General features: G+C 67.1%; 56 protein-coding genes, 1 tRNA gene and 2 pseudogenes (1 of these 59 cut by a window edge). 32 read left to right on the plus strand and 27 right to left on the minus strand.

Annotated elements, in window-relative coordinates; translation table 11 throughout:
• Positions 1-255: 255 nt before the first annotated feature.
• The gene (locus tag M9979_RS00005) at positions 256-1,335 is read right to left on the minus strand and encodes a PA0069 family radical SAM protein (RefSeq protein WP_254287282.1); all 1,080 of its coding nucleotides are present in this window, start codon (positions 1,333-1,335) and stop codon (positions 256-258) included.
• Between the two features lie 56 nt (positions 1,336-1,391).
• Between M9979_RS00005 and M9979_RS00010 the strand changes: the two genes are divergently transcribed.
• The gene (locus M9979_RS00010; protein ID WP_254287283.1) at positions 1,392-1,727 is read left to right on the plus strand and encodes a VOC family protein; all 336 of its coding nucleotides are present in this window, start codon (positions 1,392-1,394) and stop codon (positions 1,725-1,727) included.
• A gap of 127 nt (positions 1,728-1,854) precedes the next feature.
• Here the strand turns inward: M9979_RS00010 and moaB are convergent, their stop codons facing one another.
• Entirely contained in the window at positions 1,855-2,382 is a 528-nt protein-coding gene (gene moaB / locus M9979_RS00015) for a molybdenum cofactor biosynthesis protein B (RefSeq protein ID WP_254287284.1), read from the minus strand.
• 115 nt (positions 2,383-2,497) lie between these two features.
• Positions 2,498-5,995 (minus strand): DNA polymerase III subunit alpha, encoded by a 3,498-nt coding sequence (gene dnaE / locus M9979_RS00020; RefSeq protein ID WP_254287285.1) that lies wholly within the window; start codon positions 5,993-5,995, stop codon positions 2,498-2,500.
• A 100-nt stretch (positions 5,996-6,095) separates the two neighbouring features.
• Here dnaE and M9979_RS00025 point away from each other — a divergent pair, with 100 nt between their 5' ends.
• A complete protein-coding gene (locus M9979_RS00025; protein ID WP_254287286.1) occupies positions 6,096-6,677 on the plus strand; it encodes an HdeD family acid-resistance protein in 582 nt (193 codons plus the stop codon).
• 167 nt (positions 6,678-6,844) lie between these two features.
• Here the strand turns inward: M9979_RS00025 and M9979_RS00030 are convergent.
• The 5 genes and pseudogenes from M9979_RS00030 to M9979_RS00050 all read right to left on the minus strand — a co-directional run.
• Positions 6,845-7,050, minus strand: a pseudogene (locus tag M9979_RS00030) (glutathione peroxidase); the annotation flags it as partial.
• Entirely contained in the window at positions 7,047-7,637 is a 591-nt protein-coding gene (locus M9979_RS00035; protein WP_422921409.1) for a GNAT family N-acetyltransferase, read from the minus strand. The pseudogene M9979_RS00030 and the gene M9979_RS00035, both read right to left, overlap by 4 nt.
• On the minus strand, positions 7,634-8,305 hold the full coding sequence (locus M9979_RS00040; protein WP_254287287.1) for an ABC transporter ATP-binding protein: 672 nt from the start codon (positions 8,303-8,305) through the stop codon (positions 7,634-7,636). Before M9979_RS00040 ends, M9979_RS00035 begins: the two co-directional genes overlap by 4 nt.
• Complete coding sequence (locus tag M9979_RS00045) at positions 8,298-9,542, minus strand: lipoprotein-releasing ABC transporter permease subunit (RefSeq protein WP_254287288.1); 1,245 nt, start codon at positions 9,540-9,542, stop codon at positions 8,298-8,300. Before M9979_RS00045 ends, M9979_RS00040 begins: the two co-directional genes overlap by 8 nt.
• 560 nt (positions 9,543-10,102) lie before the next feature.
• Positions 10,103-12,574, minus strand: coding sequence for a TonB-dependent receptor (locus M9979_RS00050; protein WP_254287289.1), 2,472 nt, complete (start codon positions 12,572-12,574; stop codon positions 10,103-10,105).
• A gap of 247 nt (positions 12,575-12,821) precedes the next feature.
• Between M9979_RS00050 and M9979_RS00055 the strand changes: the two genes are divergently transcribed.
• Positions 12,822-13,286, plus strand: a complete 465-nt coding sequence (locus M9979_RS00055) for an Hsp20 family protein (protein WP_254287290.1) — start codon at positions 12,822-12,824, stop codon at positions 13,284-13,286.
• 62 nt (positions 13,287-13,348) lie between these two features.
• Here the strand turns inward: M9979_RS00055 and M9979_RS00060 are convergent, their stop codons facing one another.
• The 4 genes from M9979_RS00060 to secG all read right to left on the minus strand — a co-directional run bounded on the left by M9979_RS00060 (position 13,349) and on the right by secG (position 16,024).
• Complete coding sequence (locus tag M9979_RS00060; RefSeq protein ID WP_254287291.1) at positions 13,349-13,684, minus strand: DUF6883 domain-containing protein; 336 nt, start codon at positions 13,682-13,684, stop codon at positions 13,349-13,351.
• Positions 13,681-13,908, minus strand: coding sequence for a DUF4926 domain-containing protein (locus tag M9979_RS00065; RefSeq protein ID WP_254287292.1), 228 nt, complete (start codon positions 13,906-13,908; stop codon positions 13,681-13,683). The genes M9979_RS00060 and M9979_RS00065 overlap by 4 nt, the downstream gene beginning before the upstream one ends.
• Positions 13,909-13,958: 50 nt before the next feature.
• On the minus strand, positions 13,959-15,593 hold the full coding sequence (locus M9979_RS00070; RefSeq protein WP_254287293.1) for a CTP synthase: 1,635 nt from the start codon (positions 15,591-15,593) through the stop codon (positions 13,959-13,961).
• Positions 15,594-15,682: 89 nt separating this feature from the next.
• The gene (gene secG / locus M9979_RS00075) at positions 15,683-16,024 is read right to left on the minus strand and encodes a preprotein translocase subunit SecG (protein ID WP_254287294.1); all 342 of its coding nucleotides are present in this window, start codon (positions 16,022-16,024) and stop codon (positions 15,683-15,685) included.
• Between the two features lie 422 nt (positions 16,025-16,446).
• On the opposite strand from secG, the gene M9979_RS00080 reads away from it, so the two are divergent.
• From M9979_RS00080 to eda, 8 genes are all read left to right on the plus strand, one after another.
• Entirely contained in the window at positions 16,447-16,767 is a 321-nt protein-coding gene (locus M9979_RS00080) for a MarR family transcriptional regulator (RefSeq protein WP_254287535.1), read from the plus strand.
• Entirely contained in the window at positions 16,724-17,086 is a 363-nt protein-coding gene (locus M9979_RS00085) for an SH3 domain-containing protein (protein ID WP_254287295.1), read from the plus strand. The genes M9979_RS00080 and M9979_RS00085 overlap by 44 nt, the downstream gene beginning before the upstream one ends.
• Positions 17,083-18,012 carry an N-acetyl-gamma-glutamyl-phosphate reductase gene (argC, locus tag M9979_RS00090; protein ID WP_254287296.1) on the plus strand — a complete coding sequence of 310 codons (930 nt, stop codon included), beginning with the start codon at positions 17,083-17,085 and terminating at the stop codon, positions 18,010-18,012. Before M9979_RS00085 ends, argC begins: the two co-directional genes overlap by 4 nt.
• Positions 18,013-18,027: 15 nt before the next feature.
• Positions 18,028-19,491: a glucose-6-phosphate dehydrogenase gene (gene zwf / locus M9979_RS00095; RefSeq protein WP_254287297.1), complete on the plus strand. Its 1,464-nt coding sequence runs from the start codon at positions 18,028-18,030 to the stop codon at positions 19,489-19,491.
• A gap of 234 nt (positions 19,492-19,725) precedes the next feature.
• A complete protein-coding gene (pgl, locus tag M9979_RS00100; RefSeq protein WP_254287536.1) occupies positions 19,726-20,430 on the plus strand; it encodes a 6-phosphogluconolactonase in 705 nt (234 codons plus the stop codon).
• A 117-nt stretch (positions 20,431-20,547) separates the two neighbouring features.
• A complete protein-coding gene (gene edd / locus M9979_RS00105; RefSeq protein WP_254287298.1) occupies positions 20,548-22,359 on the plus strand; it encodes a phosphogluconate dehydratase in 1,812 nt (603 codons plus the stop codon).
• Between the two features lie 121 nt (positions 22,360-22,480).
• Positions 22,481-23,449 carry a glucokinase gene (gene glk / locus M9979_RS00110; protein ID WP_254287299.1) on the plus strand — a complete coding sequence of 323 codons (969 nt, stop codon included), beginning with the start codon at positions 22,481-22,483 and terminating at the stop codon, positions 23,447-23,449.
• The gene (gene eda, locus M9979_RS00115) at positions 23,446-24,057 is read left to right on the plus strand and encodes a bifunctional 4-hydroxy-2-oxoglutarate aldolase/2-dehydro-3-deoxy-phosphogluconate aldolase (RefSeq protein WP_254287300.1); all 612 of its coding nucleotides are present in this window, start codon (positions 23,446-23,448) and stop codon (positions 24,055-24,057) included. Before glk ends, eda begins: the two co-directional genes overlap by 4 nt.
• Positions 24,058-24,592: 535 nt before the next feature.
• On the opposite strand, the gene mltG is transcribed toward eda, so the two are convergent.
• The 6 genes from mltG to fabD all read right to left on the minus strand — a co-directional run bounded on the left by mltG (position 24,593) and on the right by fabD (position 29,493).
• Positions 24,593-25,561 (minus strand): endolytic transglycosylase MltG, encoded by a 969-nt coding sequence (mltG, locus tag M9979_RS00120; RefSeq protein ID WP_254287301.1) that lies wholly within the window; start codon positions 25,559-25,561, stop codon positions 24,593-24,595.
• A gap of 4 nt (positions 25,562-25,565) precedes the next feature.
• A complete protein-coding gene (fabF, locus tag M9979_RS00125; RefSeq protein WP_254287302.1) occupies positions 25,566-26,822 on the minus strand; it encodes a beta-ketoacyl-ACP synthase II in 1,257 nt (418 codons plus the stop codon).
• A gap of 155 nt (positions 26,823-26,977) precedes the next feature.
• Complete coding sequence (locus tag M9979_RS00130) at positions 26,978-27,214, minus strand: acyl carrier protein (protein ID WP_019515010.1); 237 nt, start codon at positions 27,212-27,214, stop codon at positions 26,978-26,980.
• A 120-nt stretch (positions 27,215-27,334) separates the two neighbouring features.
• Positions 27,335-28,075, minus strand: coding sequence for a 3-oxoacyl-[acyl-carrier-protein] reductase (gene fabG, locus M9979_RS00135; RefSeq protein ID WP_254287303.1), 741 nt, complete (start codon positions 28,073-28,075; stop codon positions 27,335-27,337).
• Positions 28,076-28,087: 12 nt separating this feature from the next.
• Complete coding sequence (locus tag M9979_RS00140) at positions 28,088-28,504, minus strand: GxxExxY protein (protein ID WP_254287304.1); 417 nt, start codon at positions 28,502-28,504, stop codon at positions 28,088-28,090.
• A 29-nt stretch (positions 28,505-28,533) separates the two neighbouring features.
• Positions 28,534-29,493 (minus strand): ACP S-malonyltransferase, encoded by a 960-nt coding sequence (gene fabD, locus M9979_RS00145; protein ID WP_254287305.1) that lies wholly within the window; start codon positions 29,491-29,493, stop codon positions 28,534-28,536.
• Positions 29,494-29,687: 194 nt separating this feature from the next.
• Here fabD and M9979_RS00150 point away from each other — a divergent pair, with 194 nt between their 5' ends.
• The 6 genes from M9979_RS00150 (at position 29,688) to M9979_RS00175 (ending at position 32,436) form a co-directional block, all read left to right on the plus strand.
• Entirely contained in the window at positions 29,688-30,047 is a 360-nt protein-coding gene (locus M9979_RS00150) for an RcnB family protein (protein WP_254287306.1), read from the plus strand.
• A gap of 150 nt (positions 30,048-30,197) precedes the next feature.
• Positions 30,198-30,641 (plus strand): 30S ribosomal protein S6, encoded by a 444-nt coding sequence (gene rpsF, locus M9979_RS00155; protein ID WP_254287307.1) that lies wholly within the window; start codon positions 30,198-30,200, stop codon positions 30,639-30,641.
• Positions 30,641-30,865 (plus strand): 30S ribosomal protein S18, encoded by a 225-nt coding sequence (gene rpsR, locus M9979_RS00160; RefSeq protein WP_007403456.1) that lies wholly within the window; start codon positions 30,641-30,643, stop codon positions 30,863-30,865. The genes rpsF and rpsR overlap by 1 nt, the downstream gene beginning before the upstream one ends.
• Before the next feature lie 12 nt (positions 30,866-30,877).
• Positions 30,878-31,474, plus strand: a complete 597-nt coding sequence (rplI, locus tag M9979_RS00165) for a 50S ribosomal protein L9 (RefSeq protein ID WP_254287308.1) — start codon at positions 30,878-30,880, stop codon at positions 31,472-31,474.
• A 46-nt stretch (positions 31,475-31,520) separates the two neighbouring features.
• Entirely contained in the window at positions 31,521-31,817 is a 297-nt protein-coding gene (locus M9979_RS00170) for a hypothetical protein (protein ID WP_254287309.1), read from the plus strand.
• A gap of 160 nt (positions 31,818-31,977) precedes the next feature.
• Entirely contained in the window at positions 31,978-32,436 is a 459-nt protein-coding gene (locus M9979_RS00175) for a hypothetical protein (RefSeq protein WP_254287310.1), read from the plus strand.
• Here M9979_RS00175 and mutL read toward each other — a convergent pair.
• Positions 32,345-34,180, minus strand: a complete 1,836-nt coding sequence (gene mutL, locus M9979_RS00180) for a DNA mismatch repair endonuclease MutL (RefSeq protein WP_254287311.1) — start codon at positions 34,178-34,180, stop codon at positions 32,345-32,347. The two genes, M9979_RS00175 and mutL, sit on opposite strands and share 92 nt — an antisense overlap.
• A 130-nt stretch (positions 34,181-34,310) precedes the next feature.
• Here mutL and M9979_RS00185 point away from each other — a divergent pair, with 130 nt between their 5' ends.
• The 6 genes from M9979_RS00185 (at position 34,311) to M9979_RS00210 (ending at position 40,217) form a co-directional block, all read left to right on the plus strand.
• On the plus strand, positions 34,311-35,357 hold the full coding sequence (locus tag M9979_RS00185) for a rod shape-determining protein (protein ID WP_277998318.1): 1,047 nt from the start codon (positions 34,311-34,313) through the stop codon (positions 35,355-35,357).
• A 56-nt stretch (positions 35,358-35,413) separates the two neighbouring features.
• A complete protein-coding gene (locus tag M9979_RS00190; RefSeq protein ID WP_254287312.1) occupies positions 35,414-36,292 on the plus strand; it encodes a rod shape-determining protein MreC in 879 nt (292 codons plus the stop codon).
• Between the two features lie 4 nt (positions 36,293-36,296).
• Positions 36,297-36,821 (plus strand): rod shape-determining protein MreD, encoded by a 525-nt coding sequence (mreD, locus tag M9979_RS00195; RefSeq protein WP_254287313.1) that lies wholly within the window; start codon positions 36,297-36,299, stop codon positions 36,819-36,821.
• Positions 36,821-38,920 (plus strand): penicillin-binding protein 2, encoded by a 2,100-nt coding sequence (mrdA, locus tag M9979_RS00200; protein WP_254287537.1) that lies wholly within the window; start codon positions 36,821-36,823, stop codon positions 38,918-38,920. Before mreD ends, mrdA begins: the two co-directional genes overlap by 1 nt.
• Positions 38,917-40,026 carry a rod shape-determining protein RodA gene (rodA, locus tag M9979_RS00205; RefSeq protein WP_254287314.1) on the plus strand — a complete coding sequence of 370 codons (1,110 nt, stop codon included), beginning with the start codon at positions 38,917-38,919 and terminating at the stop codon, positions 40,024-40,026. The genes mrdA and rodA overlap by 4 nt, the downstream gene beginning before the upstream one ends.
• Before the next feature lie 115 nt (positions 40,027-40,141).
• A tRNA-Lys gene (locus M9979_RS00210) sits at positions 40,142-40,217 on the plus strand.
• Between the two features lie 7 nt (positions 40,218-40,224).
• Here the strand turns inward: M9979_RS00210 and M9979_RS00215 are convergent.
• Positions 40,225-40,635: a MerR family transcriptional regulator gene (locus tag M9979_RS00215; protein ID WP_254287315.1), complete on the minus strand. Its 411-nt coding sequence runs from the start codon at positions 40,633-40,635 to the stop codon at positions 40,225-40,227.
• Between the two features lie 133 nt (positions 40,636-40,768).
• On the opposite strand from M9979_RS00215, the gene M9979_RS00220 reads away from it, so the two are divergent.
• Positions 40,769-41,071, plus strand: coding sequence for a cation diffusion facilitator family transporter (locus M9979_RS00220; protein WP_254287316.1), 303 nt, complete (start codon positions 40,769-40,771; stop codon positions 41,069-41,071).
• A gap of 31 nt (positions 41,072-41,102) precedes the next feature.
• Here M9979_RS00220 and M9979_RS00225 read toward each other — a convergent pair whose 3' ends face one another.
• Together M9979_RS00225 and M9979_RS00230 are read right to left on the minus strand one after the other, a co-directional pair.
• Positions 41,103-43,136 (minus strand): TonB-dependent receptor plug domain-containing protein, encoded by a 2,034-nt coding sequence (locus M9979_RS00225; RefSeq protein WP_254287317.1) that lies wholly within the window; start codon positions 43,134-43,136, stop codon positions 41,103-41,105.
• A 69-nt stretch (positions 43,137-43,205) separates the two neighbouring features.
• Complete coding sequence (locus tag M9979_RS00230; RefSeq protein ID WP_254287318.1) at positions 43,206-44,273, minus strand: alcohol dehydrogenase catalytic domain-containing protein; 1,068 nt, start codon at positions 44,271-44,273, stop codon at positions 43,206-43,208.
• 96 nt (positions 44,274-44,369) lie between these two features.
• On the opposite strand from M9979_RS00230, the gene M9979_RS00235 reads away from it, so the two are divergent.
• The 4 genes from M9979_RS00235 to M9979_RS17315 all read left to right on the plus strand — a co-directional run bounded on the left by M9979_RS00235 (position 44,370) and on the right by M9979_RS17315 (position 47,250).
• Complete coding sequence (locus M9979_RS00235; RefSeq protein WP_254287319.1) at positions 44,370-44,954, plus strand: TetR/AcrR family transcriptional regulator; 585 nt, start codon at positions 44,370-44,372, stop codon at positions 44,952-44,954.
• An 867-nt stretch (positions 44,955-45,821) separates the two neighbouring features.
• Positions 45,822-46,769, plus strand: a complete 948-nt coding sequence (locus M9979_RS00240) for a sugar phosphate isomerase/epimerase family protein (RefSeq protein ID WP_254287320.1) — start codon at positions 45,822-45,824, stop codon at positions 46,767-46,769.
• Between the two features lie 59 nt (positions 46,770-46,828).
• Positions 46,829-47,008: a hypothetical protein gene (locus M9979_RS17310; protein ID WP_254287552.1), complete on the plus strand. Its 180-nt coding sequence runs from the start codon at positions 46,829-46,831 to the stop codon at positions 47,006-47,008.
• Positions 47,005-47,250, plus strand: coding sequence for a type III PLP-dependent enzyme domain-containing protein (locus M9979_RS17315; protein WP_254287553.1), 246 nt, complete (start codon positions 47,005-47,007; stop codon positions 47,248-47,250). The genes M9979_RS17310 and M9979_RS17315 overlap by 4 nt, the downstream gene beginning before the upstream one ends.
• Positions 47,251-47,324: 74 nt before the next feature.
• Here M9979_RS17315 and M9979_RS17320 read toward each other — a convergent pair.
• Both M9979_RS17320 and M9979_RS00260 read right to left on the minus strand, forming a co-directional pair.
• Positions 47,325-47,426: pseudogene (locus M9979_RS17320) on the minus strand (hypothetical protein); the annotation flags it as partial.
• A complete protein-coding gene (locus M9979_RS00260) occupies positions 47,401-48,411 on the minus strand; it encodes a LysR family transcriptional regulator (RefSeq protein ID WP_254287321.1) in 1,011 nt (336 codons plus the stop codon). The gene M9979_RS00260 and the pseudogene M9979_RS17320, both read right to left, overlap by 26 nt.
• A gap of 200 nt (positions 48,412-48,611) precedes the next feature.
• On the opposite strand from M9979_RS00260, the gene M9979_RS00265 reads away from it, so the two are divergent.
• Positions 48,612-49,949: an MFS transporter gene (locus M9979_RS00265; protein WP_254287322.1), complete on the plus strand. Its 1,338-nt coding sequence runs from the start codon at positions 48,612-48,614 to the stop codon at positions 49,947-49,949.
• A gap of 32 nt (positions 49,950-49,981) precedes the next feature.
• Here M9979_RS00265 and M9979_RS00270 read toward each other — a convergent pair whose 3' ends face one another.
• A complete protein-coding gene (locus tag M9979_RS00270) occupies positions 49,982-50,611 on the minus strand; it encodes a TetR/AcrR family transcriptional regulator (protein ID WP_254287323.1) in 630 nt (209 codons plus the stop codon).
• 65 nt (positions 50,612-50,676) lie between these two features.
• Here M9979_RS00270 and M9979_RS00275 point away from each other — a divergent pair, with 65 nt between their 5' ends.
• Together M9979_RS00275 and M9979_RS00280 are read left to right on the plus strand one after the other, a co-directional pair.
• Complete coding sequence (locus tag M9979_RS00275; protein ID WP_254287324.1) at positions 50,677-51,825, plus strand: serine hydrolase domain-containing protein; 1,149 nt, start codon at positions 50,677-50,679, stop codon at positions 51,823-51,825.
• Entirely contained in the window at positions 51,818-53,008 is a 1,191-nt protein-coding gene (locus M9979_RS00280; protein WP_254287325.1) for an MFS transporter, read from the plus strand. The genes M9979_RS00275 and M9979_RS00280 overlap by 8 nt, the downstream gene beginning before the upstream one ends.
• Positions 53,009-53,039: 31 nt before the next feature.
• On the opposite strand, the gene M9979_RS00285 is transcribed toward M9979_RS00280, so the two are convergent.
• Positions 53,040-53,936, minus strand: coding sequence for an AraC family transcriptional regulator (locus tag M9979_RS00285; RefSeq protein ID WP_254287326.1), 897 nt, complete (start codon positions 53,934-53,936; stop codon positions 53,040-53,042).
• Positions 53,937-54,083: 147 nt separating this feature from the next.
• On the opposite strand from M9979_RS00285, the gene M9979_RS00290 reads away from it, so the two are divergent.
• On the plus strand, positions 54,084-55,040 hold the full coding sequence (locus tag M9979_RS00290) for an SDR family NAD(P)-dependent oxidoreductase (protein ID WP_254287327.1): 957 nt from the start codon (positions 54,084-54,086) through the stop codon (positions 55,038-55,040).
• A gap of 265 nt (positions 55,041-55,305) precedes the next feature.
• Here the strand turns inward: M9979_RS00290 and M9979_RS00295 are convergent, their stop codons facing one another.
• A protein-coding gene (locus M9979_RS00295; protein WP_254287328.1) for a GFA family protein crosses the window boundary here: on the minus strand, positions 55,306-55,384 show its 3' end. The gene runs 467 nt beyond the window's last position; 79 of the gene's 546 nt are visible here — the last part of the coding sequence; its start codon lies off the right edge, out of view; its stop codon occupies positions 55,306-55,308.

A 55,384-nucleotide genomic window follows, 5' to 3' on the forward strand; every position in this document is an offset into this window, starting at 1 on the left:
GACGGTCGTTGCGACCAACCCCGGAACGGGAGCCGTGACGCCACGCGCTGCGGGGCCGTTACCCCGCAGCGCGCTCGCCAGCCGCATCAGCTTAAACCACAATCCTCAGAGACAACCCCGGACTTGTTCCGGGGTCCACCGGGCCGCAAGCGTTTGGCCCCTCCTCGACACCCTCCGCCTCGCCGCGGAGTGGACCCCGGAACAAGTCCGGGGTGACGAAAGGAAATGAGGCTCCCGCTCGGCACAGCCCATACCTCAGAACAACTCCCCCTGCGGCCCGGCGGGCCGGCGAAACAGGTCGGTCCGCAGCGTCGTCCCGCGGTTGGCGAGGCCATGCTTGCGGCAAGCGATCTTGAACCGCGTCCGCATCAACTCCGCCCAAGGCCCCGATCCTTTCATCCGCGTGAAGAAATCCGGATCGTTGTCGCGTCCACCGCGCAGCGACTGGATGATCGCCATCACCTTGGCGGCACGATCGGGGTAATGCGTGTCGAGCCAGGCGCGGAACAGCGGCGCGACTTCGTGCGGCAGGCGGACGGGGATGAAGAAGCACGCCTGCGCCCCCGCCTCCGCGGCGCGTTCGACGAGATGTTCCAGTTCGTGGTCGGTGATCGCGGGGATGACCGGCGCGATCGAGACGTAGACGGGGACGCCCGCGTCGGCGAGCGCACGTACCGCCTTCAGCCGGCGTTCGGGATGCGGCGCGCGCGGTTCGATCGTCCGGGCGATCAGCGGATCGAGCGAGGTGACCGACATCGCGACGCCCGCCAGTCCCTGGGCCGCCATCGGACCGAGCAGGTCGAGATCGCGCAGCACGCGATCCGACTTGGTGGTGATTGTCAGCGGGTGGTGCGTTTCGGCCAGCACCTCGAGGATCCCGCGGGTGATCCGCCAGTCGCTCTCGATCGGCTGATAGGGATCGGTGTTGGTGCCGAGCGCGATCGGCGCGACCGTGTAACCGGGCCTGGCGAGTTCGGCGCGGAGCAGCGCGGCGGCATCGGGCTTGGCGAACAGCCGGCTTTCGAAATCGAGGCCCGGTGACAGATCGTGAAAGGCATGCGTCGGCCGCGCGAAGCAATAGATGCAGCCATGCTCGCAGCCGCGATAAGGGTTGATCGACCGATCGAAGCCGACGTCGGGCGACGCGTTGCGGCTGATGATCGTGCGCGGATGTTCGATGGTGACGGTGGTGTGCAAGGGGGCCGGCACGCCGTCCAGATCGTCGCGCGCGTCGAGCCAGTCGCCGTCCGCCTCGACCTGTGGCAGGTTGAAGCGTCGGCTTTCGGTGTTGACCGTGGCACCGCGGACGGCGCGTCTGGCGGGCGGCTTGGCCATTGCGCGAGGATAAGGGCTTCGATAGAACATAGCAAGAACTTGACGAGGAGCAGGCGATGGCGCGGTTGAATTATCTCGAGCTGCCGGTGGCGGATACGGCGCGGGCGAAGGCCTTCTACGGCGCGGCGTTCGGCTGGGCGTTCAGCGATTTCGGGCCGACCTATGCCGCGACGACGAGCGGCGATACGGACGTCGGGTTCCAGGCGGATGCGGCGCAGAAGACGGCGGCGGCGCTGCCGGTGATCGAAGTGGCGGACGTCGATGCCGCGCTGGCCGCGGTCGAGGCGGCCGGTGGGCGCATCACCGTGCCGGTGTTCGCCTTTCCGGGCGGGCGGCGGTTTCACTTCGCCGATCCCGACGGGCATGAGCTGGCGGTGATGCAGACGGGGTGAGGTAGCCCACGTTTGCCATCCCTGCGGAGGCGGGGATCCATACTGGCTGACGTATCGCCTCTATCGTAAGCCGCCGTGATTATGGATCCCCGCCTTCGCGGGGATGACGACGGAGTGAGGATAGGGCTTACCGTTCCAACAGCCGCGGCATCAGCTCGACGAAATTGCAGGGGCGGTGGCGGCTGTCGAGCTGGTCCTGGAGGATGCCGTCCCAGCCGTCCTTGACCGCGCCGGTCGAGCCGGGGAGCGCGAAGATGTAGGTGCCGCGCGCGACGCAGGCGCAGGCGCGCGACTGGACGGTGCTGGTGCCGATCTTGGCGTAGCTGAGGTAGCGGAAGAGCTCACCGAAGCCGGGGATCATCTTGGTGGCGACGCGCTCGACCGCCTCCGGCGTGACGTCGCGGCCGGTGACGCCGGTGCCGCCGGTGGTGACGATGCAATCGATCGCAGGATCGTCGATCCAGCGTTCCAACTGCGCGACAATGGCGTCGATGTCGTCGCGCAGGATGACGCGGTCGGCGAGGATGTGGCCGGCCGCCTCCAGCCGCGCGACGAGCGTGTCGCCGGAGCGGTCCTCGGCAAGGCCGCGGGTATCGGAGACGGTAAGGACCGCGATGTTGACGGCACGGAACGTCAGGCTGGTGTCGATCGGCATCGGCTCACGCGGCTTTCGTATGGGCTCCGTTCGTCCTGAGCATGTCGAGGGGCGGGAGATTCACCCTGCTGCGACACGCTCAGCATGAACGGATGGGGGCATCGGGGTGCGGGGCTTATCCTACCGAACGCAGCTGCGACGCGACGCGATCGAGTGCGACGTTGCTGACCCCGGGGATCGCCTGGATCGTCTCGACGAGTTCCATGTCGAGGAGGAAGTCGCGCCCCAGCAGCACCGTCGCCTCGCCGTCGCCTGCCGGGATATGCGCGCGGACCTCGCCGCGGGCGCCGCGGTGGTGGGCAAGCAGACCGGCAAGCGCCTCGAACGCCGCGGCATGCGCCACCTTCGCCGCGATCGTGAACCGCGCGGTCGAGGCGAGGCCTTCGAACGGCTGGATGCGCTTGACCGAGACGCGCGGCGTCTCCTCGCCGGGGCGGCGGTCCAGTTCGACGGTGATGAGGCCGCAGCCGCCGCAGCGCGCCGCCTCTTCCAGATCGGCGGCGACCGCGTCGTCGAAACAGGTCGCGACGAACTGGCCGCTCGCGTCGGACAGCGTCGTCATCATGTAGCGCTTGCCGCGCGCGGAGGTGCGCCAGCGCGCGTCCTCGACCAGCACCGCCATCGTCGCGCCGGCGCGGGTGCCGTCCTCGGGGATGTTGAGCTCGGTCAGCGCGACGTACTGGCGCGCGCCGTGCATCTTGGCGAGGTGGCCGTGGCGATCGACCGGGTGGGCGGAGAAATAGAAGCCGAACGCCTCCTTTTCCTGCTCCATCGCCTGCGCCATCGACCAGCGCGTGCCGGCGGGCAGCTTGATCGCGTCGCCGGCGACGTCCTCGGCGCCGAACAGACCGTGCTGGCCGCTGGTCTTGCCCTCGTGCGTGCGCGCGGCGACGGCGAGGATCGTCTCGGCGACCGCGTGGATGCCGGCGCGGTTGGCGTCGAAGCTGTCGAACGTGCCGCTGGCGGCGAGCGTTTCGAGCTGGCGCTTGTTGATGAGGCGCGGGTCGACGCGGGTGGCAAGATCGTCGATCCCCTTGAACGGGCCGTTGGTGCTGCGCTCGACGACGAGCCGCTCCATCGCCCCCTCGCCCACCGATTTGAGCGCGGCGAGCGCGTAGCGGACGGCGAGGCCGTCGGCAGTTTCCTCGACGTCGAACTCGGCATCCGACCTGTTGATGTCGGGTCCGCAGATCGTCACGCCGAGACGCCGCATGTCATCGACGAAGATGCAGAGCTTGTCGGTCTGCGCCATGTCGTAGCACATCGATGCCGCGTAGAATTCGTGCGGATGATGCGCCTTCAGCCACGCGGTCTGGTAGGCGAGCAGGGCATAGGCGGCGGCGTGGCTCTTGTTGAAGCCATAGCCGGCGAATTTGTCGATCAGGTCGAACAGCTCGTTCGCCTTGCCCTTGGGGATCTGGTTGGTGGCGAGGCAGCCGTCGACGAAGGTCTGGCGCTGCGCGTCCATCTCCGCCTTGATCTTCTTGCCCATCGCGCGGCGCAGCAGGTCGGCGCCGCCCAGGCTGTAGCCGGCGAGCACCTGCGCCGCCTGCATCACCTGTTCCTGATAGACGAAGATGCCGTAGGTTTCGTTGAGGATCGGTTCGAGCAATGCGTGCGGATAGACGATCTCCTCCGTCCCCTGCTTGCGGCGACCGAAGCTCGGGATGTTGTCCATCGGGCCGGGGCGGTAGAGCGAGACGAGCGCGATGATGTCGCCGAAATTGCTCGGGCGGACGGCGCTGAGCGTACGGCGCATGCCCTCCGATTCGAGCTGGAACACGCCGACCGTGTCGCCCTTCTGGAGCAGCTTGTAGACCGCCTCGTCGTCCCACAGCAGCGCGTCGAGATCGATGGAAATCCCGCGCTTCGCAAGCAGTTGCACGGCCTTCTTGAGAACCGATAGTGTTTTCAGGCCGAGGAAGTCGAACTTCACCAGCCCTGCGCCCTCGACGTATTTCATGTCGAACTGGGTGACCGGCATGTCCGAACGCGGGTCGCGGTAGAGCGGCACCAGTTCGCTGAGTGGCCGGTCGCCGATCACGACGCCGGCGGCGTGCGTCGACGAGTGACGCGGCAACCCTTCGAGCTTGGTGGCGAGGTCGAGCAGGCGGCGGACCTGATTGTCGTTCGCATATTCCTTGGCGAGCTCGGGCACGCCGTTGAGCGCGCGCTTGAGGTCCCACGGGTCGGTCGGATGGTTGGGGACGAGCTTGGCGAGGCGATCGACCTGGCCATAGCTCATCTGGAGGACGCGGCCGGTGTCCTTAAGCACCGCGCGCGCCTTCAGCTTACCGAAGGTGATGATCTGCGCGACCTGATCGCGGCCGTATTTCTCCTGCACGTAGCGGATGACCTCGCCACGCCGGGTTTCGCAGAAGTCGATGTCGAAGTCGGGCATCGACACGCGTTCCGGGTTGAGGAAGCGTTCGAACAGCAGCCCCAGTTTCATCGGATCGAGATCGGTGATCGTCAGCGCCCAGGCGACGACCGAGCCGGCGCCGGACCCGCGCCCCGGCCCCACCGGAATGTCGTGGTCCTTCGCCCATTTGATGAAGTCGCCGACGATCAGGAAATAGCCGGGAAAGCCCATCTGGACGATGACGTCGACCTCGAACGCGAGCCGTGTCCGATAGGCGTCGCGCCAGTTCGGGTCGTCGGCCGGCTGGGTGCCGAGCTGTTCGATGCGGTCGAGCCGTTTCTCCAGCCCGGCCGCCGCCTCGGCGCGCAGCATCGCCGCCTCGCCCTCGCGATCGCCGGCAAGGCTGGGCAGGATCGGCTTGCGATAAGGCGCCATCACCGCACAGCGCTGCGCGACGACCAGCGTGTTGTCGATCGCCTCGGGCAGGTCGGCGAACAATTGCTTCATCGTCTCGGCGGGCTTGAGCCAGGCGTCGGGACAGGAACGGATGCGATCCTCGCTCTCGACATAGGTCGAATGCGCGATGCACAGCATGGCGTCGTGCGCGTCGAGGAACGCGCTGTCCGAGAAGCAGCAGGGATTGGTCGCGACCAGCGGCAGGTCGCGGTCGTAGGCGAAGTCGATCAGCGCCTGTTCGGCGGCGTCCTCGACCGGATCGCTGCGGCGGGCGAGTTCGACGTAGAGGCGGTCGGGGAACAGCGCCTGCAGACGGTCGAGGTAGGCGGCGGCGCGGGTTGGCTGGTCCTCGTGGATCAGCCGGGCGAGCGCGCCCTCGCCGCCCGCGGTCAGCGCGATCAGGCCGTCGCTCCGCCCCTCCAGCGCAGCGAAATCGACATGCGCGGGCAGTTCGATCGGCCGTTCGAGATGCGCGAGGCTGACCAGCGCGCACAGGTTGTCGTACCCGCGCGTGTCCTGTGCGTAGAGCGCGATCCAGTCGAGCGGGGCGGCAACGCCATCAGGCATGTCGGGCCGCGCCACGCACAGCATCGTGCCGATCACCGGCTGGACGCCGTCCTTCTTGGCGGCGTCGGAGAAGGCCATCGCCGCATAGAGGCCGTTGCGATCGGTCAGGCCCGCGGCGGGAAAGCGCATCGCCTTCGCCTGTTTGGCAATCGCCTTGGGCTCGATCGCCCCGTCGAGCATCGTGTAGGACGAGAAGATACGGAGCGGTACGAAACCGGAATGAGCCATGTCCGGGACTTAGCGCCTCCGCCGCGATTCGAACAGGTGGGGGCGAGGAACCGCCGGTGGATAACTCCGTTACGGGGGCTCAACGGCAGGAGCTTGTGTCATGACCGACGATCGTGCGTTCACCGATCCGCTTGCGCCCAGTTCGGCCGGTGCCGGCTGGGGCTGGATCCTCGCCTATGGCGTGGTGTCGGTGGTGCTGGGGGTGCTCGCCTTCCTCAACCCGTTCGCGGCGACCTATGCGGCGACGCTGGTGATCGGCGGGTTCTTCATCGTCGCGGGGCTGGTGTCGATCGCCGCCGGGTTCGCCGGCAAGGGCAGCGAGAGCCGTGGCTATGCGATCGGTTTCGGGCTGTTGTCGCTGGTGATCGGGCTTTTGATGGCGTTCAATCCGGTCACCGGTGCCATTTCGCTGACGCTGATGGTCGCGGTGTGGCTGGGCATTCGCGGCGCGCTGGAGATCGGGCTCGGCGCGCGGTTCCGGCGCGGGCGCGGACTGATGATCGCGCTCGGCGTGGTCAACATCCTGCTCGCGATCTACGTGCTGGCGACGCTGCCGTGGTCGGCGCTGACGCTGCCGGGGTTCATCCTGGGGATCAGCTTCGTGTTCGGCGGCGTCGCGGCGGTGGCGTCGGCGCTGAACCATAAGACAGGCGCGGCGGCGTTCGCCGCGCCGGCGGTGTGATAGGATCGCTCCCCGTCACCCCGGACTTGTTCCGGGGTCCACCGGGCCGCAGGCGTCGCGCTCACACCTCGAGCCTTTCGCCCCGCCGCGGAGTGGACCCCGGAACAAGTCCGGGGTGACGTAGGAGATTTGGCGGTGTCGCGTACGGCTCAGGCGGATTACAGCAGCGCCCCGAACGGGTTCCAGGGGAAGCCCAGCACCTCGAACCCCGCTCGGCCTAGCGGTGGTGGAGTGCCTCCAGCCCCGCGTACTGCGGGGTGAAGCCGCATTTCGACGCGGTGTTGACGATCAGCAGCACCTGTCCCGCCCAGCGGTCGAGCGGTTGCGGCGTGCCATCGGCGCCCTCCACGGCAAAATCGGTAATCGCGGTCATAGGTGTCTCGCCAGCAGATAGTGGAGGTTTTGCTTCACTCCTGGCCATTCGCGGTCGAGGATCGAATAGACGACGCTGTCGCGCAAGCGCCCGTCGACGATCTGGTGTCCACGCAGCACGCCGTCCTTCGCCGCGCCGAGCCGCTCGATCGCGGTCTGGCTGCGCCGATTGAGCGCGTCGGTGCGGATCTGCACGCACTGGCAGCCCAGCGCCTCGAACGCATGGGTGAGCAGCAGCAGCTTCGCCTCGGTATTGACGCCGGTGCGCTGCACCGCCTTGGCATAGAAGGTGCCGCCGAGTTCGAGGCGGCGATGGCCTGCGTTCATCCGCATGAAGCGGGTTGTGCCGACCACCTGCCCCGACGGATCGCAGACCGCGAACAGCCGGGCGCGGCGCTGGTCCTGCTGTTCGAACGCGGCATCGATCCAGCGATCCGCCTGCTTCAGCTGCGACACGTTGGCGTAGAACGTGTCCCACAGGTCGCCGGCGGCGGCGACCGCGACCAGTGCGTCCTTGTCGTCACGGCGCAGCGGCCGCAGCATGACGTGGCGGCCGGTCAGCGTCGGCGTCACGTCCCAGCCGCTCACGACAGCACGCCCTCGTGCAGCCGGACGACGCGGTCCATCTTCTTCGCCAGCCGTTCGTTGTGCGTCGCGATCAGCGCCGCCGAGCCTTCGCCGCGGACCAGCCGCAGCAGTTCGGCGAGCACGATGTCGGCGGTATGTTCGTCGAGGTTGCCGGTCGGCTCGTCGGCGAGCACCAGCGCCGGGCGGTTGGCGAGTGCGCGCGCGACGGCGACGCGCTGCTGTTCGCCGCCCGACAGCTGGCTGGGTCGATGCGTCAGGCGATGGCCGAGGCCGAGCGCGGTGAGCAGCGCGACCGCGCGGGTCTCGGCGGCCTTGCGTTCGGCGCCGTGGACGAGTTGCGGCAGGACGACGTTCTCGGTCGCGTTGAAGTCGGGCAGCAGATGGTGGAACTGGTAGACGAAGCCGAGATGGTCGCGGCGCATCACCGTGCGGCCATGCGCGTCGAGCTGCGCCGCCTCGACGCCGTCGATGCGGATCGAGCCCTGGAAGCCCCCTTCGAGCAGCCCCACCGCTTGCAGCAGCGTCGACTTGCCCGAGCCCGACGGGCCGAGCAGCGCGACGATCTCGCCCGGCGCGACCGACAGATCGACGCCGCGCAGGACGTGGATCGTCTCGCCGCCTTGCGTGAAGCTGCGGGTCAGGCCGGTGGTGCGAAGAACATCATTCATAGCGCAGCACCTGTACGGGGTCGGTACTCGCTGCCTTCCACGCCGGGTAGAGCGTGGCGAGGAAGCTGAACACCAGCGCCATCAGCGCGATGATGACGATCTCGACCGGGTCGGTCTTCGACGGCAATTCGGTGAGATAGCGGATCGACGGATCCCACAGATTCTGCCCTGTAACGAGCTGGACGAGGTTCACCACCGCCTGCCGGTAGAACAGGAACACGAAGCCGAGCAGCAGCCCCGCGAGCGTACCGAGCGCGCCGATCGTCGTGCCGACCACCATGAATATCCGCATCAGCCCGCCGCGCGTCGCGCCCATCGTCCGCAGGATCGCGATGTCGCGCGTCTTCGCGCGAACCAGCATGATGAGGCTGGAGAGGATGTTGAACACCGCGACGAGGATGATGATCGACAGCACGGTGAACATCGCGACGCGCTCGACCTCCAGCGCCTGGAACAGCTGCGCGTTCATGCCGCGCCAGTCGGCGATGACCGCGCCGCCGCGCAATTTGTCGGCGAGCGGTGCGAGGATCGGCCCGACCTGGTCGGCATCGACCGTCTGCACCTCGACCATGCTGACGTTGTCGCCGAGCAGCAGGAGCGTCTGCGCATCCTCGATCGGCATGATGACGTACGCCTTGTCGTAGTCGTACAGCCCGATCTCGAAGATCGCGCCCACCGTGTAATTGACGATGCGCGGCACGGTGCCGAATGGCGTCGTCTGCCCCTGCGGACTGAACAGCGAGATTTCGCTGCCGACCTGCGCGCCGAGCGCCTCGGCGAGGCGGCTGCCGATCGCGATGCGGCTGCTGCCCGGTGTGATGCCGGCGAGCGTGCCCATGACCAGCTTGCTGCCGATCAGCGGCTTGACGTCGGCGATGCGCACGCCGCGGACCAACACCGCCTCCGCGCGGCCGTTGTAGGTGGCGGCGAGCGGCTGTTCGACCATCGGCACCGCGCGGGTGACGCCGGGGGTCTTCTGCGCCTCTGCGACGATCTCGCGCCAGTCGGGCAGGCGTCCACCGACGCCCTGGATGACGGCATGGCCGTTGAGGCCGACGATCTTGTCGAACAGCTCGGCGCGAAAGCCGTTCATCACGCTCATCACGATGACGAGCGCGGCGACGCCCAGCATCACCGCGACGAGGCTGATCGAGGCGACGAGGAAGATGAACGCCTCCCCCTTCCCCGGCAGCAGATAGCGGCGGGCGATCATCCGTTCGTAGGTTGAGAGGATCATGGCCGCAGGCTCTAGGGCGTGGACCCGGACCATGCAACGAATGTTGCGGATTCGACACAGGGTCCGGGCAATCGAATTGGCACGCCCACATAGCCGGTGACAAAGCCGGTGCCCCTGCCTAGCAGAGACTTACTGAGACACAGGCAACGGCCGTGGTTCGGGGAACAGTGGAACGGCAGCGCAGCGACAATACGCGCGATCGCCGGGAAACGACCTAAGGGGGCTGACGAGTTTCTCGTCACGCAGGCGCCCGGATCGGCAACGATCCGGGCGTTTGCTTTTTCCGGCGCCGGGCGAAGGGCGGGAGCTTCCAATTCGCGCCTTTCGTCCGGCCTTGCCGCTCTGGCATCGCGATCCTGAACGTGTCCGGAACGGGCGGTGTATTTGCCCGGCCTCACCCACATCGTTCGTCACCCCGGACTCGTTCCGGGGTCCACCGCGCCGCAAGTGCGAAGAATTGAGGCGCGAGTCCCCCGCCTCGCCGCAGAGTGGACCCCGGAACGAGTCCGGGGTGACGAAGGAGGAGTGGCGACGGTGCGCCACGCCCCACCAAGCGTGTCTCAGAAGCTCTTCGACAGCGTGATGCCGTAGGTCCGCGGGTCGCCGACGTTGCCGGCGATCAGCCCGGTGTTGCCTGGCGTCGTCGCCAGCACCTCGTAATAGTGCGTATCGAAGACGTTGCGGACCCAGCCGAAGACGTTGAGCCCGGCATCGGTGCGGAAGCCCGCGCGCGCGTTGGTCAGCGTATAGCCGGCGATATCGGTGTAGATCGAGCGCGAGGCATTGGACGAGAATTTGGTCCGCGAGCTGGCATCGACACCCAGATAGACTTCGCCATCCTGCCCCAGCACCTTGGTCGGCAGATTGTATTCGCCGCCATAGGAGAAGGCGAACTTCGAGATGCCCGGCAGCCACTGGCCCGAGATGTCGCAGACGATCGGGCTGTTGGTCCCCGGCTGGCCCGGCGCGCCGATCGTCGGGTTGGCCGCGGTCGGCGTGCCGCCGCCGGATAGTTCGGGCGGGCATGGCGCGTTCTTGAAATCGAGATAGCGCGCGTCGCTGAACGCACCGTTGGTGTAGAAGGTGAAGCGCTCGCTCGGCCTCACCGAGAAATCGGCCTCGATGCCCCGCACCCGCACCTTGCCCGCATTGGCGAGATAGCCGCGCAGCGTCGAGGTCGAGCTGTTGTTCACCACCGCCTGATAGTCGCGGATGCTTGTCCAATAGCCGGTGACGTTGAGCGTTGCCTTGCGGTCCCAGAATTGCGTCTTGGCGCCGAGTTCGAAATGGTCGACCTTTTCGGGTGCGATCTGCGCGAGCTGTGTCTGGACGACACCGTTGACCACCGGGACGCCGTTGAGGTTGAGGCCGCCCGATTTGAACGTGTGCGCATAGGTCGCGTAGAGCAGCACGTCGCGGCCCGGCTTGTACGATCCGGTCAGGTCATAGGTGACGTTCCAGGCGCGATACGCCTCGTCGCTGAACGATTGTGGCTGGATCGCGTCGCGCTGCGCCGCCTGACGCGCGGTGCCGCCGGTGTAGGGGACGAGATTGCCCGCCGAATCGCGGACGATGCTGACGTAGCTGCCGACCTTGTCGTCATAGTTGAGCCGCACGCCGGGCGAGAGCGTGAAGCGGTCGTCGAGCTTCCAGTTGAGCTTGCCGAACACCGCGCCCGAAAAGTTCTTGAGGCGGATATCGTTGCTGGCGGTCAGGCCGTCGAGGACGGACGGATCGTTGGCCAGCGCGCTCGACGGGTTGATGAGCCAGCGGCTCGCGGCCGAGCCCTGCCGCTGTGTGCCGGTTGTGTGGATATCCTGATAGAAACCGAACAGGCCGAGCACGTAATCGAGCTTCGTGCCGCCGCCGGCGTAGCGGAATTCCTGCGTATACTGGCTCTGGTGCGTAGGGTTCTGCGACAAAGTGGTGATCGGCAGGCCGGTGAAATCGCGATCGTTGGCGGGCAGCCAGTCCCAGAAACGGAACGCGCTGACCGAGGTCAGCGTGCCCGAGCCGAGCTTGTACTCGCCGCGCAGCGACAGGCCGCCGAGGATGTTGCGCGCGTTGAGCTGCGCGTCGAGGTCGGTCAGTCGGTCGAAGGCGTTGCGGCTGGGCGGCTCGTAATTGAGCGCGCGGGCGAGCAAGTCGAACTGGCGGTTGAGCGGGCGCTGCGTCGTGCCGTTGCGCACGAAGATCTGCGCGCAGCACACCGGATTCTGGCGGCTGTAGTCGCCCGACAGCGTGAAGCTGAGATCGGGCGAGGCGTTCCACAGGATCGCGGTGCGCAGGCCGATATTGTCCTGGCTATTGACGTACTGCCGCGTCGCGACGTTGTAGACGGTGCCGCGGCGATCGGTGGTGGTGAGGCCCAGCCGGATCGCGATATCGTCGGTCAGCGGCCCGGACACCGACGCCTTGGCCTGTTTGAAGTCGAGATTGCCGAGGCTGACCTCGGCGCGGCCGTCGAAGGTGAAGCTCGGCGCCTTGCTGGTGATGTTGATCGCACCGGCCACCGTGTTCTTGCCGTAGAGCGTGCCCTGCGGCCCGCGCAGCGTCTCGATCTGCGCCACGTCGAGGAAGTCGAGCGTGGCGACGGCGACGCGGCTCAGATAGACCTGATCGATATACACGCCGACGCCCTGGTCGATGCCGTCGTTGGTGAGGCCCAGCGGCGCGCCGAGCCCGCGGATGTTGACCGACGAATTGCGCGGGTTGGTCGAATAGAATTGCAGCGTCGGCTGCAATTGCTGGAGCCGCGCGACGTTGAAGCTGCCGGTGCTGTCGAGCTCCTTCACCCCGACGACGGAGATCGGGATCGGCACGTTCTGCACCGATTCGGCGCGGCGGCGCGCGGTGACGACGATGTCGCCGGTGATCGAGCTGCGCTGGAGGGTTTCTTCCGGAGCGGGCGGTGCCGGCTCGGCCCCCTGCACCTCGATCGTCTGGGCGGGCGTTGCCGGGGCGGCGGCGGCGTTCTGGACCGGTGGCACCGATGCCTGACCGGCGAGCAGAATGGCGAGCGTCAACGTCATCGGCGAAAGGTTCCCCTGATTCTTGTCGGGCGGTAAAGTCTACCAATCTACTATATTATCAACGCGGCATGAGCTTGACCCCGGTAAAGCGAAGCTTCTGCGCTCGCGATCGGGCGGTGGAATCCTCTTGAACGGCGGCGCGGACGAACCAAATGGGTGTTGCGCGGTGCCGCTGACGGGCCGCGTGCCGGTGTCGCGCCGCGTGGCGGACGCCGTCGTTCAACTCGCTTCCGATGGAGGATTTGACATGCGACTGGATCTCACTCCCTACCGCCGCTCGACGATCGGTTTCGATCGCCTGTTCGACATGATCGAAAACAACGCCCGCGCCGCCACCGCGGAAAATTATCCGCCGTTCAACCTCGAACGCCTCGCCGAGGATCGCTACCGGATCACGCTCGCCGTCGCCGGTTTCACGCGCGACGAGATTGCGATCACGGCGCAGCAGAACCTGCTGCAGGTCGCGGGCAAGAAGGACGACAAGGCGGGCAGCGCCAATTTCCTGCACGTCGGTATCGCCAACCGCAGCTTCGAACGCCGCTTCGAACTCGCCGACTTCGTCTTCGTCGAGGATGCGCGGCTCAACGACGGGCTGCTGGTGATCGACCTCGTCCGCGAGGTGCCCGAGGCGATGAAGCCCAAGAGCATCGCGATTCGGACCGGCGCACCGCTCGCCGCGGTCGAGGACGCCGGCGTGGCCGAAGCCGCGTAAGCGACGCGGTTCGCGCAAACGCGATGGGGCGTCCGGGTTTCGACCCGGGCGCCCTTTTTACGTCAGCGATCGCCGGGATAAGCCGTGATGAGGCGGAAACCGGCTTCCCCGCGCGGCTGGAGCCAGACCGTGACGATGCAAGGGTTGCGACCGTCCGGCGTAAGGAGACTGCACCGCACCTCATGCTTCGTACCATATTCGTTCGTCAACGTGCGCACGACGGGTCGCATCGCACCATGCCGGTCGAGGGCCATGGCAAAGGCGAGCGGATCGGAGGGAGAAAATCCGAATCGTTCGAAAAAAGCCGCCTTCGCCCGGCCGGTGGGATGATCGCGACTCAGCAGATAGGCTTCGATTTTCGCGAGCCCGACGATGCGCATCCCGGGAAGACCGCTCATGCGGCGGGGGAGAGGTCGCCGCCGCGCAATGTCACGACCAACGCGATCGGGTCGGAAAACTCGACCTCATAGGCGTCGCCGCCGTCGTGCCGGTAGACGATCGTGCCCAGCGCGCCCGGGAGCAACACACCCGCATCGGTTCCGACGACCGATCGCAGCCGCACCAGCGCTTGATCGTCGAAGGGCGATCGGTCCTCGGGCAGCTTGGGTGATGATGTCGCCATGTCTATGCTCCATGGCGATCATGCCGCAGACCGGCAGGCCGACGCAAGCGTCAGACCAGCCGGCTCTTCGTCACCGCCGCCTGGATGAAGCTGGCGAAGAGGGGGTGCGGATCGAACGGCTTGCTCTTGAGTTCGGGATGGAACTGGACGCCGACGAACCACGGGTGATCCGGCCGCTCGACGATCTCCGGCAGCGTGCCGTCGGGCGACATACCGCTGAACACGAGGCCGCCCTTTTCGAGCGCCGCCTGATAGCCGGTGTTGACCTCGTAGCGATGGCGGTGGCGTTCGTGGATCGTCGTGCCGCCGTAGATCGACGAGACGACGCTGTTGCCGTCGAGCTTCGCCTCATAGGCGCCGAGCCGCATCGTGCCGCCGAGATCGCCCTGCTCCTCGCGCTTCTCCAGCCCGTCGCGGCCCATCCATTCGGTGATGAGGCCGACCACCGGTTCGTCGGTGGGGCCGAATTCGGTCGAGGAGGCGTTGGCGATGCCGGCGAGGTCGCGCGCGCCCTCGACGCAGGCCATCTGCATGCCGAAGCAGATGCCGAAATAGGGGATTTCACGCTCGCGGGCGAACCGCACCGCCTTGATCTTGCCCTCCGCACCGCGTTCGCCGAACGCACCGGGGACGAGGATCGCGTCGCACGGCTCCAACTGGCTGACGATCTCGCCCGTGTCGTTCTCAAAGATCTCGGCGTCGATCCAGCGGACGTTGACCTTGACCCGGTTGGCGATGCCGCCGTGAACCAGCGCCTCGTTCAAGGACTTGTACGCGTCCTGCAGGCCGACGTATTTGCCGACGACGCCGACGGTCACCTCGCCCTCCGGGTTGGTGAGCCGGTCCATGATATCGGTCCAGCGCGTCAGGTCGGGCGCCGAGGATGGCGTGATGCCGAAGGCGCGCAGCACCTCCGAATCGAGGCCCTCGCCGTGATATTGCAGCGGCACTGCATAGATGCTCTTGGCGTCGAGCGCGGGGATGACCGCGGTCTCGGGCACGTTGCAGAACAGCGCGATCTTGGCGCGCTCCGAAGGCGGCAACGGATGTTCGCAGCGGCAGACGAGCACGTCGGGCTGGACGCCCAGCGCGGCGAGTTCACGCACCGAATGCTGCGTCGGCTTGGTCTTCAGCTCGCCCGCTGCGGCGATGTACGGCACCAGCGTGACGTGGATGCTGATCGCATTGCCGCGGCCGACCTCGTTCTTGAGCTGGCGGATCGCCTCGATGAAGGGCAGCGACTCGATGTCGCCGACGGTGCCGCCGATCTCGCAGAGCACGAAGTCGAGGTCGTCGGTCTCGGCGCGCGCGAAGGCCTTGATCGCGTCGGTGACGTGCGGGATCACCTGCACGGTCGCGCCGAGATAGTCGCCGCGCCGCTCGCGCTCGATGATCGTCTTGTAGATCCTACCGCTAGTGACGTTGTCCGACTGGCGCGAGGCGACGCCGGTGAACCGTTCGTAATGGCCGAGGTCGAGGTCGGTCTCGGCCCCGTCGTCGGTCACGTAGACCTCGCCGTGCTGATACGGGCTCATCGTGCCGGGGTCGACGTTGAGATAGGGATCGAACTTGCGGATCCGGACGCGGTAACCGCGCGCCTGGAGCAGAGCTGCGAGAGAGGCCGCCATGAGGCCCTTGCCGAGCGACGAGACCACGCCGCCGGTGATGAAGATGTACCGCGCCATGGGAGAAATCGCCTAGCGTGTTATGGGGTCGAACGACAAGAGCGCGCGGGGGTGCCCCGCGCGCGTTTCACGATGAACGGATCAGCGGCTTAGCGCTGCAGCGGCACCGCGCCATTGTCGGCAGGAGCATTGGGCACCGCATCCTGCGCCGGCGCAGGTGCCGCCGCCGGGGGCGTACGGGCGAGCGAGGTGTCGATCGTCTGCGTCTGGCGGTGTGCCGCGATGAAGGCGAGCGCGATCGACATGCAGACGAACACCGTCGCCAGGATCGACGTCATCCGGGTGAGGAAATCCGCCGCGCCGCGCGCCGACATCAGGCCGGACGGGCTGCCGCCCATGCCGAGGCCACCACCCTCCGACCGCTGCATCAGGATCACCGTCACGAGCGCCGCGGCGATGATGGCATGAACGACGAGAAGGAAGGTGAACATCGATGGTCCCGGATTTCGGATGAAGGCGCGCACATAGGCGAGGGGCGCGGCGCGATCAACCTCGGGCGGCGGGAGCGTCGGATGAGGCGCGGGAAATCCCTTCCCCCAATCCTCCGTCACCCCGAACTTGTTCCGGGGTCCACCCCGCGGCGGGGCATAGCGAATGGAATAGTGGCCGTACGCCTGCGGCCCGGTGAACCCCGGAACAAGTCCGGGGTGACGAATTCCCTGGGGCACCGCCCCGTGATTCCCAGCGCACCGCCCCGCGCATCTGCGCTCATGCCGGACTAATTGGCGCGTCCGTTCATTTCCCGGAAACCAGCGTCGTCCGGGGGCGTTATGACCGCGAAACAAAGCCCCGAAAACGGTGCAGAAACGGATATTTGAACGTGGGTACAGCCGCGCAATCCCTTGCGACATGGATGACGGCCCTAGTCGATTACGTGCGGTCGGGCGAGCCCGATCTCACCAACCGGCAGATGGCGCTGCTCCTGCTCGTCTATCTCAATCCCGGCCCGCATACGGTGCGCGGACTGGCGCGCGCACTGAACGTCTCGAAGCCCGTCGTCACGCGCGCCTTGAACAGGCTGGGTGCGCTCGGCTATCTGCGCCGGCAACGCGACGACAGCGACAAGCGCAATATCTTCGTCGCGCGTACATCCGAAGGGGCAGAGTTTCTTGAAGAGTTCGGGCAATTCCTTGGCGAAGGCGAATCCGACGCTCGCCAGCCAGCCCTCGCGTAAGGCGTTCGCGCTTACCGGCCCCTCGGTGACGCTCGACCCGCGCACGCACGCCGTACGCGGCGATCTGGCCGACGTCCGGCTGGCCGAACGGGTGTTCGCGCCGCATTACGCCGCACCGCTGAAGGCGAAGGCATTGCAGGCGATCACGCTGTTCACCGACCGCAACCTCAGCGAACCGCTTGCTGACCTGGCCATGGGCGACGTGTTCGAGGTGCTCGAACTCGCCGGCCGGCATGCCTGGGGCCGCGCCATCCACGCCGACCTCGTCGGTTACGTCGATCGCACCGCGCTCGATCGAGTTACGGATTTCGACTCGTGAGCGTCACGGTCTTCATCGACGGTGCGGTCGGCACCACAGGCATCGACATCCGCGAACGGCTCGCGGGGCGCAGCGACCTGACCGTCGTCACGCTCGACGAGGCGCGCCGCAAGGACGCAGCCGCGCGCGCCGAGGCATTGAACGACGCCGATATCGCGATCCTGTGCCTGCCCGACGATGCCGCGAAGGAAGCGGCCGCGCTGGTCCGCGACGGTACCACCCGGCTGATCGACGCCTCCTCCGCGCATCGTACCGCGGACGGCTGGACATACGGCTTTGCCGAATTGCGCCCCGGCCAGGGGGAGGCGATCGCCGCGGCGCGCTTCGTCTCCAACCCCGGCTGCTATCCCACCGCCTTCCTCGCGCTGGTCGCGCCGCTGGTCCGTGCCGGGCTGGTGCCCGCCGACTGGCCGCTGACCTATAACGCCACCTCGGGCTATTCGGGCGGCGGCAAGGCGATGATCGCCGAGTTCGAGGAGGGCGGCACCGACACCGCCTTCCGCGTCTACGCCCTCACGCTCGCGCACAAGCACCTGCCCGAGATGCGCGTCCATGCCGGCCTCGCGCATCCGCCGATCTTCGCGCCCTCGGTCGCGCGGCTCAACCGCGGCATGCTCGCCGAGGTGCCGTTGCCGCTCCGCCAGCTGCCAAGGAGCCCGAGCATCGCGCAGATCGAGGACACGCTGACCGCCGCTTATGCCGACAGCGCGCTCGTCTCGGTCGCACCCGGCGATGCCGCGGGAATCGCGATCGAGGAAAATGCCGGCACCGACCGCATGACGCTGCGCGTCTGCGGCAACGCCGACAGCGGCCACGTCCGCCTCGTCGCGACGCTCGACAATCTGGGCAAGGGCGCGGGCGGCGCGGCGGTGCAGAATCTCAACATCATGGCCGGGCTCGACCCGCTCACCGGCCTCATCCTGTAACACATAAGGATCGTCATGCAGCGCAATCCCGTCGGCAAGCTGCTCCTGTTCGGAGCGACCGGTGACCTCGCGCAGCGCATGCTGCTGCCCTCGCTCTACGGCCTGCACGCCGACGGGCTGCTGCCGGAGGGGCTGACGATCACCGGCTCGGCGCGCAGCGATCTCGACGATACGGGCTTCCGCGATTTCGCCAAAAAGGCACTGGACGAGTTCCTGCCCGCCGACCGCAAGGACGAGAGCGCGCTTGCCGGCTTCCTCGATCGCCTCTTCTACCAGTCGGTCGATCTGTCCGACCAGGGCACGTACAAGGCGCTCGCCGACAAGATCGGCGACGTGTCGAGCGGGCTCGCCATCTATCTGTCCACCGCGCCGTCGCTGTTCGAAGCGGCGGTGAAGGGGCTCGAGAGCGTCGGCCTCGCCGGCGACACGGTGCGGATCGGGCTGGAGAAGCCGCTCGGCTACGACCTCGGTTCGTCCAAGGAGATCAACGACACCGTCGCCGCCGCCTTCCCCGAGGACCGCATCTTCCGCATCGACCATTATCTCGGCAAGGAGACGGTGCAGAACATCCTGGCGCTGCGCTTCGGCAACTCGATGTTCGAGCCGATCTGGAACGCGCAAGGCATCGACAATGTCCAGATCACCATCGCCGAGACGGTCGGCCTCGAGGATCGCGCCGGCTATTACGAGGGCGCGGGCGCGCTGCGCGACATGGTGGCGAACCACATGCTCCAGCTGGTCGCGCTGATCGCGATGGAGCCCCCTGCCCTCTACGACGGCACCGCGATCCGCGACGAAAAGGCCAAGGTCTTCCGTAGCCTGCGCAAGATTTCGCCCGAGGCGACCGCGCAATGCACCGTCACCGGCCAGTATGAGGAAGGCGCGGTTGGTGGCAAGGTGGTCAAGGGGTACGACGACGAACTGGGCTACGACAGCGACGTCGAGACCTTCGTGGCGATCAAGGCGCATATCGACAATTGGCGCTGGCAGGGTGTGCCCTTCTACCTGCGCACCGGCAAGCGCATGGCCAAGCGGCGCAGCGAGATCGCGATCCAGTTCAAGCCCGTGCCACATTCGATGTTCCGCGGCCGCGGCGGGCTGCTCCAGCCCAATACCCTGGTGATCCGCCTGCAGCCCGAGGAATATATCCAGCTGCTGGTGATGACCAAGGAGCCGGGGCTCGACCGCGACGGACTACGCCTGCGCGAGGTGCCGTTGAACCTCAGCCTCGACGCCGAGTTCTCCAAATCGCGGCGGCGCATCGCCTATGAGCGCCTGCTGCTCGACCTGATCGAGGGCGACCAGACGCTGTTCGTGCGCCGCGACGAGGTGGAGGCGCAATGGACCTGGATCGACGCGATCCGCGCCGGCTGGGACGCCAACCAGACCAAGCCGAAACATTATGCCGCTGGCACCTGGGGCCCGGCCGGCGCGATCGCGCTGACCGAGCGCGACGGGGTGACCTGGCAGGACGATTGACGGGCGCCGAGCGTCGCCTTGCTGCCCTCGTCACCCCGGACTTGTTCCGGGGTCCACCGGGCCGCAGGCGTCACGCTCTCGGTTCCAGCCGCGCGCCTCGCCGCAGAGTGGACCCCGGAACAAGTCCGGGGTGACGAGGGGTTAAACGAATCCGTCCCTCATACGTATGCAGGGCTACTTACCTTGCGCGCCGCTCCGGGCTATCGCGGCGGCGCGCCCAACGAAAGCAGCGACATGACCGAGATCGAATGGTGGGAGTATGACGACGCGGCCGAACTGGCCGACGCCATCGCCGGCGACATCCAGTTCGTCATCGAAAGCGCGATCGACGCGCGCGGCTCGGCGGTCGTCGCCCTCGCCGGCGGCAAGACGCCGTTCCCCGCGTATCAGAAGCTCGCCGCGGCCAAGCTCGACTGGAAGCGCGTGACGATCGTGCCCGGCGACGAGCGGATCGTGCCGCTGGGCGACCCGCTGTCCAACGTCACGCAGCTTGGCAAGCTGTTCATCCCCAAGGGCGCACGCGTCATCCCGATCGTGCCGCAGGCGAACGCCGACTATAAGAGCGCCGGACGCTCGGCCGATGCGCTGATGCAGGACCTGCACTGGCCGCTCGACCTGTGCCTGCTCGGCATGGGTGGCGACGGGCATACCGCGTCGATCTTCCCCGGTCCCGATTTCGACGAGGCGCTGAACGGGCCGAAGGAACGCCGCATGCTCGGCGTCATGCCCGATCCGCTGCCGCCCGAGGCGCCGGTCGCACGCGTCACGCTGTCGCGGCAGGGGATCGTCACCGCCCGTGCGCTGATGATCGCGCTGACCGGCGACGACAAGCGCCGGGTGCTGGAACAGGCGATCGAACAGGGTCCGTCGTCGCCCTATCCGATCGGCCGCGTGCTGGCCGATGCCGAGCTGCCGGTCGATATCCACTGGGCGCCGTGACCCCTCCCCCGTTCGTGCTGAGCCTGTCGAAGCACCTTGAGACTCAATGCCCTTCGACGGGCTCAGGGCGAACGGCAGGGTAAGCTGCTCATCCCGTCCCTCCCCAGGACCCGCGTCATGAACCCCGAAGTCTCCGCCGTCACCGATCGGATCATCGAGCGATCGAAGGACAGCCGCGCCGCCTATCTGGCGCTGATCGCGCGTGAGCGGGACACCGGCGCTCGGCGACCGCAGCTGGGCTGCGCCAATCTCGCCCACGCCTATGCGGGGACGGAGGAGGATCGCGACACGCTGCGCGCCGATACGGGTATGAACATCGGCATCGTCACCGCGTATAACGACATGCTGAGCGCCCACGCCGTTTACTACCGCTACCCCGAACTGATGAAGGTCTGGGCGCGCGAGGCGGGCGCGACCGCGCAGGTGGCGGGCGGCGTGCCGGCGATGTGCGACGGCGTGACGCAAGGCTATCCCGGCATGGAGCTGTCACTGTTCAGCCGCGACACGATCGCGCTGTCGACCGCCATCGCGCTGTCCCACGGCACGTTCGAAGGCGCGGCGCTGCTCGGCATCTGCGACAAGATCGTGCCCGGGCTGCTGATGGGCGCGCTGCGCTTCGGCCACCTGCCGATGGTGCTGATCCCCGGCGGGCCGATGCCCTCGGGTCTCGCCAACAAGGCCAAGGCGGCGGTGCGCGAGGCCTATGCGGAAGGGAAAGCGGGGCGCGAGGAACTGCTCGACGCCGAGATCCAGGCCTATCACGGCAAGGGCACCTGCACCTTCTACGGCACCGCCAACACCAACCAGATGATGATGGAGGTGATGGGCCTGCACATGCCGGGCAGCGCCTTCGTCAATCCCGGCACCAAGTTGCGGCAGGAGCTGACGCGCGCGGCGGTGCATCGCCTTGCCGGCATGGGCTGGCGGGGAGAGGATTACCGGCCGCTCGGCCAATGCGTCGATGAGAAGGCGATCGTCAACGCCGCGGTGGGGCTGCTCGCGACGGGGGGATCGACCAACCATCTGCTCCACGTCCCCGCCATCGCGCGCGCGGCTGGGATCCTCATCGACTGGGAGGATTTCGACCGCCTCAGCCGCGCGGTGCCGCTCATCGCGCGCGTCTATCCCAACGGATCGGCCGACGTGAACGCGTTCGAGGCGGCGGGCGGCATGCCCTTCGTCATCCGCGAGCTGCTGTCCGAAGGGCTGCTGCACGGTGACATCACGACGGTCAGTGGCGACAGCCTGTCCGCTTATGCGAACAAGCCGGTGATCGTGGACGACCAGCTCGCGTGGCAGCCGGTCGGCGACAGCGGCGACACCAGCATCCTGCGCCCGGCGACCGAGCCCTTCTCGCCCGATGGCGGCATGCGCATCCTCGCCGGCAACATCGGCCGCGCGTGCATCAAGGTGTCGGCGGTCGACCGCGAGCGCTGGGTGATCGAGGCCCCCGCGCGCGTCTTCCACGACCAGCTCGACGTGCTGGAAGCCTTCAAGCGCGGCGAGCTGGAGCAGGACGTCGTCGTCGTCGTCCGCTTCCAGGGGCCGCGCGCCAACGGCATGCCCGAACTGCACAAGCTGACGCCGCCGCTCGGCGTGCTGCAGAACCGCGGGTTCAAGGTGGCGCTGGTCACCGACGGCCGCATGTCGGGGGCGAGCGGCAAGGTGCCCTGCGCGATCCATTGTTCGCCCGAAGCGCTGGGCCATGGCGCGATCGGCAAGATCCGCGACGGCGACATCATCCGGGTCGATGCGGTCAACGGCACGCTGGACGCGCTGGTCGATGCCGCGGAGTGGCTGGAGCGCCCGTTGTGCGATGCGCCGGGCGCGGCGAGCGGCATGGGCCGCGAACTGTTCGGCATGTTCCGCGGGCTGGCGGACGAGGCGGAAAAGGGTGCATCGGGGATGCTCGCGGCGGCGGGGTTGTAACGGAAGCGCCGCCCTCACCCTTCCGCGCCTGCGGCGCTCCCTCCCTCTCCCGCTGGGAGAGGGAAGAGGCGCAAAGCGCCGAAGGGTGAGGGTGGGAGCGAAACGACAGGAGAGAAGAACAATGCAGCTCGTCAGCGTCGACATCGGCGGCACGCACGCCCGCTTCGCGATCGCGGAGGTGGAGGACGGCCACGTCGTTTCGCTCGGCGAACCCGTCACGCTCAAGACCGCCGAACACGCCAGCTTGCAGACCGCGTGGCAGCATTTCGCGACGATCCACGGCGAGCCCCTGCCCAAGGCGCTGGCGATCTCGGTCGCCTCGCCGATCACCGGCGACATCATCCGGCTGACCAACAACCCCTGGGTCATCCGCCCGTCGCTGATTCCCGAGCGGCTGGGCGCCGACGTCTATACCGTCATCAACGATTTCGGTGCGGTCGGCCATGCCGTCGCGCAACTGCCCGCGGACGATTTCGTCCACCTCTGCGGCCCGGATAACGCGCTGCCGACCGAGGGCGTGACGACGGTCTGCGGCCCCGGCACCGGCCTCGGCGTCGCGCAGGTGTTCAAGACCAGGGGCGCCTATCACGTCCTGCCGACCGAGGGTGGCCATGTCGATTACGCGCCGCTCGACGGGATCGAGGACGCCTTCGTCAAGCGCCTGCGCCGCACCTACACCCGCGTTTCCGCCGAGCGGATCTGCTCGGGTCCTGGCATCGTCGCCATCTACGAAACGCTCGCCGAGATGGAGGGCCGCGCAGTCCCCAGCCGCGACGACAAGACGATCTGGACCGAGGCGATCGACGGTACCGATTCGATCGCGCTCGCCGCGCTCGATCGCTTCTGCCTCGCGCTGGGCGCGGTCGCCGGTGACCTTGCACTGGCGCACGGCGCGAAGGGCGTGGTGATCGCCGGCGGGCTCGGTCTCAGGATCAAGGACAAGCTGATCCGTTCGGGCTTCGACCAGCGCTTCCAGGCCAAGGGCCGCTTCCAGACGCTGATGGCGGGCATCCCCGTCAAGCTCATCACCCATCCGCAGCCCGGCCTGTTCGGCGCCGCGGCCGCCTTCGCACAGGAACACAGCGCATGACCGATATCGCCACTATCATGCAGACCAGCGCCGTCATCCCGGTGCTGGTGATCGACGACGCCGCCACCGCCAAACCGCTCGCCGAGGCGCTGGTCGCCGGCGGGCTGCGCGTCCTCGAAGTGACGCTGCGCACCCCCGCCGCGATGGAGGCGATCGCCGAGATGAAGCAGGTCCCCGGTGCGATCGTCGGCGCGGGCACCGTGGTCAACGACGCGCAGGCGCGCGAGGTGATCGATGCCGGGGTCGAATTCATCGTGTCGCCGGGTCTCACCGAACGCGTCGCGCGCCCGATCATCGATGCCGGCGTCGCCTTCCTGCCCGGCACCGCGACCGCCGGCGATATCATGCGCGGCCTCGACCTCGGCCTGACGCATTTCAAATTCTTCCCGGCCGAGACGTCGGGCGGGCTGAAGGCGCTCAAGGCGTTGGCCGCACCCTTCTACCAGTGCCGCTTCTGCCCGACCGGCGGGATCACGGAGGCGAGCGCACCGGACTGGCTGGCGTTCAAGCCGGTGCTGTGCGTCGGCGGCAGCTGGGTCACCCCGACCGGCGCGTCGATGGCCGAGGTAGAAGCGAAGGCACGCGCGGCAAACGCGTTGCGGGGCTGACGACCAGCGTTACCGATTGGGTTTCCGCCCCTCTCAACATCCCTTCGTCACCCCGGACTTGTTCCGGGGTCCACTCCGCGGCGAGCCTATCGATTAGAGGCTCCAGCCGTATGCTTGCGGCACGGTGGACCCCGGAACACGTCCGGGGTGACTGAGGAGTTGGGACAGCGCCGACCACCCCAATCGTGCTGATGTTATCCACGACCTCGCCCGTTCGTGCCGAGCCTGTCGAGGAAGGCCCGCGCGGCGAAAGCATTGCGGGGCTGACGGCCAGCGTTACCAGGTGGGTTTCCGCCCTTCTCAACACCCCCTCGTCACCCCGGACTTGTTCCGGGGTCCACTCCGCGGCGGGGCGTAGCGGATGGAATGGAGGCCGTATGCTTGCGGCACGTTGAACCCCGGAACGAGTCCGGGGTGACGAAGGAATTGGGGATAGCGTTCGACCATCCCAAGCGCGCTGACGCTATCCGACGACCTAGCCCGTTCGCGCCGAGCCTGTCGAAGCACCTTGACGTTCAACGGCCGTCGCGACCGCCTACATCTCCCCGCGCTGCCGCCGGATCGCATACCACTTCTTCACGTTGGCATTGTGCTGGTCGAGCGTATCGGCGAACACATGCCCGCCGGTGCCGTCGGCGACGAAATACAGCGCGTTCGACTGCGCCGGATCGAGCACCGCGTCGATCGACGCGCGCCCCGGATTGGCGATCGGCCCGACCGGCAGCCCCGCCTCGGCGTAAGTATTATAGCCGTTCTTCGCGTGCAGTTCCGACCGCAGGATACGCCGCCCCAGCGGGCGCCCCCTGGTGATCGGATAGATCACCGTCGGATCGGCCTGCAACGGCATGCCCCGCTTCAGCCGGTTGGCATAGACCGCGGCGACGGTGCGCCGTTCGGAGGGCTTGCCCGTCTCCTTCTCGACGATCGAGGCGAGGATGATCGCCTGCTGCGGGGTCGTCACCGCGATCCCCGGCTTGCGCTTGGCCCAGGCGGCGGCGAGGTAGTCGGCCATCGCCTTCTGCATCCGCGCCACCACGCTTGCGCGCGTGTCGCCGCGCTGGAAGGCATAGCTGTCGGGCAGCACCGATCCCTCCGCCGGCACCGGCACGCTGCCGGTCAGCCCGTCCGCCTTGGCGAGCGCGTCATGGACGAGGACCGAGGGATAGCCCTCCGGTACCACGACCAGCCGTTGCAGCACCTTGCCACCCTGCAGCATCTTCAGGATGTCGGCGGGGCTCGTGCGCGCCGGGATGCGATATTCGCCCGCCTTGATCGGCTCGCCAGACCCGAAGACGCGGGCGAGCAGGCGGAAGCGGCTCGCCGAACGGATCGCCCCCGCCGCCTCCAGCGCGCGCGCGGCGGAGGCCAGGCTGCTGCCCTCGGCGACCTGCACGGTCAGCGTACGCGGCGCCGGGCCGCTGCCGCCCCAGCCCTGCACCACCAGAAACGCCGCGACGAGCGCGAGGAGGCCGATCAGCAGACCGAGGCAACCGACTTTCCGCACGCGATCAGATCGCCTTCATCACCAGCGATGCGTTGGTGCCGCCGAAGCCGAACGAATTGTTGAGCACCGCCTTTACCTCCCGCTTCTTCGCGACATGCGGGACGAGATCGACGCCCTCGGTGCCCTCGTCGGGATTGTCGAGGTTGAGCGTCGGCGGCACGATTTGGTCGCGCAGCGCGAGGATGCAGAAGATGCTCTCGACCGCGCCGGCGCCGCCGAGCAGATGTCCGATCGCCGACTTGGTGCTCGACATCGACGCGCCCGACAGATCGTCGCCGAACACGCGCTTCGCCGCGGCCAGTTCGATCGTGTCGGCCATCGTCGAGGTGCCGTGCGCGTTGATGTAATCGATGTCCGACGGCTCCATTCCCGCCTTGCGCAGCGCCATGCGCATCGCGAGTTCAGCGCCCTTGCCCTCGGGATGCGGCGCGGTGACGTGATAGGCATCGCCCGACAGGCCGTAGCCGACTACTTCGGCATAGATCTTGGCGCCGCGCGCCTTGGCATGCTCATATTCCTCGAGCACGACGACGCCCGCGCCCTCGCCCATCACGAAGCCGTCGCGGTCCTTGTCGTAGGGGCGGCTCGCCTCGGTCGGGCGATCGTTCATGCTCATGTTGAGCGCGCGCGCCTGTGCGAAGCCGGCGACGCCGAGCGGGTTGACCGTGCTCTCCGCCCCGCCGGCCAGCATGATGTCGGCATCGTCGTCGCGGATCATCCGCGCGGCGTCACCGATCGAATGCGCGCCGGTCGAACAGGCGGTGACGACCGCATGATTCGGCCCCATCAGCCCGTATTTGATCGACACCTGGCCGCTGATGAGGTTGATGAGACGGCCATGGACGAAGTGCGGGCTGACCCGGCCGGGCCCGCGCTCGTGCAGGTTGATCGATTCGAGTTCGATGCCCGGCAGGCCGCCGATCCCCGACCCGATCGAGACGCCCGCGCGCAGCTTCGTCGCCTCGTCCATCTCGGTGAGGCCGGCGTCTTCCAGCGCCTGTCCCGCGGCGTCGATGCCATAGATGATGAACGGATCGACCTGGCGCTGGACCTTGTGATCGACGCGCTTGTCGGGGTCGAAGCCGTATTCGTGATCCTTGGGCTTCACCTCGCACGCGATGGTGCATTTCTGCCCCGTGGTATCGAAGCGCGTGATCGTCCCCGCGCCGGACTTGCCCGCGATCAAATTGGCCCAGGCGGTTTCGACATCCGCGCCCAATGGCGTCACGAGGCCCAATCCGGTTACGACAACGCGCCGCATACCCTTCACTCCATTTCGTCCAGACATGTCGCCACCCGGTGATCCGGGCGGCCGATACGAAAAACGGCCCCCCGCCCGCGTTGCCCGGGGACGGGGAGCCGTTCGAATCCGGCCCTCAGCGGGCGCGGGCCAGCGCTACGCTCGGCCCCAGGATCTTAACCCTTGTGCTCGTCGATGTAGGTGATCGCGTCCTTGACGGTCGTGATCTTCTCGGCGGCATCGTCGGGGATCTCGACCCCGAACTCTTCCTCGAACGCCATGACGAGCTCGACGATGTCGAGGCTGTCGGCACCCAGGTCGTCGATGAAGCTCGCGTCCTCGGTCACCTTGTCGGCTTCGACGCCGAGATGCTCGACGACGATCTTCTTCACGCGGTCGGCGGTCTCGCTCATGTGTAATCCCTCTTCACGTTGGGGGGTTTTTGATACTTCCTGAACGCCCGTAGAACGGGGCGGTTCAGGTGGCAAGCGTCCGTTGGGGATCGTACCGTCCGGCCGATCCCTCCGTCTGGCTCAGATCATGGCCATGCCGCCGTTGACGTGCAAGGTCTGGCCGGTGACGTATCCCGCCTCGCGGCTGGCGAGATAGACCACCGCGGCGCCGATATCGTCGCCGGTGCCGAGGTCGCCCGCCGGAATCCGGCCGAGCAGCGCGCTCTTCTGCGCCTCGGGCAGCGTGTCGGTCATCGCCGACCGGATGAAGCCGGGCGCGACGCAATTGACCGTGATGTTGCGGCTGGCCAGCTCCTGCGCCAGCGCCTTCGACATGCCGACGAGGCCCGCCTTGGACGCGGCATAGTTCGCCTGCCCCGGATTGCCGGTCTGCCCGACCACCGACGTGATCGACACGACTCGCCCGAAGCGCTGCTTCATCATCGGCTTGGCGGCGGCACGGATCAACCGGAACGCGGCCTCCAGATTGACGCGGATCACCTGATCCCACTCGTCATCCTTCATCCGCATCGCGAGATTGTCGCGCGTGACGCCGGCGTTGTTGACAAGGATATCGATCCGCCCCCCCAGCGCCGCGACCGCCTGCGGCACCAGCGCATCGACCGCGGCAGCATCCGACAGGTCGCACGCCACCGCGACATGGTCGCCGTTAAGGCTCGCCCGAAACGCCTCCAGCTTGTCCGCATTGGACCCCGAAACCGCCAACCGAGCCCCCTGCCCCGCCAGCGCCCTGGCGATCGCGGACCCGATACCCCCCGATGCGCCCGTGACGAGCGCGGTCATGCCTGTGAGATCGAACATTCTTCGCAATCCTTATTGATTCACGCGAAGACGCGAAGACGCGAAGGTGTCGTGGCCGTTGACGATACGTCGCAGCCCTTCCTTGAGCGTTGCGCCTCCAAAGTTGATGAGCAGCCCGAGGGGCTGATCGGTCAGTCGAAGGTAGGTGAGCAATTGCTTGGCATGAGCGGCGTTCAGCCGCTCCACCGACTTGATCTCGACGATCAGCGATCCCTCGACGATCAGGTCAGCCTTGAAGGCCGCCTCGAACGACAGCCCTTCGAAAGTGAAAGAGACCGGCATCTGCCGGCGAACGTCATAGCCCAGCTGAGCAAGCTTCGCAGCCAAGACCGTCTCGTAGACGCTTTCCAGCAGACCAGGTCCGAGATCACGATGAAGACGAAACGACACGTCGATGACATCCGAGGCAGCCGCCTCAAGATCGACCATCTTCGCGTCTTCGCGTCTTCGCGTGAACATCACACCTTCTTAAGCAAATCCTCGATGTCGTCCATCGTCACCACGCTGATCGCCTCGACGTCCGGGGCGATGCGCTTGACCATCGGGGAGAGGACCTTGCCCCCGAATTCGACGAACTGCGTCACCCCCGCCGCCGCCATCGCCAGCACCGATTCGCGCCAGCGGACCATGCCGGTCACCTGTTGGACCAGCGCCACCCGGATCGCGCCCGGGTCGGCGATCGCGACCGCGTCGACGTTGGCGAAGACCGGGACCAGCGGCGCGGCGATGCGTGCCTCCGCCAGCGCGGCGTCCATCGCGTCGGCGGCGGGCTGCATCAGCGGGCAGTGGAAGGGCGCGGACACCGGGAGCAGCACCGCACGCTTGGCGCCGAGGTCCTTGGCCAGCGCCACCGCGCGTTCGATCGCGGCGCGGTGGCCCGAGATCACCACTTGGCTGGGATCGTTGTCATTCGCCACGGTGCAGACCAGTTCCTCGCCGCCCTCGGCGAGGATCGCGTCGACCGCGGCGCCGGCGATCGTCTGCGCCTTGTCGAGGTCGGCGCCGAGCAGCGCCGCCATCGCGCCCTCGCCCACCGGCACCGCCGCCTGCATCGCCTGCCCGCGCAGTTTCAGCAGCCGCGCGGTGGTGGCGAGATCGAACGTCCCCGCCGCGCACAGGGCGCTATATTCACCGAGCGAATGGCCCGCGACGTAATCCGCCTTGTCGGCAAGCCGCACGCCGCCCTCGCGCTCCAGCACGCGCAGCGTGGCGATGGCGTTGGCCATGATCGCCGGCTGCGCATTCTCGGTCAGCTGCAGATCCTCGGCGGGCCCTTCGGTCATCAGCCGGAACAGATGCTGACCCAGCGCTTCGTCGATCTCGCCGAACACCTCGCGCGCGACCGGGCTTGCCTGGCTGAGCGCCTTGCCCATGCCGACCGACTGGCTGCCCTGACCGGGGAAAATGAAAGCCCGCATCGTGCCTCTCCTCTGACAACAGGAGCGCGCCACTAGGGCCGCGGCGGCCCTCACGCAACCTGAACGAACCTTGCGGAGTTGCCACACCTTGCGACCGTTTTCCCGGGTCGGTGAAAGAGGTGTGCGACACATCGCCCCCATCTTCCATTCGACGCCGAGACACACGGCGCCTGTTTCGAATGGGAGTATGAGTGATGAAGAAGCTGATCCTGAGTGCGATCGCCGCCACGCTGGTCGCCAGCCCGATGATCGTGAGCGCCGCCGAGGCCGCGCCGCAGCGCGAGCGGACCGTCACCACCGTCAGGGAGCGCCCGAACGGCCGCACCGTCGTGACGCAGCGTACCACGGTTCGCAATAACGCCCCCCGCGCATGGCGCGCCGGCCAGCGCTTCGACCGCCGCTACGCGACCAACTATCGCGTCGTGCGCGACTATCGCACCTATCGCCTCGCCGCGCCGCCGCGCGGGCACTATTGGGCGCGCTCGGGTCGCGACGCCGTCCTCGTCCGCGACAACGGCACCGTGGTCCGCGTGATCCAGCGCTCGTTCCGCTAAGCCGGCTTGCCTTTTGCCGGTGATCCGGTAAGGGAGCCCACATCCGGGGTGGAGAGCCAGTCTCTCCGCCCCGGTTCGTATTGAAGACGACAGCCGGAGGGGCGACGCGCATGGGGCGCTCGTCAGCGATCGGCCAACGAAGGACAAGGCATGGCTCTGTACGAGCACACGTTCCTTGCGCGCCAGGATCTGGCACAGGCGCAAGTGGACGCGCTGGCGGAAACCGCCACCAAGATCATCCAGGACAATGGCGGCCGCGTGGTCAAGACCGAGACGTGGGGCCTGCGCAGCCTCGCCTATCGCATCGCCAAGAACCGCAAGGCGCATTACGTCATGCTCGAGATCGATGCCCCGGGCAACGTCGTCGCCGAGCTGGAGCGCCAGACCCAGATCAACGAGGACGTCATCCGCTACATGACCGTCAAGGTCGACGAGCTGGAGCAGGGTCCGACCGTCATGATGCGCAAGCAGGAGCGCGATCGCGAGCGCCGCGGCGATCGTGAAGGTGGACGCGAGGGTGGCCGTGACGGCGGCCCGCGTGGCGACCGCCCCGACCGTGGCCCCCGTCGTGACCGTGAAGAGGAGGCCGCATAATGGCTCGCCCGTTTTTCCGCCGCCGCAAGTCGTGCCCGTTCAGCGCCAAGGATGCGCCCCGGATCGACTATAAGGACGTCCGTCTGCTCCAGGGCTTCGTGTCCGAGCGTGGCAAGATCGTGCCGTCGCGCATCACCTCGGTGAGCGCGAAGAAGCAGCGCGAACTCGCCCAGGCGATCAAGCGCGCCCGTCATCTGGGCCTGCTGCCCTACGTCGTTAAGTAAGGAGTCCGGAACATGGACGTCATTCTGCTTGAGCGCGTCGAGAAGCTCGGCGCCATCGGCGACGTGGTGAAGGTCAAGGACGGGTTCGCCCGCAACTTCCTGCTGCCGAACAAGAAGGCGCTGCGCGCCAACGAAGCCAACCGCAAGGTGTTCGAGGCGAACCGCGCCCGCATCGAATCGGACAACGCCAACCGTCGCGGCGAAGCCGAGAAGGAAGCGGTCGCGTTCAAGGACGCGAGCGTCACGCTGATCCGTCAGGCGTCGAACACCGGCCAGCTGTACGGTTCGGTCGCGGCGCGCGACCTGGTCGACGCGCTCGTCGCCGACGGCCACAAGGTGACCAAGAGTCAGGTCGTGCTCGACAAGCCGATCAAGTCGATCGGCCTGTACGACGTGCGCGTCGCGCTACACCCGGAAGTCGCGGTGACCGTCAAGGTCAACGTCGCCCGCTCGCCCGAAGAGGCCGAGATGCAGGCGTCGGGCGTCGATGTCATGGCATCGATGTTCGAGCGTGACGAAGCCGGCTTCATTGAGGATTACGATCCCAATGCCGAACCGGGCGCCACCGCCGAGGTTCAGCCGGAGGCCGAGGAGCAGGTGCAGGGCTGACCCCTTCGCCGGCTTGTCGCCGACGCATCGAAAAGGCCGCCCGGTAATGCACCGGGCGGCCTTTTTCGTATCGATCGTCGCGTTTGCCAAGCGGCAGGATCAAGCCGTTGCAATCACCCCCGTTCGTGCTGAGCCTGTCGAAGCACTTGTTTCGACAAGGGACGGCGTCGCGTGCGGAGACCAGCCCTTCGACAGGCTCAAGGCGAACGGTGAAAAACCGGATCGACCTGAAGGCGTCGCCCTACGGGCAGGTGACGCAGGCGCCGACCACCGCTGCCAGCGGGATCAGGGCAAGGACGACGGGAAAAATCTGTTTCATGGGTCCGAAATCCTCTGCGGATAGCGGACGGTTCAATGCGCGAGGCCGGCAAAGGTTTCCGGCAGATGAACGCGTCGGCAGCCTTTGCGTCCACGATGCTCACCGGTAATATCCTGCACGTTCGGATACTTGGCAGCATCGACTTTAACATATGTGAAGTACAATGTCCGCTATGGACGGACTTATGCCTGCCGCCACGTTTCACGTCGCCGTCGACGCCGCCCGCGCCCTGGTGCACATCCGATTGGCCGGATTCTTCACCGTACCCGATGTCCGTGCCTTCGCCGCCACGTGGCACGTCGAGCATGACCGATTGCGCGGTGCGCCTAACCAGCACGTCACGCTGTGCGACCTGTCGCAGATGAGCATCCAGACGCAGGACGTCGTTGCCGCCTTCACCGAAGTGGTGCGCGATCCCCGGCGCCAGGGGCGGTTGCTGGCAATGGTCGTCGGCGCCTCGCTCGCCCGGCATCAGGCCAAGCGGCTCAATATTCCCGACCGCCCCGGCGTCGCATTTTTCTACGACACGGCCGAGGCGGAAACGTGGCTGTTCAGCGCCGACCGAACAGCCGCTCGATATCCCCATGCGCCAGTTTCACCCAGGTCGGGCGGCCATGGTTGCACTGCCCGGAGTGCGGCGTAACCTCCATCTCGCGCAGCAGCGCGTTCATCTCGGCGACCGACAGGATCCGCCCGGCGCGCACCGAGCCGTGGCACGCCATCGTCCCCGCCACCGCATCGAGCCGTTCGCGCAGCGACAGCGCCGAATCGAACGCCGCGAGTTCGTCGGCGAGATCGGTGACGAGCCCGCTCGGATCGGCCTGCCCGAGCAGCGCCGGTGTCGCGCGCACCAGCATCGCTGCCGGGCCGAACCGCTCCAGCTCCAGACCCAGTTCGGCGAGCTCCCCGGCACGCGCCTCCAGCCGGTCGCACGCGGGCTCGTCGAGTTCGACCACCTCGGGGATCAGCAGCGCCTGCGCCGCGACGCGGCCGCCGACGAGCGCGGCGCGCATTCGTTCGAGCACCAGCCGTTCGTGCGCGGCATGCTGGTCGACCAGCACCAGCCCATCCTCCGCCTCGGCAACGATATAGGTCTTGGCGACCTGCCCGCGCGCGACCCCGAGCGGGTGTGCGCCGGTGTCGGGCGGCGGTGCCCAGGCGGGCTCGGCGCGGGCTGCGGGGGGTGCGGTGAAGAAGGTCGGGCGGTCGCGAACGAGGCTACCCATTCCCGTCACCCCAGCGAAAGCTGGAGTCTCCGTGAGGAACGGACTGCCCTGCGGTGGGAGACCCCAGCTTTCGCTGGGCTGACGGTCGGAGAAGGCATGTGTCGGGTCTTCCGCCCGCCACATCGCCAGCGCCGCATCGCTCGGCCGCTGCACGCTGCGGTGCCCCGCCGCATCCAGCGCGCGGCGCAGCCCCGACACGATCAGCCCGCGTACCATCGCGGGATCGCGAAACCGCACCTCGGTCTTCGCCGGATGGACGTTCACGTCGACCTCGCTCGCCGGCACGTCGAGGAACAGCGCCACCACCGCATGGCGGTCGCGCGGCAGCATCTCGGCATAGGCGCCGCGGATCGCGCCCATCAGCAGCCGGTCGCGCACCGGCCGGCCGTTGACGAACAGATATTGGTGATCGGCGACGCCGCGGTTGTAGGTGGGCAAGCTCGCCACCCCGCCGAGCACCAGTCCGTCGCGCTCCAGATCGATCGGCACCGCATTGTCGACGAGCGCGCGGTCGGTCAGCGCCGCCACCCGCGCGGGCCGGTCCTCCGCCTGGCTCGCGGCGAGCGCGCGGCGGCCGTCATGCTCCAGCGTGAAGGCGATATCGGGCCGCGCCATCGCCAGCCGGCGTACCGAATCGAGACAAGCGGCATATTCCGCCCGCGCCGAGCGCAGGAACTTGCGCCGCGCGGGCACGCGGCCGAACAATTCCTCGACGATCACCCGCGTGCCGGGCGGCAGCGCGGCGGGCCCCTCGCGCACCACCGCGCCATTGTCGACCACCCGCGCCCAGCCCTCGGCATCGCGCACGCGACTCTCGATCGTCAGCCGCGCGACACTGGCGATCGAGGGCAGCGCCTCGCCGCGGAAGCCCATCGTCGTGACGTTCTCGATCGCCCCCTCTTCCCCGACAAGGGCGTCGGGGAGCTTGGACGTCGCATGCCGCTCCAGCGCCAGCGCCATGTCGGCGGGCGTCATGCCGCAGCCGTCGTCGGCCACCTCGATCCGCGCAAGGCCGCCGTCGGACAACACCACCGCGATGCGACTCGCACCGGCGTCGATCGCGTTCTCGACCAGCTCCTTCAACGCGCTGGCGGGCCTTTCCACCACTTCACCGGCGGCGATGCGATTGACGAGATGTTCGGGCAGACGGCGTATTGACACAGCGGATGCTCTATACCAAGCGGACGCATCCCGCGAGCCTTACGCATGACGTGACGAACTTCCTGGCCGACACGGTCTGCGGCGGATGATGCGGACCTATTTGCGTCCCGAACACGGAACCCAGCGCCCGATGGCATTTCCATTTCCCCGCTTCTTCAAGTTCATGTCCCACGACATGGCGATCGATCTCGGCACCGCGAACACGCTGGTCTACGTCCGCGGCCGCGGCATCGTGCTCAACGAACCGTCGGTGGTGGCGGTCGAGACGATCAACGGCGTCAAGCGCGTGAAGGCGGTCGGCGACGACGCCAAGCTGATGATGGGCAAGACACCCGGCTCGATCGAGGCGATCCGTCCCCTGCGCGACGGCGTCATCGCCGACATCGACGTCGCCGAGGAGATGATCAAGCACTTCATCCGCAAGGTGCACGGGCCCCGCAAGTTCGCGCGCTGGCCCGAGATCGTGATCTGCGTGCCGTCGGGCTCGACCAAGGTCGAACGCCGCGCGATCCGCGACGCCGCGTCGAATGCGGGCGCCAGCCAGGTCTACCTCATCGAGGAGCCGATGGCCGCCGCGATCGGCGCCGACATGCCCGTCACCGAGCCGATCGGTTCGATGGTCGTCGACATCGGCGGCGGTACGACCGAAGTCGCGGTGCTGTCGCTGCGCGGCCTCGCCTACACGACGTCGGTGCGCGTCGGCGGCGACAAGATGGACGAGGCGATCGTCAGCTACGTCCGCCGCAACCACAACCTCCTGATCGGCGAAGCCACCGCCGAGCGGATCAAGCAGGAGGTCGGCATCGCGCGTCCGCCCGCCGACGGCATCGGCAAGATCATCTTCATCAAGGGCCGCGACCTCGTCAACGGGGTGCCCAAGGAGATCCAGATCAACCAGGGCCAGATCGCCGAGGCCTTGTCCGAGCCGGTCGCGACGATCGTCGAGGGCGTCCGCGTCGCGCTGGAGAATACCGCGCCCGAGCTCGCCGCCGACATCGTCGACCAGGGCATCGTGCTCACCGGCGGCGGTGCCTTGCTCGAAGGGCTGGACGAGGTGCTGCGCGACGAGACCGGCCTGCCGGTGACCGTCGCCGAGGACCCGCTGACCTGCGTCGCGCTCGGCACCGGCCGCGCGCTGGAGGATCCGATGTTCCGCGGCGTGCTGCAGACCGGCTGACGCAAACGGAACACGCGTAAGGCGTACCTACTCTCAAGAGACGGGGGGACCGGCGCATGGCGCCTGCCCGCGACCGTCGCACGGGCTTCTCGCGGCGGCGGCAATATTCGACGTTCTTCGGCTACGTGCTCGCGGTGGCGGGCGCGGTGGTGGGGGCGGCCTTGCTCGTCGCCTCGGTGTTCAATCCGCCCGCGTTCAGCGCGGCGCGGATGGGCGTTGCCACGCTGACCGCCCCCGTCGCCAGCGTGATCGACACGCTCGCCGATGCCGCGGCGAGCGTTCCCGCCGCGATCGGCAGCTGGTTCCGCGTCCATGGCGAGAATACGGCGTTGCGTGCCGAGGTGAAACGCAGCCGCGCGCTGCTCACCGCCGCGCGCACGATCGCCTACGACAACCGCCGCCTGCGGGCGTTGCTGGCGGTACGCGACCGCACGCCGGAGGCGGTGGCCACCGCGCGCCTCGTCGGCTCGACCGCGTCGAGCGGCCGCCGCTTCGCGCTGCTCAACGCCGGGCGCTTCCAGGGCGTGCGGCCGGGGATGCCGGTGCGCGGGCCCAACGGCCTCGTCGGGCGGGTGCTGGAGACGGGACCGATCGCCGCGCGCGTGCTGCTGGTCACCGATCCCGAAAGCCTCGTCCCCGTCCGCCGCACCCGCGACGGGATGCCCGCGATCGCCGCCGGACGCGGCGACGGCCGCGTCGATATCCGCTCGGTCAACGCGACCAACGTGCGCTTCGCCACCGGCGACATGTTCGTGACCTCGGGCACCGGCGGGCTCTATGCCCCCGGCGTGCCGGTCGCACAGGTCGAGAGCGCCGGCGCGGACAGCGTCGTCGCCATCCCCTACGCCGCCCCCGATTCGCTCGATTTCGCGCTGGTCGAACGGCCGTTCATGCCGATGCCGCCGTCCCCGCCCGCGCGCCCGGCGGCACCCTGAGCGCGTGAGCCGGAATTCCATCGACTATCGGCCGTTCGAGCCGCCGCTGCCCCCCGGCAGGGCGCGGGCGCTGCCGTGGGCGAGCGTGCTCGGTGCGTCCGCGCTCACCGCGGTGCTGCCGGTCGTCGCCAGCCTGCCGCTGATGCCGCCGCTCGGCCTCATCCTGCTGCTCACCTGGCGGCTGCTCGCGCGCTTCGCCTTGCGCCCGTGGGCGGCGGCACCGCTCGGGCTGTTCGACGACCTCGTCAGCGGTCAGCCACTGGGGTCGGCGGTGCTGCTGTGGTCGCTCTGCTTCATCGCGATCGAGATGATCGAACAGCGGCTGGTATTCCGCGATTTCTGGCAGGACTGGCTGATCGCGAGCGGCGCGATCGCCTTCTGCCTCGCGATCGGGCGCTGGATCGCGCTCCCCCTCGGCGCGCACGTCGATACCGTGCTAGTGGCGCAGATCGTGATCGCGGTGATGCTCTTTCCTCTGTCGGCGCGCCTGGTGGCGTGGATCGACCGCAAGCGCGGTGCCGCGGCATGATGCGCCGCGCGCCGCGCATCGTCACCGAGGCGATGCAGACCTACAGCTTCTCGCGCCGCGCCTGGCTGCTCGGCACCGCGCAGGGTGCGGTCGGCGTGCTGCTCGCCGCGCGGATGGGCTGGCTGGCGATCGCGCAGAACGAGAAATACAATCTCCTCGCCGAAAGCAACCGCGTCAATCTGACGATGATCCCGCCACGCCGCGGCTGGATCGTCGACCGTCATGGCGCGCCGGTCGCCAACAACCGCACCGATTTCCGCGTCGACATCATTCCCGACCGGCTGGAGGGCGGCGACGCCGGGCGCGACCGCGTGCTGACGCTGCTCGCTAGGCTGCTGGCGCTGCCGCCCGAAGAGGTCGAGCGCATTCGCATCGATCTGGACCATGCCGCCGGATTCCAGCCGGTGCAGGTCGCCGAGAACATCAGCTGGGACCGCTTCGCCGCGGTCAGCCTGCGCCAGCCCGAGCTGCCCGGCGTCGCCCCCACTCGCGGCTTCGCGCGTGCCTATCCCGCCGGAGCCGCGGTCGCGCATCTCACCGGCTATGTCGGCGCGGCTAATGCCGAACAGTTCAAGCAGACGCGCGATCCGCTGCTCGTCACGCCGGGCTTCAAGCTCGGCAAGGACGGCCTCGAAAAGCAGCTCGAGACGCAGCTGCGCGGCACGCCCGGCGCCAAGCGCGTCGAGGTCACCGCGCGCGGCAAGGTCGTCGCCGAACTGCCGACCCGCGCCGACGTGCCGGGCAAGACGCAGCGGCTGACGATCGACGTCGGCCTACAGGAATATGCCGCGCGCCGGCTCGGCACCAATTCGGGATCGGCGGTAGTGATCGACTGCCGGACGGGCGAGACGCTGGCGATGGCGTCGATGCCCGCCTACGACCCCAACAGCTTTTCCGACGGGATCAGCCATCTCGAATGGAAGATGCTGTCCGACGACGACCATGTGCCCCTGATGAACAAGGTCACGCAGGGTCTGTATCCGCCGGGATCGACGGTGAAGCCGCTTGCCGGCCTCGCGCTGCTCGAGGCGGGCGTGCCCGCCAGCGACCACGTCAATTGTTCGGGCGTCATCCGCATCGGCAGCGGCCTGTTCCACTGCCACAAGCGCAGCGGCCATGGACCCGTCGATCTGAAGCGCGCGATCGAGCAGAGCTGCGACGTCTATTTCTGGGAAATGGTCCGGCGCATCGGCTACGACAAGGTGGCGCCGATCGCGCATGTCATGGGGCTCGGCGAGAAGTTCGACCTGCCCTTCTCGACCCAGCGCTACGGCACCGTGCCCGATTCGGCGTGGAAGCTGCGCAAGTACAAGGCGCGCTGGACCGTCGCCGACAGCCTCAACGCCGCGATCGGCCAGGGCTATGTCCTCGCCAATCCGCTGCAGCTGGCGGTGATGGCGGCGCGGATCGCGTCGGGCCGGGCACTGTTGCCCAGCCTGCTTGCCAATCGCGTCCACCTCGACGTGCCAGCCTTGCCCGTCGCCTCGGAGCATCTCGCAACCGTGCGCGACGCGATGTACGGTGTGGTCAACCAGGGCGGCACCGGCGGCGCGGCGCGGCTGCTGGTGCCCGGCGTCGCGATCGCCGGCAAGACCGGCACCGCGCAGGTCCGTCGCATCACCATGGCCGAACGGCGCAGCACCGGCGTGCTCAAGAACGGGCAATTGCCCTTCAAGATGCGCGACCACGCGCTGTTCGTCGGCTTCGCGCCCGCCGACAACCCGCGTTACGCCATCGCGGTGGTGCTGGAGCATAACGGCCATACCGTCCGCAATCTCGACACGCCGATGATCGGCCGCGACATCATGACTTGGCTGTTCGACCGCGACCGCGCGATCAGGAGCCTCGCCGAGGTCGAGCCGACCTGGGGTGGCGATATCCAGACCCGCATGACCGCGCAGGCGGATGCCTATCGCGCCGCGCAGTCGCCGCCGCCCGCCGCCAACGCCACCAAGACCGATCCCTCCGTTCCGAGCGATTCGGACGCGGTGGAGGCCGCAACGGACCTCGCCAACCAGACGCAGGCGGCGCTCGCCCCCGCCGTCGCCAACGGCGATCTCGCGCCCGACGACGGCGCCCCCGAACGGACGGCACCATGAGCCGCACGCGCCTCGTCCCCGATCCAATCGCGCGGCTGCCGTGGCGCGTCATCCTGCTGGTGGTCGCGATCGGCGCCTTCGGCCAGGTCGTGCTCTATTCCGCCGCAGGCGGCTCGCTCCAGCCCTGGGCGCTGTCGCAGGGGATCCGCTTCTTCGTGCTGCTCGGTGCGGCGCTCGCCATCTCCTACGTCCCCGAACGCGTGTGGAAATCGTCGGCGCTGCCCGCCTATGTGGTGATCGTCATCGCGCTGGTGCTGGTCGAGCTGGTCGGCGCGGTGCGCGGCGGCAGCCAGCGGTGGCTCGATGTCGGCATCCGGTTGCAACCGTCCGAATTCATGAAGCCGGTGATCGTCCTCGCCTGCGCGCGCTTCTACGATATGCTGCCGCCCGGCGAGACGCGGCGGTTCGGCGCGATCTGGCCCGCCGCGCTGCTGATCGGCATCCCCGCCGCGCTGATCGCCAAACAGCCCGATCTCGGCACCGCGCTGATGGTCTGCGGCGGGGGGATCATCGTCATGTTCCTGGCGGGCGTGCCGATGCGGCTGTTCATCGGCGGCGCGCTGGCGCTGTCGATCGCCGCGCCGATCGCGTTCAACTATGTGCTGCACGACTATCAGCGCAACCGCGTGCTGATCTTCCTCGATCCCGAAAGCGACCCGCTCGGCACGGGCTATCACATCAGCCAGTCGAAGATCGCGATCGGTTCGGGCGGGCTGTGGGGCAAGGGCTTCCTCAACGGCACGCAAAGCCATCTCGACTACCTTCCCGAAGGCCACACCGACTTCGTGTTCGCGACGATGGCTGAGGAATGGGGCCTGGTCGGCGGCTGCCTGCTGATCCTCGCCTTCCTCCTCGTCATCCGCTGGGGCGTCAACGTCGGGCAGCAGGCGACGACCCGCTTCGCGCGCCTGACCGCGGCGGGCCTCGCCACGACGATCTTCTTCTACGTCGCGATCAACCTCTCGATGGTGATGGGCCTCGCCCCCGTTGTCGGCATCCCCCTGCCCCTCGTCAGTTTCGGCAGTTCGGCACAGATGACGGTGCTGCTGTGCCTGGGCATCCTGATGTCGATCGACCGCCAGAACCGCCGCGCGGTGCGCTGGTAGGGCAAAAAATGCCGCGCCCGCAAAAAAGGGTTTGCAACCTGCGGATCGGCTGCTAATTGGCCGCCTCCCGACGGGGCCGGCGCCTCTCCAAAGCGCCTTTCCAAGCCAGTCGAATGGACGCATAGCTCAGTTGGTAGAGCAGCTGACTCTTAATCAGCGGGTCCTTGGTTCGAGCCCAAGTGCGTCCACCACCTTTCGTCATTGCCAGACTGATGTTTCCGGCCCGAGCGCTTCGATAATTCGGCAAGTGGCGACCGTGCCCCCATCACAGGATTCGATCACGGCTTTCAGTTCGCGCCGCAAGGCCGTCAGATCGGTGATCTTGCGTTCGACCTCGCGCAGATGCCCCTCTGCGATGCGGTCCACTGTCGCGCAATCGCGCTGCCGGTCATCCGACAACGTCAGCAGCGCGCGGACCTGATCCAGCGAAAAGCCCAAATCTCGCGCGCGGCGGATGAACGACAGTCGCCCTAGCTCGGCCGCGCCATAATCCCGATAGTTTCCGCTTGTCCGAGGCGGCTTCGGCAGGAGACCGATCCGTTCGTAATAGCGGATGGTCTCGATCTTGGTCCCAGTCGCTTTTCCCATATCGCCGATCGTCAACGCCATGCTCTTGACCCTGTAGTAGCTACAGGGTCCATATAGGCGATCGCGTTAAGAATTTCGAGGTGACGACACGGCAGGTGGATGCTGCGGCGGCTGTGAAACGACCCTGCCAACCCAGCACAAAGCTTGGCGGCGCGTGCCGTGGATTGCGCTGGCGATCAATGCAGGCATGTTCACCGTGAAGATCGTCGCCGGCGTCGCCGCGCAATCGGCCTCGCTCAAGGCTGATGCGCTCGATTTTCTGGGATACAGCGCCAACTACACGATCAGCCTGGCCGTTACTGGTCTCGCGCTTCAATTGCGGGCGCGTGCCGCGTTGCTGAAAGGTGCGTCTTTGCTGCTGTTCGGCCTCTGGATCCTAGGCAGTACGGTCTGGATGGCCGTCGCGGGCACGTTGCCGAAAGCGGAAACGATGGACTCATCGGCGTGCTGGTATTGATCGCCAATCCGGCCTGCGCGATGATGCTCTTTCAATCGCCCCCGAACCGGAAGCGCACGCCGCCATTGATCGTCCGTCCGTCGAGCGGCCCCCACGCATCGACTGTCCAGGCGCCATCTGGCGCACGGCGCGGCAGCAGCAGCGGATCGTAGCGGGTCTGGCGGAAATTCAGCAGGTTCTCAGCATTGATGAACAGGCTGACTTTCCCGAGCGTGAGTTCGCCCATAGCGCCCAGCTCGACATAGGGGCGGCTGTGGGTTCGATAGGGATTGTCCTCCAGCGCCTGCCGGCCGGTGTAATAGGCTTCCAGCCCGATCCGGCCACGGCCATGCTTTTCCCACACCGCCGTCAGCCCTGCCGTATTGCGGGGGGTCAGCGGAACAAGGCGCCGGCCCAGACCATCCGGATAAGGCTCGCGCGCATCCGTGAGGACGTAGCTGCCGGTGAAGGTGATTGCCTCCCAGCGATAACGCAGCAGCAGTTCGGCCCCGCGCGTGCGCGTCACGCCATCGGCGTTCACCAGCTGGGCGCGGGTCGCGCTTGCGTCGCGAAGTTGCACGGCATGGTCGATGTTGGAACCGAACAGCGTCAGGCTGGCTTCGATCGGCCCCCGCGCATAGCCAAAGTCGATCGAGGCGGTATCGGCCGTCTCAGCGCGTAAACCGCGCAGCGGCTCGATGCGAGACAGTCCCACCGCTTCGACCTCTTCGATGAAAGGCGTTGAGGCATAGAAGCCTCGGCCAACCGAGGCGCGTACGGTCCAAGGCCCCGGCTTGAACAACATCGACACGCGCGGGCTGACCCGCGTGCCATATGCGCTGTGATCGTCCAGACGGGCACTTCCCGCCAATGTCAGATCAGAAAGCAGCTTCTGCTCGATCTGCGCGAAAACCGCCGGCACGCGATAGGTGTAATCGAACGCCGGGAACGTGCGCGAGCGGTAGCTGTCGATCTGATAGGCTGCGCCAGCGAGCCATGTCATGCCGCCGGTGCCGCCGCCCAGCGAGGCTTCAGTCAACAGGGTGCGATGGCGATCATTCTCCACGACGGCGCCGAACGTGTGCCGATGCCACTGTGTCACCCCGGACGCGCGCAGATAGAGCGTGCCGATACCCTCTATCGGCGTCTGCGCATTCAGGCCGGCATCGAGACGCCGGCTGCGCTGATCCTGGGGAAAGGGCAAACCGTCGGGTGCCACCCGCCCGGGAAGCGTTCCGCCCCGGCGCTGCTCGGTCAGAGTGCCTACGGTGAGATAGACTTTGCTGCCGCTCCCATCGTCCCAAAAGAGCCGCGGTCGCAACGTCCAGCGCTCGTAGCCCGGTATGTTAGCCCAGCCGTCACCGTCTATGTCCTGCCTATCCTGCCGGTTGAAGCCGCCCGTCAACGAGTAGCCGAACGTGTCGGTCAGAGGGCCGGAATTATAGGCGGTCACGTCCTGCCCGCCACGACTGGTCGCGTTCAGCAGCAACTCACCCTGCTGTTCCGGCGCGGGCCGGCGCGACACGAGGTTGATGACGCCGCCCAGGGCAGAAGGGCCATAGAGCGCGGAAGCCGCACCCTTGATGATCTCGACCTGGCCTAAATCGGTCGGCGCGATCTGAAGCAGGCCGAGTGCGGGTGCCTGACCGCCGTAAAGCGGCAGGCCATCCGCGAGGATTTGCGTATAGCGGCCCTTGAGGCCCTGCACGCGCACGTTCGCCGCCCCGAGCGCAGGCGACGTGACCTGCACGCGTAAGCCGGGCGTCTCATTGACCATCATCGCGATATTGCCTGGAGTCATGAGGATTTTTTCCTCAACCTCTTCCCGGTCCAGCACTTCGACCCGGATCGGCTCGTCCTGCACCCGGCGTCCCGTGCGGGTCGCCTGGACGATGATGTCGTCACCTTCGTCAGGCTCCGTCGTTGCCGGGCTGTCTTGGGCGGCGGCCGGGATCGGCGCGATCATGGCTGCAGAGAACGCCACGATCGCTGGCACGACCAGCTCACGAAAATGAACTTCAAACGTCAAAATACCGTCCCAATTTTGCGCCGCAATCCATGCGACGGTTCTCAGGCACGGCGCCATAGAGGCTGTAGTTACTACAGGGTCAAGCTCAGATCGATCGTCCGACCGTCGAGGTCAGCAAGCGCCCCCTCAGCCTTCGATGGCGAGATCGATCGCGACGACGCCCACCGTGTCATAAGGTCCCATCGCCTCGAGGACCGGCGTGATACCGTCGAGACCCACGGTCTGGCTGACGACCTTGCCGGGATCCAGCAGGCCGTTCTCGCACATGGCCAGCATGGCACCGTAGCGGTGCCCCTGAAGGCCGAAAGCGCCGTAGAGCTCAAGCTCGTTGAGCAGGATGACGTCGATCGGCAGCGGCACGTAGCCGGCCTCCACCCGCGTCGTGTGGCCGATCTGCACGTGCCGTCCGCGTTTGCGCAGCGAAAGGACGGAGTTGAGACAGGTTTCCGCGATGCCGAGCGCGTCGATCGATACCTGCACGCCGCCCCGGGTCAGATCGCGGATTGCCTCGACCGGATTGGCCTGGCGCGGGTCAATGACATGGGCGGCGCCCAGCTTGCCGGCCGCGTCGCGCGCCCCTTCGGAGGTGTCGACAGCGATCACCCTCGCACCGACCGCGGCGGCGATCTGGATGGCGGACAGCCCCATCCCGCCACAACCGTGCACCGCGACCCATTCGCCGCCGCGCGTGTTCGCCTGATCGACCACGGCTCGAAACGCCGCCATGTAGCGGCAACCGAGGCTGGCAGCATCGAGCAGCGACATGCTGTCAGGCACGCGCACGAAGTTCTCGTCCGCATAGCGGACCATCGAATATTCCGCGAACGCCCCCCAGAAGGACACGCCGGGGACCAGCGTATGGCCGATGTCGCAGATATGCTGGTGCCCGTTGCGGCATTGCGCGCAGTCGCCGCAGCCCAGGTTCATCGGATAGACGACCCGGTCGCCCTTCTTCCAATGCCCGACCTCCGAACCGACTTCCTCGACGATGCCGGCGAACTCATGCCCCAGCACGAAGGGCGGCTCGATCGACAGGCCTCTGAAGGTCCAGTCGCCGGTCCACAGATGCCAGTCGGTACGGCAGATGCCGTTGGCGCCGATCCGCACGATCGCGCCATCGGGCGGACATTCAGGATCGGGAATGTTGCGCACCACGAGGGGCTTTTCCAGGACTTCGACGACGGCAGCGCGCATGACGGCCTCCATTCTTGCATGATCGACCAAGAATGAAGCCTTGCGATCCGAAGTCAAGCGGATTATTTGTTGTTCAATCAACAATGGAGATGAGCGATGGCCGGACGGCCACGGCAGTTCGATCGCGATGCCGCGCTGATGAAGGCGCGGGATGCCTTCTGGGCGAGGGGCTATGAGGGCGTATCGATGGCTGATCTTGTCGAGACGCTCGGCCTGGCCTCCGCGCGTATCTACGCCGCCTTCGGATCGAAGGAGACCTTGTTCCGCGAAGCGATCGCCCTGTACGACGAGGGCGAAGGCGGGTTCGCGACCCGCGCGCTCGCGGAGGAGCCGACCGTCCATGGCGCGATCGAGCGTATCCTGATCGAGGCGATCGAGACCTATACCCGTCCCGGCCATCCGCAGGGCTGCATGGTGGTGAGCGCCGCCACCAACTGCGCCAGCGAGAATGACGGCATTCGCGAATGGCTCGCCGAGTTGCGGCGGCGTCGAACCCTATCGCTGGTCGAGCGGCTGGAGAAGGCCATTGCCGACGGCGAACTCTCACCGGACACCGATGCGCAAGCTTTAGGAGATTATTTCGCGACGATGTTGCACGGGCTGTCGGTTCAGGCCCGCGACGGTGTCCCAAAAGCGCGGCTGATGGCGAGTGTGCCGGTCGCGCTACGCAGCCTGGACTGATCCGCGCGGACCATCCGGTCGCGCTCCCGCGATCCTCCCGGCGAATTGTCGATAACGACGATATTGGGGTCGCCGGGCGATCGTTATCAAGACCTCGTGGGCCACGGCGGCGCAGCCGACCGTCCGTATAAATTGGAGACAGTGGGCAAGGTCATCGGTGCTGGACACCGCCGACGTCCTCCCATTAGGTGTCCACTTGCGTGGCTCTCGCCCGGCGTTGACAAAATCACGATCGATCCTTGGAATGCGTCCACGTAAACATGGGGTGTGCGGCATGCGTCGGACCCGACGCGTTCTCTGATCCGTCCCGTCATAGAACGACAAGAACGGTTCCGAAGAAGGCGCCTCGAGACCGCCAAAGCGGCCGCTCGGGGAGAGTGGTTATGATAAGCAGATTCGCGAACAAGGGCATTATCATCATCGGCAGCGGCAGCGGAATTGCGTTCCGCGTAGGCTATTCGCATCTGTTCGATCTGAGTGGGCTGGCACGTTGACGCCGAATATCAGTGCGCACTACCAAACCAAATCCAATGTGTCTTATCTGAGCGACCAGCCTATGTTAACGAGGCGCGGTGGCGAAGCGATGTGCTTGTCCGTTACGAGATGCAAGGCAAGCACTTCTCTGTCGAAGGGTTTGTCAACACAATTCGACAACAATCAGCCGCCGGGATTTGCCTTCGGTATAGCGGACACCTTGTTCCGAGGATTTGGCCAGCCGCGGACTTTTGGACTGCGTGTCGGTGCGCGCATCCAACATGGACGGTGTTGTCACGAGAGGCGCGTCAGGATCGTCAAGGCAACGCGGGCCTTTGACGATGGCCGCCTCAATCGCGGATAGATTGCCAGTGGCGAATGGAAAGGACAGTCATGCCTGAAGTACAGTTCACGAGGCGCAGCTCGCTTGCTGCCATGGCCGGGGCATCGGTGCTCATGGCGACCTCAGCCTGGGGCGCCGGTCGATCCAGATCGCTTTTCAACCTCGACGACCGACCGCTGGGGATCCAGCTCTACACGCTCAATGGCGAGTTCACGTCCGACCCCGAAGGCATGTTCCAGGCGCTATCGCGGATCGGATATCGGCGGTTCGAGTGCGATCTGGAAAGGATGGCCAAGCCTGGGTTTCGGGCCGCGGCGGCTCGCCATGGTCTGTCCTGCAACAGCGTGCACCTCAACCCCATGGCGCTGGAGAACGATGCGGACTTCCCCGCTCTGATCGAACGCGCCCGTGCGGCCGGCGTGCGCTTCGCCGGCGTGTCCATCTTCCCTTTCTCGCCGGCTTTGCTTCAGGGCAACCGCGATCCGATAGAGGTGGCGCTCTCCCGGATCGCAGCAAGCAAGACGCTCGATGACTGGCGTCGGATCGCCGACCTCTTGAACCGCCGAGGTGCTGCGTTCCGGCAGGCCGGCATCCGCCTGTACTACCACAATCACAACGTCGAGTTCCGCCGGTTGGAGGGAACCACCCCCTTTGCCGTGCTGATGAAGCACACCGATCCTGGGTCGGTCTCGTTCGAACTCGATGTCGGCTGGGTCGCCGCGGCCGGCCTCGATCCGGTAGCGGTCATCGCGGCGCATCCGGGGCGTTTTCGCCTGATGCACGTAAAGGACATCAAGAAGGGGACGGCGCCCAATTACGAGATGAAGCAGATACCGGCCGAGGTGGGCTCCGGCAGTCTCGATTGGCCCAAGCTGATCGGTGCCGCACGCCGGGCAGGCATCACGGAATTCTTCGTCGAGCAGGAACCGCCCTTCGCCCGTCCACGGATCGAGGCGGCGGAAATCAGCGCGAAGTACCTGCTGGGGCTAAGAGCATGAGCGAAGCAGCGCGGCGGCTGGGTTGAAGGGAGTTGCTTGTCGCGCTTGGAATATGCGACGTGGCGGTCCACATCGGTCTGCGCGTGATTCCGCATGGAGAGACCGCTCCAGCCGCCGAGTTCGTTGCCGCGGACCGATCGCTGGTCGCGGCCATGGCAGACGCCTCCCGCTTCCGCCCGGCGTTGCGTGATGCGGCGCGGCGGATGCTGACCGAATGGCTGCAAGGCGTGCGGGCGTGACGGCGACGCTGGCGGATGTGACCGCCAATCTGAAGCTCGTAAAATCCCGGATCGCGGCAGCGGCTCTGCAATCCGGCCGCGCAGGCGATGCGGCGCGGTTGGTCCTCGTCACCAAGACGATCGAGCCGTCCCGTATCCTCGAAGCCGTTCGCGCAGGACAAGTCGACCTTGGCGAGAACAGGTGCAGGAGGGCGCCCGCAAGGCGCAAGCGCTGGCGAAAGAAGCGATTCGCTGGTCGATGACCGGCCATCTGCAGAGCAACAAGGTCAAGGAGGCGCTGCGCCCGCAGGGCATCGATATCCCGATAAAGCGTCCGGATGGAAATGCCGAGCACATTGGCGAGCACCTGCCCGGATGCCGGCCGCCTGCGTCGCCGAAGAACCTGAAGCAGCTCAAGAAGCCGGTCCGCGCGCGCCATCCAGCCTCCTCGCCTGGCATGTCATTCGGTTCTCATGGGCTGCCAGATAATGGATCGGGTAACGCTGACAAAGGTGGACGGTGCATGATCGCCCGACGCTTGCCGTGCCTGGCGCGAATTGCCTGACCAACGCGTCGATCGTCACCTGCACCCGCGCGGTCTTGTAGAGATCAGCGTGGGCGACGAGCCAGACATCGAACGTGCCGGCGCGATCGGGCATGATCCGCACCAGCTCGGCTTCGGTATCGGCGCGGTAGCAGGGCAGTTCGGCCACGCCGATACCGGCGGCGGCGGCGTCGACGAGTGTGACCGACGACGATGCCCGCAACACGATCCTCCCGCCGGCGACCGATTCCCCGCACAGCGCTTCGGGCCCCGTCGGCGTGACCTTCTGCTGATAGGCGATGAGATCGTGGCCCGCGAACGCGCCACCGGCGACCGGCGTACCGCGCAGAGCGAGATAGGCGCGTGCGGTGTAGATGCCCGTTTCCAGCGTCGCCAAGCGCCGCACGATCAGGTCCGGCGCATCCGGCCGCAAGGTGCGGATGGCGATGTCGGCCTCACGCCGGGTGAGGTTGGCGATGTCCTGCGAGGTCAGGCAGACGATCTCTATGCCGGGATGCGCCTGTCGCAGGCTGGCGATCGCGGGGAGCACATACCGCTTCGCGAGCGAGTCTGTTGTCGCGATCCGCACCGATCCGGTCAGCCGCTCGTCGAGCCCCAATACCCGGCGCTCCATCTGCGCGACGGAGCGCTCGATCGCCTCGGCCGGTTCGACCAACGCCTCCCCGGCCGGCGTCAGCACGTACAGGGACGGCGTGCGCAAGAACAACCGTGCGCCGAGTTCGTCTTCGAGAGCCGCCAGACGCCGCCCGACCGTCGCCTGATCGACCTTCAGTTGACGAGCGGCGCTGCGCAGCGTGCCGGCGCGCGCCACCGCCAGAAAGAAGCGGGCATGGTCCCAGTTCAATGCGGCCTTCTCCACCGTTCAAAATCTACGATGCATCCATGCATCATGATAATGCATAAGCGCTGCTTTGTTGCATCATTTTAACTCTTAAAATTGAAGCGGACAGGAGATGTCCGATGATGCGATGCGACACTTTGGAGGGCAGCAACGCCGATAACGCCGGCATCGAACATGACGCGATCTCAGCGAGGCGGCGCAGGCTATCCCTCTGGCTGGTGGCAGGCGGTATGTTCATGGCGGTGCTGGATGCTACCATCGTCAATGTCGCGCTGCCGGCGATGCGCGCCGATCTCGATGCGACGGTCGGCGGCCTCGCCTGGATCGTCGATGCTTATACGCTCAGCATGGCGGCGCTGATCCTCGCCGGCGGCATCCTCGCCGATCGCTGGGGCGCCAAACGCGTCTATCTTGTCGGCCTCGCGCTGTTCGCCGCCGCCTCCGCGATATGCGGGGGCGCCGCCACCGTCGCCTGGCTTGTCGCGGCGCGCTTCATGCAAGGTGCGGGAGCGGCGTTGTTCCTCCCCGCCTCGCTGGCGATCGTGCGGAGCGTCTTCAACGATCCCGACGATCGGGCGAAGGCGATCGCGACATGGGCCGGCATCGCCTCCGTCGCCGCCGCGATCGGACCCGTTGCCGGTGGCGTTCTGGTGGGCGGCTTCGGCTGGCGCAGCGTCTTCTTCGTCAACCTGCCCACCGGCCTGCTCGCGTTCATGCTGACGGCGTGGATCGTGCCGGACAGGTCGGTGCAGCGCGCGCGGAGGTTCGACTGGGCCGGGCAAGTCGCGAGTATCGTCATGCTCGGTGCCCTGTGCTTCGCCGCGATCGAATGTCCGGAACGGGGCGTCGCGTCACCGGCGGTCTGGCTGGCCGGTGCCATCGCGGCTGGCGCCGCCACCGCCTGGTTCCTGATCGAACGCCGGGTCCGCGACCCGATGGTTCCGCTCGTCTGGTTCCGCAACCCGGTGTTCGTCGCCGCCAATCTCGTCGGGTGTCTCGTCTATGTCGGCTATTTCGGGATGCTGTTCGTCCTGAGCCTTTACCTGCACGGCGACTACGGGCTCGACGCGCGCCAGACCGGGCTCGCCTTGTTGCCCGTCGCGGCGAGCCTGACCGCCGGCAACGTGATCGCCGGCAGGCTGCAGGGCCATATGTCGCCCCACGGACTCATCGCCGGCAGCCTGATCCTCGCGGCGCTGTCGGTGCCGCTCGCCGCGGAACTGTTGGTCGCCCATGCGGCTTGGCCGGCGATCGTGGCGGCGCTCGCCATCTTCGGCGCCGGCACGTCCGCCTCCGTGCCGCCGATGATTGCGGTCGTGCTCGAACAGGTTCCCGAAACCGCGTCGGGCGTCGCGTCGGGCCTGCTGAACGCCATGCGTCAGATCGGAAGCCTGTTCGGCGTCGCCGCCGCCGGCGCGGCCGTGGCGCTCGCGCCGAACTGGTCGAGCGCCTTGTGGCGCGTGACGATCCTGGCCGCCGCCGTCTACGCGCTTGCGGCTGCGCTGGCGATAGGCTGGATCGGTCGGCGCAACGTGCGACCGGATGCCCATATCTGACCGGAAGGGGGCGGAAAGCCTGCCTTGCCCGATCACGCCCGCTGGCGAGCCAGTTCCTCGTTGGCGATCCCGACCATCGCGAGCAGTTCCGCCCGACCCGCGCCATCGCGAGCCTGAACCGACATGCCCTGGATGATCGCCCCGACGAAGCGGGCGAGCGCGGCAGGGTCAGCGGCGGATGACAGCTCTCTCTCCGCCTTGGCGCGTTCCAGCCTTTCGCGGATGCGCGCGATCGTCGCCTCCCGCATCGCCGACACCATCCTGGAAACGGGATCATTCTCCACCGCGCAGCCGAGTACGGCGGTCGAGATCATGCAACCCGGCGGATAAGAGGCGTCGGTGAACAGGGCGGCCTGCGCCTCCAGCCAGGCGGTCAGCGTGCCCAGCACGCCGGGCGCGGCGAGCATGTCGTCGGTCAGGGTCGCGAAGGCCGTACCGTACCAGCCCAGCGCCTCCCGATAGAGATCGGCCTTCGAGCCGAAGGCGGCATAGAGGCTCTGCGGCGTGATCCCCATCGCGGCCGTCAGATCCATGATCGAGGCGCCTTCGTAGCCGAGCCGCCAGAAGGTCTCCCCCGCCTTTGCCAGCACATCCGCGCGGTCGAACGCCGGCGGTCGACCACGGCGTCGCGCCGGAGCCTCTCTATTTTTCACATCGTTCACTCTAGAATTCCATCACCAGTCGTGCTTTATGGAGCGATCATAGTGATAATACAGGACGCCTCTCGATGAGTCAGCATTCTTCTCGCAGCGCCAGGATCGATGGGGCCATCGACCGGGCCCTTGCGGACAACAGGCTCGTCGGCGCGGTGGTCCTCGTCGCCCGGCACGGCAAGATCACCTACAGGCGCGCGGCCGGCTTCCTCGATCGCGAGGCGGGGGCGCCAATGCGCGACGATGCGATTTTCCGCTTCGCCTCGGTATCGAAACCGTTCGTGACAGCGGCCGCGATGCGCCTCGTCGAACGCGGCGTGATCGCGCTCGACCAGCCCGTCGTCCGCTGGCTCCCGGATTTCCGTCCCGCCGTGCCGAACGGTGCGAAGCCGCAGATCACGCTGCACCAACTCCTGACGCACACATCGGGTCTGAGCTACGGCTTCCTCGAACCGGAGGGCAGCGCCTATCATCAGCTCGGCATTTCTGACGGTCTCGATCGGCCGGGCCGCGCGATGGACGACAACCTGCATCGGCTGGCGCAGGCACCGCTGGTTTTCGCGCCCGGCACGGGGTGGCGCTATTCGCTCGGCATCGACGTCGTCGGCGCGGTGCTGGAAGCAGCCACCGGCGATCCCCTCGATGCCATCGTCCGCAATGAAATCACCGGCCCGCTGAGGCTTGCCGACACCGGCTTCGCCGTCACCGATCTCTCGCGCCTGGCGGTGCCCTATGCCGATGGCGCTCACGGCCCGGTGCGGATCGAAGGCACAATCACGGTGCCGCTGCCGCCGCAGGCCGGAGATGGCGCAATCCCGTTCACGCCGGCGCGTATCTTCGATCCCGCCTCCTTCCCGTCGGGCGGTGCGGGCATGGCGGGCACGGCGGCCGATCTGTTGACCTTCCTCGAAGTGATCCGCACGGGCGGCGCACCGGTCCTGAAACCGGAAACGGTCGCGGCGATGATGCGCGATCAGGTCGGGCCGCAGGCGGAAACGCAAGGCCCCGGCTGGGGCTTCGGCTATGGCGGGGCCGTCCTCGTCGATCCCGCACCAAGCGGCACACCGCAGGCGGCAGGAACGTTGCAATGGGGCGGCGCCTACGGCCATAACTGGTTCGTCGACCGGGTGAACGGGCTCTCGGTCGTCGCGCTGACCGATACGGCCTTCGAGGGGATGTGCGGACAGTTCGTCACCGATCTGCGGGATGCGATCTATGGCTGATGCGGCGCGTCCTGCGAAAGCGCCGCTGGTCGCGCTGGCGGTCGCGGCCTTCGGCATCGGCACGACCGAGTTCGTCATCATGGGAATGTTGCCGGAGGTGGCGGCCGATCTGCATGTCGGCCTCCCGGCGGCCGGACTGCTCGTGTCGAGCTACGCGCTGGGTGTCGCCTTTGGCGGGCCGGTGCTGGCGGCGCTTCTGGCACGCGTGCCGGCGCGCGCGACGCTCGTCGGGTTGATGGCGCTGTTCATCGCCGGCAACCTCGGCTGCGCCATCGCGCCGACCTACACGCTGCTGATGCTGGCGCGGATCGTCACCGCGCTGTGCCATGCGGCCTTTTTCGGAACGGGAGCGGTGGTCGCGGCAAGGCTCGCCGCGCCGGGCCGCAGTGCTCAGGCGATCGCGCTGATGATCAGCGGCTTGACCATCGCCAATGTCATCGGGGTGCCGCTCGGCACGTTCATCGGTCAGGCGGCGGGATGGCGTGCGACCTTTCTTGCCGTCGCTGGCATCGGCGTCGTCGCGTTCCTCGGCATGGTGCGCCTGCTGCCGCCGGTCGCGGTGGCGCGCGATCTCGTCGCGGAGGTCCGCGTCCTGAAGGCGCCGCAGGTCTGGCTGACGCTTGCGATCAGCACCCTCGCCTCGACCAGCATGTTTGGCTTCTTCACCTACATCACGCCGATTCTGACAAAGCTCGGTGAGGTGGCCAAGGGCGACGTCGGCTATGTGCTGCTGGCGGTCGGCATCGGCCTGACGGCGGGCAATTACCTTGGCGCCCGGCTCGCCGACTGGCGCGCAGGACCAAGCCTCGTCGCAATCCTGGCCGGGGTCGCGACCATACTGCTGATCTTCGCTGCGTTCGGTCGCACGCCGTGGTCCGCGACCGTGATCGTCACACTTTGGGGTATTCTCGCCTTCGCGGTCTGTGCGATCACGCAGGCGATGGTGGTCGAAGCAGCGAGCGCCGCGCCCAACCTCGCCTCTACGCTCAACATCAGCGCCTTCAATCTCGGCAACGCCATCGGAGCGGGGGCCAGCGCCGCCGCCCTATCGGCCGGATGGGGACTGGCGGCCATTCCGCTGGTGGCCGCTTCGGTGGCCGCACTGGCGGCGACGGTGGCGATCATCGCGGTCGTGGTCGTAAAACGCCCCCGCAAGACGTCCCGCACCGAAGCGGCCGGCTAAATGCCATGGGAAATGCGAAGCGTCGGAGCGTTTACGCCACGAACAACCGCCGGTGCTGCATCGGCGTGCGGCCCATCACGCGGCGGAAGGCTGTGCTGAACGCGGCTTCCGATTCATAGCCCACGGAAAAGCCGATGGTGGCGACGCTGTCGCCGCTGCGCTGCAGCCGATCGGCGGCCAGGCGCATCCGCCAGTTCGCCAGATAGTCGAGCGGTGTCTGTCCCACGACATTGCGGAAGCGTTCGGCGAAGGTGGTGCGCGACATGCCGGCCAGAGCCGCAAGTTCCGCCAGCGTCCAGCGGCGTTGCGGCGCGGCGTGCATGGCGCCGAGCGCGCGGGTCAGCCGCTGGTCGGCGAGCGCACCGAGCCAGCCGGACTTTTCGCCGGACGTGAGCCAGAGCCGCAGCACCTGAAGCAGCATGATCTGCGCAAGATGGTCCGCCATCAGCGCGCCGCCGGGCGATCGCTGCTTCAATTCCAGCGCCAGTTGCTCCAGCGACCAGCGCAGCACCGCCGCCTGGCTGGAGGCGTCGCGGATATGGACGATTGGTGGCAGCGCGTCGAACAGCAGCCCGGCGTGATCGCCCTCGAACGCGAAGCGCCCGCCGATCAGGAAGAAGTCGCCGCCGCCATTGCAGGTCGCGATGCCGTCCGCCGCGTGATCGTAGATCGTCGCGGAATCGATGGGCGGCGGCGCGTCTTCCGTGGCGAACAGGAACGGCCGTCCACGGGTGAGCAGGAAACAGTCTCCGGCCTCGATCCGTATCGGCTCTGGTTCGCCGTCCACCCTCACCCAGCAAGCGCCACGCAACACGGTGTTGAACTTGATGCCGTTATGGGCGGGAAACCGGATCGCCCATTCGCCGCCGGCATCGAGCCCTGCGCTGATCGCGGTCCTGGGCCTCAGCAGGGAAAGAACGTCGGACAAGGGGTCCAAAGCGTCAAATCCGTATCATCGCGAAAGATAGTCGGACTGTACGGCATGGATCGTTGGACTGCCATCGCTCATCTTTTCCGAAGCAACACCGACAGGTCCGCAAGGCGCAGGACCGCGTTCAACTTCGGAAGAAGCATCATGACCGATCATCAACAACCATTGGGTTCCGGCTTCGGCCCTCGCACGACGGCCTCGGAGGTGCTCGCGGGCATCGACCTGACCGGCAAGTACGCCATCGTCACCGGCGGGCATTCCGGTCTCGGGTTGGAAACCACCAAGGCGCTGGCGGCCGCCGGAGCGCACGTGCTCGTGGGCGCGCGGACCCCGGTAGCGGCGCGGACGGCGACGCGCGACATTCCCGGCGTGAGCGTGGATGCGCTCGACCTTGGAGACCTCGCCAGCGTCGATCTGTTCGCCAGGCGGCTTCTGGGGTCCGGGCGTCATATCGACATGCTCATCAACAATGCCGGCATCATGGCCTGCCCGGAGACCCGGGTCGGGCCGGGATGGGAAGCGCAATTCGCCACCAACCATCTCGGTCACTTCGTACTGACGAACCGGCTCTGGCCGTTGCTCGACGGCGGCGCGCGCGTCGTATCGGTCTCCTCCGCCGGACATCACGCTTCGCCGATCCGCTGGGACGACGTGCGGTTCGAGCACGGCTATGACAAATGGCTGGCCTATGGGCAGTCGAAGACGGCGAACGCGCTGTTCGCGGTTCACCTCGACCGGATCGGCCGCGATCATGGCATCCGCGCCTTCTCGCTTCATCCCGGCAAGATCTTCACGCCGCTCCAGCGCCATCTGACCCGGAGCGAGATGACCGCCGAGGGCTGGCTCGACGCAAGCGGCAACCCGGCCGATCCGACCTTCAAGACGCCCGCGCAAGGGGCGGCGACACAGGTCTGGGCCGCGACATCGCCCCGGCTCGACGGCCTCGGCGGACTCTACTGCGAGGACTGCGACATCGCCATCCGCGCGGAAACGGCGGACGAACCGTTCGTCGGCGTCAAAGCCTATGCCACCGACCCGGAAGAAGCCGAACGGCTGTGGGAACTGTCGGCCGAGACGACACAAATCGCAACGGCTGGATAGACATCAATGTTGGGACGAACAGCCACGCCATCTTCGTGGAAAATTTATCGGAACGGACAAGCTCCCACCAGATCAGCGGCACACCCAGTGGCACTGGCTGGTGGAACAGGCGTAAGCATCATCATGACCGACGAGCCCAGCGATCTCCTTGAGTTCATCCGAAGACGGCCCCGCCTTCCACCGCAAACACCGTCTCGACAGCGCCCTGACTGCTTCTGACCATACCGCTGCCCGATCGCTGTCGATATCCAAGTCTCTGCGTCGATCAGCCGGGCGGGCCGTTCATCATGATAATCTCGTCCAGAGCGACATCCCAATCTGCACGGCTGGCGCAACAGATATGT

This window comes from Sphingomonas liriopis (assembly GCF_024211255.1).
Taxonomy (GTDB): domain Bacteria; phylum Pseudomonadota; class Alphaproteobacteria; order Sphingomonadales; family Sphingomonadaceae; genus Sphingomonas; species Sphingomonas liriopis.

Excerpts from the sequence above, each read along its gene's own strand:
- pgl (WP_254287536.1), top strand. The coding sequence starts at position 19,726 with ATGACCGAGATCGAATGGTGGGAGTATGACGACGCGGCCGAACTGGCC.
- rplI (WP_254287308.1), top strand. The coding sequence starts at position 30,878 with ATGGACGTCATTCTGCTTGAGCGCGTCGAGAAGCTCGGCGCCATCGGC.
- M9979_RS00215 (WP_254287315.1), bottom strand. The coding sequence starts at position 40,635 with ATGGCGTTGACGATCGGCGATATGGGAAAAGCGACTGGGACCAAGATC.
- glk (WP_254287299.1), top strand. The coding sequence starts at position 22,481 with ATGCAGCTCGTCAGCGTCGACATCGGCGGCACGCACGCCCGCTTCGCG.
- M9979_RS00290 (WP_254287327.1), top strand. The coding sequence starts at position 54,084 with ATGACCGATCATCAACAACCATTGGGTTCCGGCTTCGGCCCTCGCACG.
- M9979_RS00040 (WP_254287287.1), bottom strand. The coding sequence starts at position 8,305 with ATGAATGATGTTCTTCGCACCACCGGCCTGACCCGCAGCTTCACGCAA.
- M9979_RS00130 (WP_019515010.1), bottom strand. The coding sequence starts at position 27,214 with ATGAGCGAGACCGCCGACCGCGTGAAGAAGATCGTCGTCGAGCATCTC.
- rpsR (WP_007403456.1), top strand. The coding sequence starts at position 30,641 with ATGGCTCGCCCGTTTTTCCGCCGCCGCAAGTCGTGCCCGTTCAGCGCC.
- fabG (WP_254287303.1), bottom strand. The coding sequence starts at position 28,075 with ATGTTCGATCTCACAGGCATGACCGCGCTCGTCACGGGCGCATCGGGG.
- M9979_RS00050 (WP_254287289.1), bottom strand. The coding sequence starts at position 12,574 with ATGACGTTGACGCTCGCCATTCTGCTCGCCGGTCAGGCATCGGTGCCA.
- dnaE (WP_254287285.1), bottom strand. The coding sequence starts at position 5,995 with ATGGCTCATTCCGGTTTCGTACCGCTCCGTATCTTCTCGTCCTACACG.
- M9979_RS00080 (WP_254287535.1), top strand. The coding sequence starts at position 16,447 with ATGACGGCCCTAGTCGATTACGTGCGGTCGGGCGAGCCCGATCTCACC.
- fabD (WP_254287305.1), bottom strand. The coding sequence starts at position 29,493 with ATGCGGGCTTTCATTTTCCCCGGTCAGGGCAGCCAGTCGGTCGGCATG.
- M9979_RS00230 (WP_254287318.1), bottom strand. The coding sequence starts at position 44,273 with ATGCGCGCTGCCGTCGTCGAAGTCCTGGAAAAGCCCCTCGTGGTGCGC.
- eda (WP_254287300.1), top strand. The coding sequence starts at position 23,446 with ATGACCGATATCGCCACTATCATGCAGACCAGCGCCGTCATCCCGGTG.
- secG (WP_254287294.1), bottom strand. The coding sequence starts at position 16,024 with ATGTTCACCTTCCTTCTCGTCGTTCATGCCATCATCGCCGCGGCGCTC.
- M9979_RS00170 (WP_254287309.1), top strand. The coding sequence starts at position 31,521 with ATGCACCGGGCGGCCTTTTTCGTATCGATCGTCGCGTTTGCCAAGCGG.
- M9979_RS00240 (WP_254287320.1), top strand. The coding sequence starts at position 45,822 with ATGCCTGAAGTACAGTTCACGAGGCGCAGCTCGCTTGCTGCCATGGCC.
- moaB (WP_254287284.1), bottom strand. The coding sequence starts at position 2,382 with ATGCCGATCGACACCAGCCTGACGTTCCGTGCCGTCAACATCGCGGTC.
- M9979_RS00070 (WP_254287293.1), bottom strand. The coding sequence starts at position 15,593 with ATGGCGCGGTACATCTTCATCACCGGCGGCGTGGTCTCGTCGCTCGGC.
- M9979_RS00185 (WP_277998318.1), top strand. The coding sequence starts at position 34,311 with ATGGCATTTCCATTTCCCCGCTTCTTCAAGTTCATGTCCCACGACATG.
- M9979_RS00150 (WP_254287306.1), top strand. The coding sequence starts at position 29,688 with ATGAAGAAGCTGATCCTGAGTGCGATCGCCGCCACGCTGGTCGCCAGC.
- M9979_RS00140 (WP_254287304.1), bottom strand. The coding sequence starts at position 28,504 with ATGGTCGATCTTGAGGCGGCTGCCTCGGATGTCATCGACGTGTCGTTT.
- mrdA (WP_254287537.1), top strand. The coding sequence starts at position 36,821 with ATGCGCCGCGCGCCGCGCATCGTCACCGAGGCGATGCAGACCTACAGC.
- M9979_RS00275 (WP_254287324.1), top strand. The coding sequence starts at position 50,677 with ATGAGTCAGCATTCTTCTCGCAGCGCCAGGATCGATGGGGCCATCGAC.
- zwf (WP_254287297.1), top strand. The coding sequence starts at position 18,028 with ATGCAGCGCAATCCCGTCGGCAAGCTGCTCCTGTTCGGAGCGACCGGT.
- M9979_RS00045 (WP_254287288.1), bottom strand. The coding sequence starts at position 9,542 with ATGATCCTCTCAACCTACGAACGGATGATCGCCCGCCGCTATCTGCTG.
- M9979_RS00010 (WP_254287283.1), top strand. The coding sequence starts at position 1,392 with ATGGCGCGGTTGAATTATCTCGAGCTGCCGGTGGCGGATACGGCGCGG.
- rodA (WP_254287314.1), top strand. The coding sequence starts at position 38,917 with ATGAGCCGCACGCGCCTCGTCCCCGATCCAATCGCGCGGCTGCCGTGG.
- M9979_RS00280 (WP_254287325.1), top strand. The coding sequence starts at position 51,818 with ATGGCTGATGCGGCGCGTCCTGCGAAAGCGCCGCTGGTCGCGCTGGCG.
- M9979_RS00190 (WP_254287312.1), top strand. The coding sequence starts at position 35,414 with ATGGCGCCTGCCCGCGACCGTCGCACGGGCTTCTCGCGGCGGCGGCAA.
- fabF (WP_254287302.1), bottom strand. The coding sequence starts at position 26,822 with ATGCGGCGCGTTGTCGTAACCGGATTGGGCCTCGTGACGCCATTGGGC.
- edd (WP_254287298.1), top strand. The coding sequence starts at position 20,548 with ATGAACCCCGAAGTCTCCGCCGTCACCGATCGGATCATCGAGCGATCG.
- M9979_RS00005 (WP_254287282.1), bottom strand. The coding sequence starts at position 1,335 with ATGGCCAAGCCGCCCGCCAGACGCGCCGTCCGCGGTGCCACGGTCAAC.
- M9979_RS00060 (WP_254287291.1), bottom strand. The coding sequence starts at position 13,684 with ATGAGCGGTCTTCCCGGGATGCGCATCGTCGGGCTCGCGAAAATCGAA.
- M9979_RS00175 (WP_254287310.1), top strand. The coding sequence starts at position 31,978 with ATGCCTGCCGCCACGTTTCACGTCGCCGTCGACGCCGCCCGCGCCCTG.
- M9979_RS00225 (WP_254287317.1), bottom strand. The coding sequence starts at position 43,136 with ATGGCGCCGTGCCTGAGAACCGTCGCATGGATTGCGGCGCAAAATTGG.
- M9979_RS00055 (WP_254287290.1), top strand. The coding sequence starts at position 12,822 with ATGCGACTGGATCTCACTCCCTACCGCCGCTCGACGATCGGTTTCGAT.
- M9979_RS00025 (WP_254287286.1), top strand. The coding sequence starts at position 6,096 with ATGACCGACGATCGTGCGTTCACCGATCCGCTTGCGCCCAGTTCGGCC.
- M9979_RS00065 (WP_254287292.1), bottom strand. The coding sequence starts at position 13,908 with ATGGCGACATCATCACCCAAGCTGCCCGAGGACCGATCGCCCTTCGAC.
- M9979_RS00235 (WP_254287319.1), top strand. The coding sequence starts at position 44,370 with ATGGCCGGACGGCCACGGCAGTTCGATCGCGATGCCGCGCTGATGAAG.
- rpsF (WP_254287307.1), top strand. The coding sequence starts at position 30,198 with ATGGCTCTGTACGAGCACACGTTCCTTGCGCGCCAGGATCTGGCACAG.